The organism is Streptomyces sp. NBC_00433 (assembly GCA_036015235.1).
Lineage (GTDB): Bacteria > Actinomycetota > Actinomycetes > Streptomycetales > Streptomycetaceae > Actinacidiphila.
On the sequence record CP107926.1, the window covers coordinates 7,868,175 to 7,925,845 of the forward strand.

Consider the following 57,671-nt stretch of genomic DNA (forward strand, 5'->3'; position numbering starts at 1 on the left):
GCGCGCAGCGCGTCGTCGGCCATGAAGCGGTGCTGCCACGGCTTGTCGACCCAGGTGTGCCGCAGCCCGAAGGGCTCGGGCAGCGTCAGGCTGCCGCCGAAGTAGTCCAGGACCGGCGGGAACCAGGTCAGCGGCGCCCTGGCGGCGAGCCTGGCCACCTCGCCCGAGTCGATCAGCGGCAACTGCACGGTCCTGGTCTCCCAGAACCTGACCGGCTTGCTGACCGTCTTCTCCTTGGCCGGCGGGCCGTCGTTGAACAGCGAGCTGATCGGGCCGAGCGCGTGCGCGGTCACGTCGACCCGCAGGGTGTGGGCCAGCACCGTCACCGTGACCAGCAGGGTGATGACGAGGTTGCCCTCCCACAGGGTGAACTGGATACCCAGGTAGTGCCGGTTGCCCTTGCCGAACTGCTGGGTGTTGCAGATCCGCTGGATCTCGAAGTCCTTCACCGAGAAGGAGTCGACCTCCGGCCCGGTGGGGCGGACGATCTTCTTGGCGCCCTCTCCTATCGGGGCCACCACCCAGTGCCGTATGGACGGCTTGGTGAAGCCGCCGGTGTGCAGCGGGCCGCGCTCCAGCATGCGCAGCTTGTCGTGGATCGCGCGGATCACGTCCCAGCTGCGGAAGGGGTTGATGTCGGTGACGCCCTCCGCCGGGATCAGCTCCTCGGCCATGTGCCAGCTGCCCCAGCGGCTGCCCATGCCCAGTATTCCCTTGGGGCCCGCGTAGAAGACGACATTGCTGCCCTGCTCGGCCGACAGCTTCGCCAGCGACTGGCGCAGCGTCTCGGCGCGCAGCTGGTTGGGGTTGCGGGGGACCGCCTCGGGGATCTTCGCGCCGACCGCGGTGCCGGCCAGCAGGCTGCTCCAGCGGTCGCGCAGGTCCTTCGCGGTGCGCTCGCAGATCCGCTTGGCCCAATACCAGCCGATGATCGGGGCGATCATCATCACCCGGAAATACTGGTGCCAGAAGCCGGAGAAGGGCGGCTTGATCGCGAACAGCACGGCCAGCCCGATGGTGACGGCGAGGACGGCGCCGCCCAGCGCGCCGTAGCGGTTGCCGCCCGCCTTCAGGGTGGCCAGCGACCTGCGCAGCTGGAAGGCGCCGAGCCAGATCAGCACCCCGGGCAGGAAGAGCACCCCGAAGATGCCCATGATGAGGGTCAGCCGGGAGTCGCGCTCCTGCCGGATCCGGTTGGCGGCCAGGCAGTGCTCGACCACCGTCTGCGGTTCGACGCCGAAGGACTGCACCAGCTCCTTGCGGCCGCCGCCGAGCATGCGGACCTGCACGGCGCGGGCGAAGGCCTCGCCGAGGTTCGGCTCGAAAAGCGACAGCCTGGGCGCCTTGACCGACGCGGCGTCGTTGATGTCGACCAGCGCCTTGACCGGCGTGTCGCGGTAGGCCGCGGACGCCAGCGCCTGGGTGGCGCCGGTCTCGCCGTCGGTGCCCGTGAGCGGGATCTGCGCCCCTGGGCTGAAATCGAACCCGTTCGTCACCCGAAGCCCCCAGTCCGCCGATACGCCCGCCATCTCGCGGCTCCGACCGGCCCATTCCCCGCCGGGGTACGCATCACACGTTCGGAGCAGTCACCAGATTAGCGGCGCGGCGGCCCGCGGGGGGCCCGCGAGCCGCCAACGGTCCGTCACCGCATGTGCCCCGACGGTGATTTCAGGCCCCGACCGCACAACCGGGGCCTTCGCGGGCGCCGTCGGGCGACGGCTACCCGGCCCGCTCTGCCTCCTCCTCCTGCCGCATCCTCGCCGCCAGCGCCGCCGGCATCGGCTCGTGCCTGGCGTAGTGCCGGCTGAACCGACCGGTGCCGTGCGACAGCGACCGCAGGTCCACCGCGTAACGCCCGATCTCGATCTCGGGGACGTCGGCGCGCACCAGGGTGCGCCCCGGCCCCGCGGGTTCGGTGCCGAGCACCCGCCCGCGCCGCCCCGACAGGTCGCTCATCACCGGGCCGACATAGGCGTCGGGCACCGTCACCCCGACCTCGGCGACCGGTTCGAGCAGGTGGATGCGGCAGGCGGCGGCGGCCTCGCGCAGCGCGAGGGCGCCCGCGGTCTGGAAGGCCGCGTCGGAGGAGTCGACCGAGTGCGCCTTGCCGTCGGACAGCGTCACCCTGATGTCGACGACGGGGAAGCCGGGCACCACCCCGCGGGCGGCCTGGGCGCGTACGCCCTTCTCCACCGACGGGATGAACTGCCGGGGCACCGCGCCGCCGATGACCTTGTCCACGAACTCGACGCCCGAGCCGACCGGCAGCGGCTCCACCTCGATGTCGCAGATCGCGAACTGCCCGTGCCCGCCGGACTGCTTGACGTGCCGGCCGCGCGCGGTGGCGGCCTCGCCGAAGGTCTCGCGCAGCGACACCTTGTAGGGCACCGCGTCGACCTGCACGCCGTAGCGGCCGCGCAGCCGCTCCAGGGCCACGTCGGCATGCGCCTCGCCCAGGCACCACAGGACGACCTGCCGGGTCGCCGGGTTCTGTTCGAGCCGCATCGTCGGGTCCTCGGCGACCAGCCGGGACAGGCCCTGGGACAGCTTGTCCTCGTCGGCCTTGCTGTGCGCCTCGATGGCGATCGGCAGCAGCGGGTCGGGCATCCGCCAGGGCTCCATCAGCAGCGGCCGGTCCTTGCCCGACAGGGTGTCGCCGGTCTCGGCGCGGGCCAGTTTCGCCACGCACACCAGGTCGCCCGCCGCCGCGGACGGCACCGGGCGCTGGAGCTTGCCGAACGGCGAGGACAGCGCGCCGACCCGCTCGTCGACGTCGTGGTCCTCGTGCCCGCGGTCCTCCATGCCGTGCCCGGACACATGCACGGTCTCGTCGGGGCGCAGGGTGCCGGAGAAGACCCGCACCAGGCTGATCCGCCCCACGTACGGGTCGGAGGAGGTCTTCACGACCTCGGCGGCCAGCGGCCCCTCGGGGTCGCAGGACAGCGTCGCGCGCCCGCCGTCCAGCGTCGCGACCGGCGGCAGGGGGCGCTCCAGCGGGGTGGGGAAGCCGCCGGTGACCAGTTCCAGCAGCTCCACGGTGCCGATGCCCTGCCGGGCGCCGTCGGCGGCGGGCGCGGCGGCCACCACCGGGTGGAAGGTGCCGCGGGCGACGGCCCGCTCCAGGTCGGTGACCAGCGTGTCGACGTCGATGTCCGCACCGCCGAGATAGCGGTCCATCAGCGTCTCGTCCTCGCTCTCGGCGATGATCCCCTCGATGAGCCGGTTGCGCGCCTCGGTGAGCCGCGGCAGCAGCTCGGGGTCCGGGGCGCGGTCGACCCGCTCGCCCGAGGAGTAGTCGTGCACCCGCTGCGACAGCAGCCCGGCCAGGCCCGTGACCGGTGCGTGCCCGTCGGGTCCCTCGGGGCCGTGCACCGGCAGGTAGAGCGGCAGCACCGCGTCGGGGTCGTCGCCGCCCAGCTCGCGGGCGAACTGCGCGGCGGTCTCCTCGATGCCCGCCCGCGCCGAGTCCAGGTGCGTGACGACCACCGCCCGCGGCATGCCGACCGCGGCGCACTCGTCCCACACGATGCGGGTCGCGCCGCCGATACCCTCGCCGTCCTGCGCGGCCGAGACCACGAAAAGCGCCGCGTCCGCCGCGCGCAGACCGGCCCGCAGCTCGCCGACGAAATCGGCGTAGCCCGGGGTGTCCAGCACATTGATCTTGATGCCGCCCCACTCGACCGGCACCAGCGACAGCTGCACCGAGCGCTGCTGGCGCTGTTCGATCTCGTCGTGGTCCGACAGCGAGCCGCCGTCCTCGACCCGGCCCGCGCGGTTCACCGCGCCGGTGGTCAGCGCGAGGGCCTCCACCAGTGTTGTCTTCCCTGCTCCGCTGTGGCCGACCAGCACCACATTGCGCACCTTCTCGGGGCGGTCGGCCGCCGGTGCCCTTCCGGCGGCCCCTGGTTGTCCGTCTCTCCTGTCGGCTGCACCCACGTGCACTCGCCTCCCGGGTCCTGCCCGCATGGGGTCCGCGCCCCCGTCCGGGAGCGCGCGCCAGGGACGCCACGGGAGACCGCGTACAGGCGGGGCGGCCTCGACGACGCCCGCGGTCTTTCGACCTTCCCACGCCGCCCAGGCCGCGTCCATACGTGGTAAAGGCGCCGGCCGGCTCGGTCTGCTGTTCGGACGGTCGCGGCGGGCCCGGCGGTGCCTCGCGCGTCGCCCTGCCGGGGGCTGGCTACGATGGGCCATCCGGTGGCGGCCCTGGGGCCGCCGCGCCCACATCCTCCGACCCGTCGGGAAGGCCATGCTGAACAAGTACGCGCGTGCGTTCTTCACGCGTGTTCTCACGCCGTTCGCCGCATTTCTCCTGCGCAAGGGGGTCAGCCCCGACACGGTGACCCTGATCGGCACCGCGGGAGTGATGGCAGGTGCGCTGGTCTTCTACCCCAGGGGCGAGTTCTTCTGGGGCACCGTCGTCATCACACTTTTCGTCTTCTCCGACCTGGTCGACGGCAACATGGCCCGGCAGGCCGGCGTCTCCAGCCGCTGGGGCGCCTTCCTCGACTCCACCCTCGACCGGGTCGCCGACGCGGGGATCTTCGGCGGCCTGGCCATGTGGTACGCGGGCAAGGGCGACAACCTCCCGCTGTGCGCGGTCGCCATCTTCTGCCTGGCCAGCGGCCAGGTCGTCTCCTACACCAAGGCCCGCGGCGAGGCGATCGGCCTGCCGGTCGACGTCAACGGACTGGTCGAGCGGGCCGAGCGGCTGGTGATCACCCTGACGCTGTGCGGCTTCTCCGGCCTGCACAAGTTCGGCGTGCCCGGCATCCAGTACCTGCTGCCGATCGCGCTGTGGGCGGTCGCCGCCGGCAGCCTGGTCACGCTGATCCAGCGGGTGGTGACCGTACGCAGGGAGTCCGCCGAGGCGGACGCGGCGGCGCTGGCCGACCACGGGAGCAGCGCGTGAAGGACGAGGGCACCTCACAGGCCGCCAGGCTCAGGGGGAGCCTGATCGACGGCCTGTACGGGGCGGGCTGGGGCGCGGTCAAGACGCTGCCCGAACCGGTGGCCAGGGCGCTCGGCCGCACCGTCGCCGACGCGGCCTGGCGGCAGCGCGGCAAGGGGGTGCTGCGGCTCGAGTCCAACCTGGCCCGGGTGGTGCCCGACGCGGACCCCGCGCGGCTGCGCGAGCTGTCCAGGGCCGGGATGCGCTCCTACCTGCGCTACTGGATGGAGTCCTTCCGGCTCCCCGCGTGGAGCAAGGACCGGGTCCGCGGCGGCTTCGACCCCGTGGACGTGCACTACCTGACCGGCGGCCTCGCCGCGGGCAGCGGGGTGATCCTGGCGCTGCCGCACATGGCCAACTGGGACCTCGCGGGCGCCTGGGTCACCACCAAGCTGGAGACCCCCTTCGCCACCGTCGCCGAGCGCCTCAAGCCCGAGACGCTCTACGACCGCTTCGTCGCCTACCGCGAGGGCCTGGGCATGGAGGTGCTGCCGCACACCGGCGGCAGCGCCTTCGGCACGCTGGCCCGGCGGCTGCGCGACGGCGGCTTGGTCTGCCTGGTCGCCGACCGCGACCTGTCCACCTCCGGCGTCGAGGTCGACTTCTTCGGCGAGAAGACCCGGATGCCGGCCGGACCCGCGCTGCTCGCCCAGCAGACCGGGGCGCTGCTGCTGCCGGTCACCCTGTGGTACGACGACTCGCCGGTCATGCAGGGCAGGGTGCACCCGCCGGTCCCCGTACCCGAGAGCGGCGACCGGGCGCACCGCACCGCCGTGATGACGCAGGCGCTCGCCGACGCCTACGCCTCCGGTATCGCCGAGCACCCGGAGGACTGGCACATGCTGCAACGGCTCTGGCTGGCCGACCTGGAAGCGCGCCCGGACGGGCCTCCCGCGCCGGCCGCCGGCGGAACGGGGAAAGCGTGAGGATCGGGATCGTCTGCCCGTACTCCTGGGACGTCCCCGGCGGCGTCCAGTTCCACATCAGGGACCTCGCCGAGCACCTGATCGCGCGCGGCCACCACGTCTCGGTCCTCGCGCCCGCCGACGACGAGACGCCGCTGCCGCCCTACGTCGTCTCGGCCGGCCGGGCGGTCCCCGTGCCCTACAACGGCTCGGTGGCCCGGCTGAACTTCGGCTTCCTGTCCGCGGCCCGGGTCAGGCGCTGGCTGCACGACGGCGGCTTCGACGTCGTCCACATCCACGAGCCGACCTCGCCGTCGCTGGGACTGCTCGCCTGCTGGGCCGCGCAGGGGCCGATCGTGGCCACCTTCCACACCTCCAACCCGCGCTCCCGGGCGATGATCGCCGCCTACCCGATCCTGCAGCCCGCGCTGGAGAAGATCAGGGCGCGCATCGCGGTCAGCGAGTACGCCAGGCGCACCCTGGTCGAGCACCTGGGCGGCGACGCCGTCGTCATCCCCAACGGCGTCGACGTGGACTTCTTCGCCCGCGCCGAGCCGCGCGCGGAGTGGCAGGGCGACACCATCGGCTTCATGGGCCGCATCGACGAGCCGCGCAAGGGCCTGCCGGTGCTGATGCGGGCCCTGCCGGCGATCCTCGCCGAGCGCCCCCGGACCCGGCTGCTGGTGGCCGGCCGCGGCGACGCCGAGGAGGCGGTGGCCGGCCTGCCCGAGCAGATGCGCGGCCGGGTCGAATTCCTCGGCATGGTCAGCGACGAGGACAAGGCGCGGCTGCTGCGCAGCGTCGACCTGTACGTGGCGCCCAACACCGGCGGCGAGTCCTTCGGCATCATCCTGGTCGAGGCGATGTCGGCCGGCGCCCCGGTGCTGGCCAGCGACCTCGACGCCTTCGCGCAGGTGCTCGCGCAGGGCGCGGCGGGCGAGCTGTTCGCCAACGAGGACGCCGACGCGCTGGCCGCCGCGGCGCTGCGGCTGCTCGCCGACCCCGAGGGCCGCACCGCGCTCAGCGAGCGCGGCCGCGCGCACGTACGGCGCTTCGACTGGTCGTCGGTCGGCGCGGACATCCTGTCGGTCTACGAGACGGTCGCCGACGGCGCCGCCCACGTGGCCACCGACGAACGGACCAGGCTGCGCGGCTTCTTCGGCCCCGCACGCCGGTAGCCTTGCCGCCCGTGACCACCACCATCATCTGGATCGCGGTCGCGCTCGTCGCTGTCGGCCTGTATCTGAGCTGGACCGCGGGGCGCCTCGACCGGCTGCACGCCCGTATCGACGCGGCCCGCGCCGCCCTGGACGCGCAGCTGCTGCGCCGGGCCTCGGTCGCCCAGGAGCTGGCGACCGCGGGCGTGCTCGACCCTGCGGCGTCCATCGTCCTCTACGAGTCCGCGCACGCCGCCCGGCAGGCCGAGCCCGAGCAGCGGGAAGTGGCCGAAAGCGAACTGAGCCAGGCGCTGCGCGCGGTCTTCCCCGACCCCGAGGCGGTCGGCGAGGTCAGCGGTGCGCCCGGCGGGACCGAGGCGATCGGCGAGCTGACCCAGGCGGTGCGGCGGGTGCCGATGGCCAGGCGCTTCCACAACGACGCGGTCCGCGCCGCCCGCGCGGTCCGCGAGCACCGGGTGGTGCGCTGGCTGCGGCTGGCCGGGCACGCGCCCTTCCCGCTGGCCTTCGAGATGGACGACGAGCCGCCGTCACCGCTGACCACCGAGGGCGCGCGGGACCGCTGACCGGTACGCCGCCGGGCGCGGGACCGTACCCGGCGGGCGTGGGAGCCACCTGCGGCGAATTGGCCCTTTTCCGCCGCCGCCCGGCGCCGGAAACTGGCATTGGCCCTGGTGGTGAGCCGGGGCGACAACTGCCGTTCACCAGCGAGTGAGGTCACCGTGTCCACCACACCGTCCGCCACCAGCAGCCCCGAGACCGGCACCGCGCGCGTCAAGCGCGGCATGGCCGAGCAGCTCAAGGGCGGCGTGATCATGGACGTCGTCACCCCCGAGCAGGCCAGGATCGCCGAGGACGCGGGAGCCGTCGCCGTCATGGCGCTGGAGCGGGTGCCCGCCGACATCCGCAAGCACGGCGGCGTGGCCCGGATGTCCGACCCGGACATGATCGACGGCATCATCGCCGCCGTGTCCATCCCGGTGATGGCCAAGTCCAGGATCGGCCACGTCGTCGAGGCCCAGGTGCTGCAGGCGCTCGGCGTGGACTACATCGACGAGTCCGAGGTGCTGACCCCGGCCGACGAGGTCAACCACTCCGACAAGTGGGCCTTCACCACCCCCTTCGTGTGCGGCGCCACCAACCTCGGCGAGGCGCTCCGCCGGATCGCGGAAGGCGCGGCCATGATCCGCTCCAAGGGCGAGGCCGGCACCGGCAACGTCGTGGAGGCGGTCCGCCACCTGCGCCAGATCAAGGGCGAGATCGCCCGCCTCAAGGGCCTGGACAACAACGAGCTGTACGCCGCGGCCAAGGACCTGCGCGCCCCCTACGAGCTGGTCAAGGAGGTCGCCGAGCTGGGCAAGCTGCCCGTCGTGCTGTTCTCCGCCGGCGGCGTGGCCACCCCCGCGGACGCGGCCCTGATGCGCCAGCTCGGCGCCGAGGGCGTCTTCGTCGGCTCCGGCATCTTCAAGTCCGGCGACCCGGCCAAGCGCGCCGCGGCCATCGTCCGCGCCACCACCTTCTTCGACGACCCGAAGGTCATCGCGGACGCCTCCCGCAACCTGGGCGAGGCCATGGTCGGTATCAACATCGACACCCTCCCGGAGTCCGAGCACTACGCCAACCGCGGCTGGTAAGCACCGATGACCCGTCCCACCGTCGGCGTGCTCGCCCTGCAGGGCGACGTACGCGAACACCTCACGGCGCTGGCCGCGGCGGGCGCCGCGGCCGGCCCGGTCCGCCGCCCCGAGGAGCTGGCCGGGCTCGACGGCCTGGTCATACCCGGCGGCGAGTCCACCACCATCTCCAAGCTGGCGGTGCTCTTCGGGGTGATGGAGCCGCTGCGCGAGGCCGTCCGCGGCGGCCTGCCGGTCTACGGCACCTGCGCCGGGATGATCATGCTGGCCGACAAGATCCTGGACCCCAGGTCGAGCCAGGAGACCTTCGGCGGCATCGACATGATCGTCCGCCGCAACGCCTTCGGGCGGCAGAACGAGTCCTTCGAGGCGGCCGTCGACGTCTCCGGCGTCGACGGCGGCCCGGTCGAGGGCGTCTTCATCAGGGCGCCCTGGGTCGAGTCGGTGGGCGCGCGGGTCCGGGTCCTGGCCGAATACGGCGGCCACATCGTCGCCGTCCGGCAGGGCAACGTGCTCGCCACGTCCTTCCACCCGGAGCTGACCGGCGACCACCGGGTGCATGAACTCTTCGTGGCCGCCGTGCGCGCCGCGGGCTGAGCGGATCCCGGTAGGATCGACCGCGCGACGAAGAACAGCACTGGGTGACGCGAAGGAGACTGTCGGATGTCCGGCCACTCTAAATGGGCTACGACGAAGCACAAGAAGGCCGTGATCGATGCCAAGCGCGGCAAGCTCTTCGCGAAGCTGATCAAGAACATCGAGGTCGCGGCCAGGACCGGTGGCGCCGACCCCGACGGCAACCCGACGCTCTTCGACGCCATCCAGAAGGCGAAGAAGAGCTCGGTCCCGAACAAGAACATCGACAGCGCGGTCAAGCGCGGTGCCGGTCTTGAGGCGGGCGGCGCCGACTACCAGACGATCATGTACGAGGGCTACGGCCCGAACGGCGTCGCGGTCCTCATCGAGTGCCTGACCGACAACCGCAACCGCGCGGCCTCCGACGTCCGCGTCGCCATGACCCGCAACGGCGGATCGATGGCCGACCCGGGCTCGGTGTCGTACCTGTTCAACCGCAAGGGCGTGGTGATCGTCCCCAAGGGCGAGCTGGGCGAGGACGACGTGCTCGGCGCGGTCCTGGACGCCGGCGCCGAGGAGGTCAACGACCTCGGCGAGTCCTACGAGGTGATCAGCGAGGCCACCGACCTGGTGCCGGTGCGCAAGGCGCTGCAGGAGGCGGGCATCGACTACGACTCGGCCGACGCCAACTTCCTGCCGACCATGCAGGTCGAGCTGGACGAGGACGGCGCCCGCAGGATCTTCAAGCTGATCGACGCGCTGGAGGACAGCGACGACGTGCAGAACGTCTTCGCGAACTTCGACGTCTCCGACGAGGTCATGGAGAAGGTCGACGCCTGACGGTCGTCAACTCGCCGTACGAGGGCGGGCCGGCGGGACATCCCCCGCCGTGCCCGCCCTCGTTGTCGGTGCGACCGGCTAATCTCCAGGTGGGACCGACGGTGGTGCGGTCAGCGGTGGCGAGGAGGGGGCGCGGTGCGGGTGCTCGGCGTGGACCCGGGGCTGACCCGGTGCGGTATCGGTGTGGTGGACGGCACCGCCGGCCGCCCGCTGACGATGGCCGGCGTCGGCGTCGTGCGGACCCCGGCCGACGCGCCGATCGGCGAGCGGCTGGTGCTGATCGAGCAGGGCATCGACGCCTGGCTCGACGAGCACCGGCCCGAGGCGGTCGCCGTGGAGCGGGTGTTCAGCCAGCACAATGTGCGCACCGTGATGGGCACCGCCCAGGCCAGCGCGGTCGCCATCCTGTGCGCCGCCCGCCGCGGCCTGCCCGTCCACCTGCACACCCCCAGCGAGGTCAAGGCCGCCGTCACCGGCAGCGGCCGGGCCGACAAGGCGCAGGTCGGGGCGATGGTCACCCGGCTGCTGCGGCTGGACGCGCCGCCCAAGCCCGCGGACGCCGCCGACGCGCTCGCGCTGGCCATCTGCCACATCTGGCGCGGCCCCGCCACCGACCGGCTGCGGCAGGCCGTCGCCGCCCAGACCGCCGCGGCCCGCAGCCGGGGCGCCGCACCCGCGGCCGCCCGCACCGCCGCCGTACGCAACCGGGAGTCCGCCACGTGATCGCCTTCGTCAGCGGCCAGGTCGCCGCCCTCGCCCCCGACACCGCCGTCATCGAGGTCGGCGGCGTCGGCATGGCCGTGCAGTGCGCGCCGAACACGCTGGCCGCGCTGCGGATCGGCAAGCCCGCCCGGCTGGCCACCTCCCTGGTGGTCAGGGAGGACTCGCTCACCCTCTACGGCTTCGCCGACGACGACGAGCGGCAGGTCTTCGAGCTGCTGCAGACCGTCAGCGGCGTCGGCCCGCGGCTCGCCCAGACGATGCTGGCCGTGCACGCGCCCGACGCGCTGCGGGCCGCGGTCGCCACCGGCGACGAGAAGGCGCTCACCGCCGTGCCCGGCATCGGCAAGAAGGGCGCGCAGCGGCTGCTGCTCGAACTGAAGGACCGGCTCGGCGCCCCGCTCGGCGGCGCAAGTGCGGTCACCGCCGCAGGCCAGGCCGCCCCGTCCTGGCGCGAGCAGCTGCACGCGGCGCTGCTCGGCCTCGGCTATGCCGCCCGCGAGGCGGACGAGGCCGTCGCCACCGTCACCCCGCAGGCCGAGGCCGCGGCCGAGCCGAACGTCGGCGCCCTGCTGCGCAGCGCCCTGCAGTCACTCAACCGCACCCGCTGACCGGCACCCCGCCTCCGCCAGAGCCGCCACCGACCCGACCGCCGCTGACCCGAGAGACCTTCCATGAACTGGGACGACGCCGCACCAGCCGCACCCGACCGCCTGCTCGGCGCCGCGGCCGACAGCGACGACCAGGCCGTCGAGGCCGCGCTGCGGCCCAAGGACCTGGGCGAGTTCGTCGGCCAGGAGCGGGTCCGCGAGCAGCTCGACCTGGTGCTGAAGGCCGCACGCCAGCGCGGCGGCACCGCCGACCACGTCCTGCTCTCCGGCGCCCCCGGCCTGGGCAAGACGACGCTGTCGATGATCATCGCGGCCGAGATGGGCGTCCCGATCAGGATCACCTCGGGCCCCGCGATCCAGCACGCCGGCGACCTGGCGGCCATCCTGTCCTCGCTCGCCGAGGGCGAGGTGCTCTTCCTCGACGAGATCCACCGGATGTCCCGCCCGGCCGAGGAGATGCTGTACATGGCCATGGAGGACTTCCGGGTCGACGTGATCGTCGGCAAGGGCCCGGGCGCCACCGCGATCCCGCTGGAACTGCCGCCCTTCACCCTGGTCGGCGCCACCACCAGGGCCGGGCTGCTGCCGCCGCCGCTGCGGGACCGCTTCGGCTTCACCGGGCACATGGAGTTCTACGCCCCCGCCGAGCTGGAAAGGGTGATCCACCGCTCGGCCGGCCTGCTCGACGTGGCAGTGGACACCGGCGGCGCCGCCGAGATCGCCGGGCGCTCCCGCGGCACCCCGCGGATCGCCAACCGGCTGCTGCGCAGGGTGCGGGACTATGCGCAGGTCAGAGCCGACGGGATGGTGACCAGGCAGACCGCGGCCAGGGCCCTTGAGGTCTATGAGGTCGACGCCCGCGGCCTGGACCGGCTGGACCGTGCGGTATTGCGCGCTCTTCTGACCCTTTTTGGCGGCGGTCCTGTGGGTTTGTCCACACTTGCCGTCGCTGTGGGGGAGGAGCGTGAGACTGTGGAGGAGGTGGCCGAGCCCTTCCTGGTACGGGAGGGGCTCTTGGCCCGCACCCCCCGGGGTCGGGTGGCCACCGCCGCGGCATGGTCGCACCTGGGACTCGTACCCCCACAGCACAGTGGGGGAGCGGGGCCGGGTACGGGACCGGGACAGACCGGGCTGTTCGGTCCGTGACGCGGTCGGACTCGTCGGTTCAGGAACCTCGGTGCCATCCTTGGCGTTGTTCCAGCGGCGAGCCAGAGCTTAGACTCCGCCGACGCCCTTCCTCCGGATCGGCACTCACATCCCGAAACCCAGGCCAGCCACCGTTGGCCGTGCGAAGGAACGCCCCACCGTGAATCCCCTGATCCTCATCTTCATCGTCCTCATCGGCGGCATGCTGCTCATGACCAGGTCGGCCAAGAGCAAGCAGCGCCAGGCCCTGGAGATGCGCAACAAGATGGAGCCCGGCTCCGGCGTCCGCACCATCGGCGGCATGTACGCCGTGGTGAAGGAGGTCAACGAGGAGACGATCCTCCTGGAGCTCACGGACGGCGTACACGCGCACTTCACCAAGGGCGCGATCTCGACCGTCCTCAGTGAGCAGGAGTTCAACCGGATCGTGCACGGCATCGAGCCGGAGGACACCGAGGACGACGCCGAGACCGCGGACGAGGCCCTGGAGACCGACGGGCACACCGCCGCCGCGGTGACCGGCGAGACCGCCGTGACGGACCACGACGCCCAGGAGCCGGATGAGGACCGTGTGGAGCTGAAGAAGACCGAGGACGGGTCGGGGCTGGGCAGCACCGGCTCGACCCCCAAGTAGGGTCCGGTTCGCGCAACACTCGTCACCACCCGTGAGCGCGCAGGCTCCGGTGCGGTAGGACAGGGAGAAACAAGAAGGTGGCAGCAGCCAAGAAGGGCCGCAGGTTCTCGGGGGGTCAGGGATACCCCGAGCGCGCTCTGGCCGTGATCCTCATCGCCCTGGTGGCGATGACCGGAGGCATGTTTCTCTCCGGGGACACCACACCCCGGCTGGGCATCGACCTGGCGGGCGGCGTCAGCATCACGCTGACCGCCAAGCCCAACCAGGGCAGCGCGGTGACCAAGGCGAACATGAACACCGCGGTCAGCATCATCAACAACCGCGTCAACGGGCTGGGTGTCTCAGAGGCGGAGGTGCAGACCGAGGGATCGAAGAACATCATCGTCAACATCCCCAAGGGCACCAACGCCGACCAGGCGGAGAAGCAGGTCGGCACCACGGCGCAGCTGTTCTTCCGCCAGGTGCTCGCCGCGGACATCGGGCAGCCGGCGGCCAAGCCGACGCCGACCCCGTCCGCGACGGGCAGCGTCACCCCCTCCGGCACCCCGTCGTCGACCCCCGGCAGCACGACGACGCCGAAGTCCACCGCCACCCCCTCGGGCACCCCGTCCGCCAGCTCCAGCGCACAGGGCCGCGCCGTCACCGGCGCGCTGACCTCCAGCGTGGCCAAGGCGCCCACCCCGCTGCCGACGGCCACCGCGCCCGCGACCGACCCGGGCACCACCGCCCCGGGCACCGCGACCGGCGGCGCCGACGTGTCGGTCCCGGCCGACATGCAGGCCAAGTTCACCGCGCTCAACTGCGCCGACGACAAGCAGCGGGCCGCCATCACCGAGGGCGCCAAGCCCACCCAGAAGGTCATCGCCTGCGGCAGGGAGGGCGGCATCTGGCAGAAGTACGTGCTGGGCCCCTCCCTGATCGACGGCAAGCGCGTCTCGGGTGCCAACGCCTCCTTCGACACCCAGCAGGGCAACGGCTGGGTGGTGAACCTGACCTTCGACTCCAAGGGCTCCGGCCAGTTCACCAAGGTCACCGGTGACCTCGCGAGCCAGGCCGACCCGAACAACCGCTTCGCGATCGACCTCGACGGCAATGTCGAGTCCGCGCCCTCGGTGCACGAGGCACTGCCCGGCGGCAGCGCCCAGATCTCCGGCAGCTTCAAGCAGAACGAGGCCGAGGACCTGGCCAACGTGCTGAAGTACGGCTCGCTGCCGCTGGCCTTCCAGACCTCCGACATCACCACGGTCTCGGCCGCGCTCGGCGGCGAGCAGCTGCACGGCGGCCTGATCGCCGGCGCCGTCGGCCTGGCGCTGGTCGTGCTCTACATGTTCGCCTACTACCGCGGACTGAGCTTCGTGGCCATCGCGAGCCTCATGACGTCGGCCGCGCTGACGTACACGATCATGTGCCTGCTCGGCCGGGCCATCGGCTTCGCGCTGAACCTGCCGGCGGTCGCCGGCGCCATCGTGGCCATCGGTATCACCGCCGACTCCTTCATCGTGTTCTTCGAACGGATAAGGGACGAGCTGCGTGAGGGCAGGTCGCTGCAACCGGCGGTGGCCCGCGGCTGGCCGCGCGCCCGGCGCACCATCCTGGTGTCGGACTTCGTGTCCTTCCTGGCCGCCGCGGTCCTCTACGTGGTGACCGTCGGCAAGGTCCGCGGCTTCGCCTTCACGCTGGGTCTGACGACCCTGCTCGACGTCGCGGTGGTGTTCCTGTTCACCATGCCGCTGATGACGATCCTGGCTCGCCGCAAGTTCTTCGCCCAGGGCCACAGGTGGTCCGGTCTCGACCCGAAGAGCCTCGGAGTCAAGGCGCCGCTGCGCCGCGTCCGCCGTACCAACAGCTCCGAGACGAAGGAAGCCTGATGTCCAAGCTCGGCACTCTCGGTCACCGGCTGCACCGCGGCGAGGTCAGCTACGACTTCGTGGGCAAGCGCAAGCTCTGGTACGGGGTCTCGATCCTGATCACGGTCGCCGCGGTCGTCGGCCTGCTGGTGAACGGCCTCAAGCTCGGCATCGAGTTCTCCGGCGGCGCGGTCTTCACCACGCCCAAGACCTCGATCTCGGTCAGCGACGCGCAGGACAAGATCGCCGGCGACACCGCGGGCCACCACGCCACCATCCAGAAGCTGGGCAACGGCGGCCTGCGCATCCAGGTCAGCGACATCACGACGCAGACCTCGAAGGACGTCCAGCAGAAGATCGCCGGCGACCTCAAGATGACGCCGTCGAAGATCGACGCGGAGATCGTCGGCCCCAGCTGGGGCAAGGAGATCTCCCAGAAGGCCCTCAAGGGCCTGATCATCTTCCTGGTGCTGGTGGTCATCTACCTGGCGATCGCCTTCGAGTGGCGGATGGCCGCGGCGGCGCTGGTCGCGCTGCTGCACGACATCACCATCACCACCGGCGTCTACGCGATCGTCGGCTTCGAGGTCACCCCCGGCACGGTGATCGGCCTGCTCACCATCCTCGGTTACTCCCTCTACGACACCGTCGTCGTCTTCGACGGTCTCAAGGAAGCCACCAAGGGCATCACCAAGCAGAACCAGCGGACGTACAGCGAGTTCGCCAACCGCAGCCTCAACGGCACCCTGGTGCGGTCGATCAACACCACCGTGGTGGCGCTGCTGCCGGTCGCCGCGCTGCTGTTCATCGGCGGCGGCCTGCTCGGCGCCGGTGTCCTCAACGACATCGCGCTCGCGCTGTTCGTCGGCCTCACCGCCGGCGCCTACTCCTCGATCTTCATCGCGACCCCGATCGTGGCGGACCTCAAGGAGCGCGAGCCGCAGATGCGGTCCCTGCACAAGCGGGTGCTGGCCAAGCGGGCGTCCGACGCGCAGAAGGCCCGGGAGGCCGAGGCGCGCGGCGAGGACCCGCAGGACGCGGTCGGTGACGACGCAGAAGGCCCGGAGGACGGCGACGAGGCCACCGCGACAGCGGCGGCCGGCGTGGTCGCCCCCCGCGGCCAGGGCGCCGCGCGCAGCCCGCGCACCCAGCCGACCGGCCGCGGCAGCCGCGGCAGGAACCGGCCCTCGGGCAAGCGGCGCTGAGCACGGGCTGAGCAGCACAGGCAGGCATCCGAGCCGCCCGGCCGTCACGGCCGGGCGGCTCGTGCGTGCCGTACGGGGGACAATGCCGGGGGAGACGTCCAACAGGAAGCCGAGGGAAAAAGCGCGATGACCACCACGCGGACCGCGTCCGCCGAACTGCGCGAGCTGCTGCTCGCCCACATCAGGGACGTACCGGACTACCCGGAGCCCGGCGTGATGTTCAAGGACATCACCCCGCTGCTGGCCGACGCGGAGGCCTTCGGCGCCCTGGTGGACGCGCTGGCCGCGCTGTGCGCCGAGCGCGGCGCCACCAAGGTAGTCGGCCTCGAAGCGCGCGGCTTCATCCTGGCCGCCCCGGCGGCCGCCCGCGCCGGCCTCGGCTTCGTCCCGGTGCGCAAGGCGGGCAAGCTGCCCGGCGACACCCACGGGCAGGCCTACCAGCTGGAGTACGGCACCGCCGAGATCGAGGTGCACACCGACGCCTTCGCGCCCGACGACCGGGTGCTGGTGATCGACGACGTGCTGGCCACCGGCGGCACCGCGGAGGCCTGCCTGGAGCTGGTGCGCCGCACCGGCGCCACCCTCGCCGGAGTGGCGGTGCTGCTGGAGCTGACCTTCCTCGGCGGCCGCGAGCGGCTGCTGCCGGCCCTGGGCGACACCCCCCTGGACGCACTCGTCACGATCTGACACCGGCCCGCCCGCGGCCCTGCAAGGGCGTCCGGGGCGCCCCGGCGGCTCTCGCCCTCCCCGGGCGCCCCGCACGCCCCTGCGGGGCGCTACGGGCGGCGCAGGCGTCCCAGCGGCCCCGCCGGCCCCGCGCCGGGGGCGCCAGGGGACTCCGCGCGCCCCGGTGTCGGCGCAGGTCGATACCATGGGAGTCCTACCCGCACGAGGAGCGCTCTTGCCAGACAAGCCTCAGCCACTCGACGCCGCGGGCGGTACGGAACCGGCCGCGCGCGGCACCGGCACGCCCGCTGAGGCCGCCACCGCGGAGTCCGAGCCCAAGCCCGGCGCCCCCGCCGTCCGGCCGGTGCGCACCCCGGGCAGTGTCGCGCCGACCCGCCCGGGCGCCTCCTCCAGCCGTGTCCGCGCCCGGCTGGCCCGGCTCGGCGTGCAGCGCTCCAGCCCGTACAACCCGGTCCTCGAACCGCTGCTGCGGGTCGTGCGGGGCAACGACCCCAAGGGCGACAGCGCGCAACTGCGGCAGATCGAGAGCGCCTACCAGGTCGCCGAGCGCTGGCACCGCGGCCAGAAGCGCAAGAGCGGCGATCCGTACATCACCCACCCGCTGGCCGTCACCACCATCCTGGCCGAGCTGGGCATGGACCCCGCCACCCTGATGGCCGGGCTGCTGCACGACACCGTCGAGGACACCGAGTACGGCCTCGACCAGCTGCGCAGGGACTTCGGCGACCAGGTCGCGCTGCTGGTGGACGGCGTCACCAAGCTGGACAAGGTCAAGTTCGGCGAGGCCGCGCAGGCCGAGACGGTCCGCAAGATGGTCGTCGCCATGGCCAAGGACCCCCGGGTGCTGGTCATCAAGCTCGCCGACCGGCTGCACAACATGCGCACGATGCGCTACCTGAAGCGGGACAAGCAGGAGAAGAAGGCCCGCGAGACCCTGGAGATCTACGCCCCGCTGGCCCACCGGCTGGGCATGAACACCATCAAGTGGGAGCTGGAGGACCTGGCCTTCGCCATCCTCTACCCCAAGATGTACGACGAGATCGTCCGGCTGGTCGCCGAGCGCGCACCCAAGCGGGACGAATACCTGGCCGTGGTCACCGACCAGGTCCAGCAGGACCTGCGGTCGGCCCGTATCAAGGCCACCGTCACCGGCCGGCCCAAGCACTACTACAGCGTCTACCAGAAGATGATCGTCCGCGGCAGGGACTTCGCGGAGATCTACGACCTGGTCGGCATCCGGGTGCTGGTCGACACGGTCAGGGACTGCTACGCGGCGCTCGGCACGATCCACGCGCGGTGGAATCCGGTCCCCGGCCGGTTCAAGGACTACATCGCGATGCCGAAGTTCAACATGTACCAGTCGCTGCACACCACGGTGATCGGACCCAGCGGCAAGCCCGTCGAGCTGCAGATCCGCACGTTCGACATGCACCGCCGCGCCGAGTACGGCATCGCCGCGCACTGGAAGTACAAGCAGGAGGCCGTCGCCGGGGCGTCCAAGGTGCGCACCGACAGCCCGCGCTCGGACAAGAAGGACGACGCGGTCAACGACATGGCGTGGCTGCGCCAGCTGCTCGACTGGCAGAAGGAGACCGAGGACCCGGGCGAGTTCCTGGAGTCGCTGCGCTTCGACCTGTCGCAGAGCGAGGTCTTCGTCTTCACGCCCAAGGGCGACGTCATAGCGCTGCCGGCCGGTGCGACCCCGGTGGACTTCGCCTACGCGGTGCACACCGAGGTCGGCCACCGCACGATAGGCGCCCGGGTCAACGGCCGGCTGGTCCCGCTGGAGTCCACCCTGGACAACGGCGACCTGGTCGAGGTCTTCACCTCCAAGGCGGCCGGCGCCGGACCGTCCCGCGACTGGCTCGGCTTCGTCAAGTCGCCGCGGGCCCGCAACAAGATCCGCGCCTGGTTCTCCAAGGAGCGCCGCGAGGAGGCCGTCGAGCACGGCAAGGACGCCATCGCGCGGGCCATGCGCAAGCAGAACCTGCCGATCCAGCGGGTGCTGACCGGTGACTCGCTGGTCACCCTGGCGCACGAGATGCGCTATCCCGACATCTCCGCGCTGTACGCGGCGATCGGCGAGGGCCACATCACCGCCCAGTCCGTGGTGCAGAAGCTGGTCGACGCGCTCGGCGGCGAGGAGGGCGCGACCGAGGACGTCGAGGAGATCACCGCCCCGTCGCCCGGCCGCAGCAAGCGCCGGGCCAATGCCGACCCCGGGGTCGTGGTCAAGGGCGCCAGCGACGTGTGGGTCAAGCTGTCGCGCTGCTGCACCCCGGTCCCCGGCGACCCGATCATCGGCTTCGTCACCCGGGGCAACGGGGTGTCGGTGCACCGCGCGGACTGCGTCAACGTGGACTCGCTGTCCCAGCAGCCCGAGCGGATCATCGACGTCGAGTGGGCGCCCACCCAGTCGTCGGTCTTCCTGGTCGCCATCCAGGTCGAGGCGCTCGACCGCTCCCGGCTGCTGTCGGACGTCACCCGGGTGCTGTCCGACCAGCACGTCAACATCCTGTCCGCGGCCGTCCAGACCTCCCGCGACCGGGTCGCCACCTCACGCTTCACCTTCGAGATGGGCGACCCCAAGCACCTGGGCCACGTCCTGAAGGCCGTCCGCGGCGTCGAGGGCGTCTACGACGTCTACCGCGTCACCTCGGGCCGCCAGCGGTAGGCCGCCCCGGCGCGGCAGCGCCGCGCAGACGCGAGCGGCCCCGGCACGCAGGTGCCGGGGCCGCTCTGCGGTACGGGTCTAGCCGCCGAACTCCTGCAGGCCCTTGAGCGCCTGGTCCAGCAGCGCCTGGCGCCCTTCGAGCTCGGCCGCGAGCTTGTCGGCCTTCGCCGTGTTGCCCGCGGAGCGCGCCGCGTCGACCTGGTCGCGCAGCTTGTCGACGGCCGCCTGGAGCTGACCGGTCAGACCCGCCGCCCTCGCCCGCACCTCGGGGTTGGTGCGCCGCCACTCGGCCTCCTCGGAGTCCGCCAGCGCCCGCTCCACGGTGTGCATCCGGCCCTCGATACGCGGCCGGGCGTCCCGCGGCACATGGCCGATGGCCTCCCAGCGCTCGTTGATCGTCCGGAAGGCGGCCCGCGCCGCCTTGAGGTCGGTCACCGGCAGCAGCTTCTCCGCCTCGACGACCAGCTGCTCCTTGGCCGCCAGGTTGTCCCGCTGCTCGCCGTCGCGCTCGGCGAAGGCGTCGGCGCGGGCGGCGAAGAAGACGTCCTGCGCACCGCGGAAACGATTCCACAGGTCGTCCTCGGCCTCGCGCTGCGCGCGCCCGGCCGCCTTCCACTCCGTCATCAACTCCCGGTAGCGGGCCGCAGTCGGCCCCCAGTCCGTCGAGTCCGACAGCGCCAGCGCCTCGGTGACCAGCTTCTCCTTGGTCCGCCGCGCCTCCTCGCGCTGCGCGTCGAGCGACGCGAAGTGCGCCTTGCGGCGCTTGGAGAAGACCGAACGGGCATGGCTGAAGCGGTGCCACAACTCGTCGTCGGCCTTGCGGTCCAGACGCGGCAGGCCCTTCCAGGTGTCCACCAGCGCCCGCAGCCGCTCACCGGCGGTGCGCCACTGCTCGCTCTCGGCCAACTGCTCGGCCTCGGCGACCAGTTGCTCCTTGGCGACCTTGGCCTCCTCGCTCTGCTTGGCCCTGGCCACCCGGCGCTCCTCGCGCCGGGAGTCCACCAGCACCACCAGCGCGTCGAGCCGGGCCCCCAACGCCGCGAGATCGCCCACCGCGTGGGCCTCGGTCACCGAGGTCCGCAGGTGCTCGATCGCCGCCAGCGCCTCCTTCGGGGCGAGGTCGGTGGTCTGCACCCGCCGTTCCAGGAGGCCGATCTCCACGACGAGACCCTCGTACTTGCGCTCGAAATAGGCGAGCGCCTCCGCGGGGGAGCCCGCCTGCCACGAACCGACCTCCTTCTCCCCGTCGGCCGTACGCACGTACACGGTCCCCGTCTCATCGACGCGGCCCCACGGGTCGCTGCTCACAGCGCCTCCTCCACGTGATGCCCTGCCGGCCGGTGGCTGACGGGCATCGTCCACAGTGTCTCTCCGGCCGGGCTGTACGCCCTGGCCGGTCCAACGCCAACATAGGCGACCATCGCCCCGGCTGTCCGCATCCGATGCGGGGGGAATCAGGATTTGGTGACGGTCGCCTTGTTGATCACGGCCGTGGCGTTCGGAGCGCCGTCGCCCTGCCCGCCGCTGTTCTCACCCGCGGCGGCGATCTTGTTCAGCACCTTCAGGCCGTCGGCGCTCATCGTGCCGAACGGAGTGTAGTTGGGCTGCAACGGGCTGTCCTTGTAGACCAGGAAGAACTGGCTGCCGCCGGTGTTCGGGCCGCTGTTGGCCATCGCGACGGTGCCGGCCGGGTAGGTCACCGAGCCCTGCGCGTCGGCCTTGCCGAAGGCCTTCAGGTTCTCGTCCGGCAGGGTGTAGCCGGGGCCGCCGCTGCCCGTCGCGGTCGGGTCGCCGCACTGGAGCACGAAAATGCCGTTGGTGGTCAACCGGTGGCAGCGCGTGTGGTCGAAGAAGCCCTTGTCGGCGAGGAACTTGAACGAGTTCACCGTCGCCGGCGCCTTCGCCGCGTCCAGCGCGATCGGGATGTCGCCGCACGTCGTCTTCAGCGTGAAGGTGTACTTCGCGCTCTTGTCGACCGCCATCGCCGGCGCCTTCGTCCACTTCGCCGTGCCGGGGCTGCCCGCGGCGGGCTTCTCGCACGGGTCGGCCGCGTGCGTCGCCGCGGGCGTCGTGGGCGCGGACGCGCTCGGGGAGGCGCCCGCCGCGTCGTCCTTCTTGCTGTCGCTGTCGAAGGCGCCGGCCGCCCACGCGGTGCCGCCGGCGGCGACCACCACCGCGATGACCGCGGCGATCACCGCGTTGCGCCGCCGCGACCTGCGGGTGTGATCCACCCTGCGCGCCTGCTGCCGCTCGAACTTCTCCCGGGCGAGCTGCCGCCGCCGCTGATCCTTGGTGACCACTTCGCCGTCTCCCGGTCGCTCGTGTCGTCTGCCGTGTGATGAGTCTGGTGCGGTGTCCGCCGCCCTGTGGCGTATTGTGCCGCAGGCCGTGTGAGCTGTGCGTTTGCTGTGCGCACACGACGCGGTCGCGCGTCGCGGCACGGTGTGTGCGCAGATCTTGGCGTCCTGTGGCGGGTCCAGTCCAGTCCGCCAACGCGCCGATACCCGCCCGATACGTGTTCGCGACCGCGATGTGCTCGCCGGTAGGCTCGTGAACAGCCGACACCGACCGCTCGCGGACGACATAAGGACGAACGTGCTCATTGCCGGGTTCCCCGCCGGGGCCTGGGGGACCAATTGTTATGTGGTCGCCCCCGCCGCCGGTGAGGAGTGCGTGATCATCGACCCGGGCCACCTCGCGACCCAGGGCGTCGAGGACATCATCGCCAAGCACCGCCTCAAGCCCGTCGCGGTCATCCTCAGCCACGGGCACGTCGACCATGTCGCCTCGGTGGTCCCGGTGTGCGGCGCGCGGAACGTGCCCGCCTGGATCCACCCCGAGGACCGCTACATGCTCAGCGACCCGGACGGGGCGCTCGGCGGGACCATCGGGCAGCAGCTGCTCGGCGAGTTGACCGTCGGCGAGCCCGACGACCTGCGGGAGCTGGCCGACGGCGGCACCCTGCCGCTGGCCGGCCTGGAATTCGCCGTCGCGCACGCGCCCGGCCATACCAGGGGGTCGGTGACCTTCCGGCTGCCGGAGGCCGCGGACATCCCGTCCGTGCTGTTCTCCGGCGACCTGCTGTTCGCCGGCTCCGTCGGACGCACCGACCTGCCCGGCGGCTCCACGGCCGAGCTGTACGAGTCGCTGGCCCGCGTGTGCCTGCCGCTCGACGACTCCACCGTGGTGCTGTCGGGACACGGCCCCCAGACGACCATCGGCCGCGAGCGCGCCGCCAACCCCTATCTGGGCGAGGCGGCCCGCGGCTCAGGAGCCCCGCACCCGGCGGCTCCGCGACGAGGATTGTGACGACTGCTGACGTGAGCACGTTCCAGGCCCCCAAGGGCACCTACGACCTGCTGCCGCCCGACTCGGCGACATATCTCGCGGTGCGCGAGGCGATCGCGGCACCCGCCCGCCGCGCGGGCTACGGCTATGTCGAGACCCCCGGTTTCGAGACCGTCGAGCTGTTCTCCCGCGGGGTCGGCGAGTCCACCGACATCGTGACCAAGGAGATGTACACCCTCACCACCAAGGGCGGCACGCAGCTCGCGCTGCGCCCCGAGGGCACCGCCTCGGTGCTGCGCGCGGCCCTTGAGGCCAACCTGCACAAGGCCGGCAACCTGCCGGTCAAGCTCTGGTACTCGGGCTCCTACTACCGCTACGAGCGCCCGCAGGCCGGCCGCTACCGGCACTTCTCGCAGGTCGGCGCGGAGGCGATCGGCGCCGAGGACCCGCTGCTCGACGCCGAGCTGATCATCCTGGCCGACGAGGCGTACCGCTCGCTGGGCCTGAGCGGCTACCGGCTGCTGCTGAACTCGCTCGGCGACCGGGAGTGCCGCCCCGCCTACCGGACCGCACTGCAGGACTTCCTGCGCGGCCTGGACCTGGACGAGGACACCCGCCGCCGGATCGACATCAACCCGCTGCGGGTGCTCGACGACAAGCGCGAGTCCGTCCAGCGCCAGCTCGCCGGGGCGCCGCTGATCGTGGACCACCTGTGCGAGGCCTGCAAGGCCTACCACGAGCAGGTGCGCGAGCTGCTCGCCGCGGCCGGGGTGGCCTACGAGGACGACCCGCGGCTGGTGCGCGGCCTGGACTACTACACCCGCACCACCTTCGAGTTCGTCCACGACGGGCTCGGCTCGCAGTCCGCGATCGGCGGCGGCGGGCGCTACGACGGCCTGTCGGAGATGATCGGCGGCCCGTCGCTGCCGTCGGTCGGCTGGGCGCTCGGCGTGGACCGCACGGTGCTCGCGCTCAAGGCCGAGGGCGTGGACCTGGCGCTCCCGGCGGTCACCGACGTCTACGCGGTGCCGCTCGGCGAGGAGGCGCGGCGGGCGCTGTTCACCGCGGTCACCGCGCTGCGCAGGGCCGGCGTCGCGGCGGACTTCGCCTACGGCGGCAAGGGCATGAAGAACGCCATGAAGTCGGCCAACCGCTCCGGCGCCCGCTTCGCGCTGGTCGCCGGCGAGCGGGACCTGGCCGAGGGCGCGGTGCAGCTCAAGGACCTCGAAAGCGGCGACCAGGTGGCGGTGCCGCTCGACGGGATCGTGGCGGCCGTCAAGGAGCGGCTCGGGTAAACCCCTCATCCGTGTACGAGGGCGGTACGGGCTTATTCCAACCTGACCGCGCTCGTGCACAATGAATGGGTGCCCGCCCACCACGGACCTAGAGATCGGCCATCATGACGACTTCCGCTCTGGACGAGACGCGAACGGACGGCGAGAGCGAGCAGCGGCGCCCCGCCGACGGCATCGCGGCGGGCAAGCCCTTCGCCTGGCTCCTGCTGATCTGTGGGGCGCTTGGCCTGCTCGCCTCCTTCATCATCACGGATGACAAGTTCCGGCTGCTCCAGGCGAAGGTCGACGGCAAGACGCTGCACCTGTCGTGCAGCCTCAACCCGGTCATCTCCTGCGGCGACGTCATGCAGAGCGACCAGGCACATGTCTTCGGCTTCCAGAACCCGATCATCGGCCTGGTCGCCTTCCCGGTCCTGATGACCCTGGCCATGGGCATGTTCGCGGGCGCGCGCTACAAAGCCTGGTTCTGGTACGGCCTGCAGGCCGGCGGCCTGTTCGGCGTGGGCTTCATCTCCTGGCTCCAGTACCAGACGATCTACAACATCAACGCGGTCTGCCTGTGGTGCTGCCTGGCCTGGATCGTCACCATCGCCACGTTCTGGTACACGGCGGTGCACAACATCAAGCACGGCCTGATCAAGGTCCCCGCCAAGGCCCGCGCCCTGGTGCTGGAATTCCACTGGGTCGTGCCGGTGCTGTGGTACGGCGTGATCATCATGCTGATCCTGGTGCACTTCTGGTACTACTGGAAGACCGTCATCTGACCGTCAGTCCGACGCCGCCCGATCTTCTGCCGCCCGCGCCGGCCGCCCCCCCTGGTGGGCGGCCGGCGCGGTTGTCGTAGCGGTGACCTACGCTGCAAGACGTGGAACCAGACCTCTTCACCGCCGCAGCCGAGGACCGCAGGGAGCGCGACCCCGGGTCCAGCCCGCTCGCCGTAAGGATGCGCCCGCGCGTCCTGGACGAGGTCGTCGGGCAGCGGCACCTGCTGCGGCCCGGATCGCCGCTGCGGCGGCTGGTGGGGGACAGCGGCGGTCCCGCCGGGCCCTCGTCGGTGATCCTGTGGGGTCCGCCCGGCACCGGCAAGACCACCCTGGCGTATGTGGTCAGCAAGGCCACCGACAAGCGCTTCGTGGAGCTCTCCGCGATCACCGCGGGCGTCAAGGAGGTCCGCACGGTCATCGAGAGCGCCAAGCGCCAGTCCGGCGGCTTCCAGCGCGAGACCGTGCTCTTCCTGGACGAGATCCACCGCTTCAGCAAGGCGCAGCAGGACTCGCTGCTGCCCGCGGTGGAGAACCGCTGGGTCACCCTGATCGCGGCCACCACCGAGAACCCGTACTTCTCGGTGATCTCCCCGCTGCTGTCCCGCTCCCTGCTGCTCACCCTCGAACCGCTCACCGACGACGACCTGCGCGGGGTGCTGCGCCGCGCGCTGGACGAAGAGCGGGGCCTGGCGGGGGCGGTGAGCCTGCCGAAGGACGCCGAGGAGCACCTGCTGCGGGTCGCCGGCGGCGACGCCCGCCGCGCGCTGACCGCCCTGGAGGCCGGCGCGGGCTCGGCGCTGGCCAAGGGCGAGGACGCGATCACGCTCGCCACCCTGGAGGAGGCCGTCGACCGGGCCGCGGTCAGCTACGACCGGGACGGCGACCAGCACTACGACGTGGCCAGCGCCCTGATCAAGTCCATCCGCGGCTCCGACGTGGACGCGGCGCTGCACTACCTGGCCCGGATGATCGAGGCCGGCGAGGACCCCCGCTTCATCGCCCGCCGGCTGATGATCTCGGCCAGCGAGGACATCGGCCTCGCCGACTCCACCGCCCTGCCGACCGCGGTCGCCGCCGCGCAGGCGGTGGCGATGATCGGCTTCCCCGAGGCGTCGCTGATCCTCTCGCACGCCACCATCGCGCTGGCGCTGGCCCCGAAGTCCAACGCCGCCACCACCGCGATCGGCGCCGCGCTCGCCGACGTCAAGGAGGGCAAGGCGGGCCCGGTGCCCGCGCACCTGCGCGACGGGCACTACAAGGGCGCGGCCAAGCTGGGCCATGCCCAGGGCTACGTCTACCCGCACGATGTGCCGGGCGCGGTCGCCGCCCAGCGGTATCTCCCGCAGGAGCTGGCCGGCCGCCGCTACTACGAGCCGACGCGCTACGGAGCCGAGGGGCGCTACGCCGACGTCCTGGAGTGGGTGCGCGAGCGCCTCGCGGGCAGGGGCGAATAGCCGCCCCCCGTAAAGCCGCCGCTCAGTCCGCGCGCGCCGCCGCGAACAGCTCGCGCATCGCCCGCTGCGCGCCGTGCGGGCCCTGCACGGGCTCGGGGAAGTCGAAGCGCGCGTCGAAGGCGCCGTCCTCGGCGCGGAAGCGGACCCGCAGGCCGAAGCGGTCCAGCGCCACCGGCACCGCGCCGGTCGTGCAGCGGCCCGTGCCGGACACCAGGGAGCACAGCGCGCCGACCTCGTCGGCGTGCGCGGCCGCCAGGTGCTGCAGGATCTCCGCCTCGTGCGCCGCCAGCGGATCGGCGGCGGCGTCCGCGAACTCGTCGGGGTCGACCTGGGCCGCGCCCCACAGGTCGTCGAGCGAAATCTCGCCGGCCTCCAGGCGCAGCAGCTCCGCGCCCGCCTCGAACGAGCCGCCGGGCACCGCGGTCAGCCAGCCGGCGACCCACGCCCTGCCGCGGATCCGGTAGGGCACCGCGACCGGGGCCACATCAGTGACCTCCAGCACAGCCGCCGCCTCGTCGTCGGCGGCCGCGCGCACCGCGCGGACGGCGGGCGAATCGCGCGGGAACAGCAGGAAGACGTCTCCGGTGGGTCCCACGGAGTGCCGCAGCGGCACCAGAGGGGCGGTGGGCGCCGGCGCCAGACCGGGAATGACCAGCGCGGGGGACGAGTTACCCTCGACCAGAGTGCGTGCGCGTTCGGCAGCCGTGGGCTGCCGGGGCGCTTCTTCCACTTCGGGACGCGGCTGACCGTGCGGCGACCGCTCCGCCTGCTCCTGCGGGCCGGACACGTCGGGTACGGGGTTCCCGGGTCGAATCATGCGCACTCCTCAGTTAAGGTAAGCCTTACCTAATTTACACGGAGGTTCGACGCACGTGAATCAGTCGCGTCCCAAGGTCAAGAAGTCCAGGGCGCTGGGCATCGCGCTCACCCCGAAGGCGGTCAAGTACTTCGAGGCCCGCCCGTACCCGCCGGGTGAGCACGGCCGTGGTCGCAAGCAGAACAGCGACTACAAGACCCGCCTGCTGGAGAAGCAGCGGCTGCGTGCGCAGTACGACATCAGCGAGCGGCAGATGCAGCGCGCCTACGACCGGGCCAAGAAGGCGTCCGGACTGCGTACCGGCGAGGCGCTGATCATCGAGCTGGAGCGCCGCCTCGACGCCCTCGTCCTGCGCTCGGGCCTGGCCCGCACCATCTACCAGTCCCGGCAGATGGTCGTGCACGGCCACATCGAGGTCAACGGCCGCAAGGTCGACAAGCCCTCCTACCGGGTGCGCCCCGACGACGTCGTCCAGGTCCGCGAGCGGTCCCGCGAGAAGACCCCCTTCCTGGTCGCCCGCGAAGGCGGCTGGGCCGGCGACGGCGAGGCCCCGCGCTACCTGCAGATCAACCTCCAGGCGCTGGCGTTTCGGCTGGACCGCGACCCCAACCGCAAGGAGATCCCGGTGATCTGCGACGAGCAGCTGGTCGTGGAGTACTACGCCCGCTGACCGCCGCACCACCCCGCAGCACCCTCAGCCCGCCGCCTCAGGAGAGGCGGCGGGCTGGGGCCTGTCCGGCAAATCCCGTCTGGCTGGCGGGGCGTGGCACGCACGCTCTCCCCCTGCCTTCGGCGGGAGGTGCCCCCAGCGTTGTCGGTCGTCGGCGCGGCCCGCTGCGCTCTGTCCCCCTGGGCCTGGCGGCCCGGGTGGTGCCCCCACCCTCCGCCTTGCGATGGCACGCACCAGACTCCGCCAGCCCCGCCCCAACGGGGCGGACGATGCTATTTGCCAGACAGGCCCTCGTGCGTACGCGGCGCGGGCGCCCGCACCGGGCCGTGCTGCTCGCCGCGCACCGCGCCGCGCGGCCGGTTCAACACCCGGTGTGCCGCCGCGTCCAGGCCGAGCCGGCCGCCCTCGCCCAGTGCCGCCGCGTAGGCCGCCTCGCCCAGCACCGCCCGCACCCGCTGCTCGCACGCCGCGTGCGGGGCGTTGAAATACCGCGAGCCGAACAGCCGCAGGCCCACCGACTCCCACAGCCGGCCCGCCGCGCCCTGCAACACCGCCGCCTCGTACGGCGCCCCCTCGCCCTCGGTGATCAGCGCCAGCAGCTCCAGTGCAAGCACCGCGCCCACCAGGTCGTCGAAGGAGTGGTCGATGGCCAGCGACTCCTCGGCCAGCCGCCTCGCCCGCTGCGGTTCACCGCCCAGCCAGGCCGCGTAGCCCAGCACGTACAGCGCGTACGCCAGAGCCCAGCGCTCACCGTGGTCCCGGCAGATGTCCCTGACCTCCTCGGCCAGCAGCACCGCCTGCTCCACATCGCCCTGGAAGGCCACCGACATCGCCAACTCGACCTGCGCCATCAGCACGTTGCTGTTCAGCTCGCCGATCGAGCGGTAGCGCAGCAGGGCGTCGTCGATGAACCGCTCCGCGCGCGGCATGTCGTCGGAGACCAGCGCCAGGCAGCCGAGCCGGTGCAGCGCGTACGCCTCCGCCACCGCGTTGCCCGCGGCCCGCGCCTCGTCGCGGCACTCCTGGAGCACCGCCAGCGCCGCCGCCGAGTCGCCCTGGAGCAGCGCCACATAGCCGTAGACCCACATCACCTTCGCGCGGGCCTCCGACCGCTCGGCCGGCAGCTCCAGCGCCCGGCCCAGCCAGTGCCTGCCCTCCGCGAGCCGCCCGCAGCCCACCCAGCAGAACCACAGGGTGCCCGCCAGGTACTGGCCCACCGCCGGGTCCTCCGACGGCTCGCCCGGAATCCCGTCAAGGCTGAACTCCAGCGCCAGCCGCAGGTTCGGCAGGTCCGCCGCGACCCGCTCCGCGACCTCCGCCTGCCGCGGGCTGAACCAGTCCAGCTCGCACCAGGTGGCCAGCCCCAGATACCAGTCCCGGTGCCTGCGCCGCACCCTGCCCTCGTCGCCCAGCGCGGCCAGCCACCCGGCGCCGTACTCCCGGACGCTGTCCAGCATCCCGTAGCGGGCCGGGCCGCCCCCGGCGACCTCCTGCCGGCTCAGCACCGACTGGTCGACCAGAGCGGCGACCGCCTCCACGACCTCGTCCTCGGGAATGCCGCCGCCCACGCACACGTACTCCACCGCCTCCAGGTCGAAGTGGCCCGCGAAGACCGACAGCCGCGCCCACAGCAGCCGCTCGGCCGGGCTGCACAGCTCATGGCTCCAGCCGATCGCGGTACGCAGCGCCCGGTGCCGCGCGGGCGCGCTCGGGTCGCCGCCGGTCAGCAGCCGGAAACGGTCGTCGAGGCGTTCGAGCACCTGCTCCACCGACAGCGCGCGCAACCGCACCGCGGCCAGCTCCAGCGCCAGCGGCAGCCCGTCGAGCCGGGCACACAACTCGGCCACCGCGGCGGAATTCCCCGCCGTCACGGCGAAACCCGGCAGCACCGCCGCCGCCCGCTCGGCGAACAGCCGCACCGCGTCCGAGCCGACGGGCAGCGGCTGGAGCGGCAGCAGCTGCTCACCGGTGATGCCCAGCGGCCGCCGCCCCACCGCGAGCACCCGCAGCCCCGGCGCCCGCCGCAGCAGATCGGCGGCCAGCTCCGCACACGGCCCGGCCAGCCGGTCGAACCCGTCGAGCACCAGCAGCAGTTCGCGGTCGGCCAGATGCTCGGCCAGCGCCTCCCGCGGCGCCCTGCTGGTGTGGTCGGGCAGCCGCAGCGCCTCGGCGACGGTGTGGTCCACCAGATCGGCGCCGTGCAGGGCGATCAGCTCGACGAGCCAGACGCCGTCGCGGAAACGGTCCTGCACGGACCGGGCGGCGCGCAGCGCCACCCGGGACTTCCCGACCCCGCCCGCCCCGGTGACCGTCACCAGTCGCGATCCGGCCACCAACGCGCTCAACCGATCGACTTCCGACGTCCTACCGACAAACCCGGTCAGCTCGGACGGGAGGTTACCCTCAGTCTCCATGGTGCACGCAGCGTACTTGACCGTCAACGCTACGTACAGCGGGCCTCGGGCCCCGTAAGGAGGTTCTCCCTTGCCCTGGGGGCGCCTCCTTCGCGCCCCCCGCGGCCGGTGTGCTCCGTTCTCCCCCGGTGCTTCGCGTGGGGGTACCCCGCGCGCCCCTGGGCGGGTGCCTCGTCCTGTCGCGTTCACAGTCGTGGTTCGCTGCGGCTGGTCGCGCAGTTCCCCGCGCCCCTTTGGGTCCTGCGTCCTCCTGCGCCCGGCGTTAGCCCCTGGCGGGGGCCGGGCCCTCCGCGCAGGAGGACGACCGTCTTTCAGGGGCGCGTGGGGGTACCCCCACGCGAAGCACCGGGGGAGAACGGAACGCCCCGCCGGCGAGGTGGGAAAGGCGAACGACCACCGCGAGTGGCAATCACCCAGGGGTGCGGGGAAGTGCGCGAGAAGCCCCCACCCGGGGAGGGTCCGGGTGCGACCCGGGCGCACCCGGGAATGCGGTACGGCCCGAACCTCGCGGCGCGATAGGCTCGGAAGCCAACCGACCTGGTGACGAGAGGGAGCGCGGCAAGGTGTCCGGTGGAGAAGTGGCCGGCGTGGCCGGCCTCGTCGTCGCGGTGTTCTGGGCGATCCTCGTAGCGTTCCTCGCCGTCGCGCTCGCGCGCCTGGCCGGGACGCTGCGGCGCACCACGGAGCTGGTCGCCGGGATCACCGAGCAGGCTGTACCGCTGCTCGGCGAGGCCTCCGACGCGCTGCGCTCCGCGCACACCCAGCTCGACCGGGTGGACACGATCACCGCGGACGTCGCCGAGGTGACCGCGAACGCCTCCGCGCTGTCCTCCACCGTCGCCAGCACCTTCGGCGGCCCCCTGGTGAAGGTCGCGGCCTTCGGCTACGGGGTGCGGCGCGCGGTCGGACTGCAGGCCGGCGGCGCCGGCAAGGTGCTGCCCGCCGCCCGACGCGCCCGCCGCCGCAACCGCTCGAAGGACTGAGGCCCCATGTTCCGCCGTCTGTTCTGGTTCCTGACCGGTGCCGCCACCGGAGTGTGGGCCACCACCAAGGTCAACCGCGCGCTGCGCCGGCTCAGCCCGGAGAGCCTGGCCGCGACCGCGGCCGACCGCGCGCTGGAGACCGGCGCGCGGCTGCGCACCTTCGCCCACGACGTCAGGGCGGGCATGGCGCAGCGCGAAGGGGAACTGCAGGACGCCCTCGGGCTGACCGGCGCGGACGACACCCGCCGCGCCGCCCCGCGGGAGCTGGACACCGACCTCCCGGCACCGCGCCGGGGCATTGCGTACAACGCGTACGACCGGAAGGACGATCACTGATGGAGTCGGCAGAAATCCGCCGCCGCTGGCTGCGCTTCTTCGAGGAGCGCGGACACACCGTTGTGCCGTCGGCGTCCCTCATCGCCGACGACCCGACGCTGCTGCTGGTCCCGGCGGGCATGGTCCCCTTCAAGCCGTACTTCCTCGGCGAGGTCAAGCCGCCCTTCCGGCGTGCCACCAGCGTCCAGAAGTGCGTGCGCACCCCGGACATCGAAGAGGTCGGCAAGACCACCAGGCACGGCACGTTCTTCCAGATGTGCGGCAACTTCTCCTTCGGCGACTACTTCAAGGAAGGCGCCATCCGCTACGCCTGGGAGCTGCTCACCACGCCCCAGGACAAGGGCGGTTACGGCCTGGAGCCGGAGAAGCTCTGGATCACCGTCTACGAGCAGGACGACGAGGCCGAGCGGATCTGGCGCGACGAGATCGGCGTGCCCGCCGAGCGCATCCAGCGGCTCGGCATGGGCCCCAACTTCTGGTCCATGGGCGTGCCGGGACCCTGCGGCCCCTGCTCGGAGATCAACTACGACCGCGGCCCGGAATTCGGCGTCGAGGGCGGCCCCGCCGTCAACGACGAGCGCTACGTGGAGATCTGGAACCTGGTCTTCATGCAGTACGAGCGCGGCGCGGGCGAGGGCAAGGAGGACTTCCCGATCCTCGGCGACCTGCCCGCCAAGAACATCGACACCGGCCTCGGCCTGGAACGCCTCGCGATGATCCTGCAGGGCGTGCAGAACATGTACGAGACCGACACCCTGCGCGTCGTGATCGACAAGGCCACCGAGCTGACCGGCGTCCGCTACGGGCAGGCGCACGACACCGACGTGGCCCTGCGGGTCGTCGCCGACCACATGCGCACCTCGATGATGCTCATCGGCGACGGCGTCACCCCCGGCAACGAGGGCCGCGGCTACGTGCTGCGCCGCATCATGCGCCGTGCCATCCGCAACATGCGGCTGCTCGGCGCCCACGACCCGGTCGCCGCCGAGCTGATCGACGTGGTCCTCAAGACGATGGGCGAGCAGTATCCGGAGCTGCTCACCGACCGCAAGCGGATCGAGACCGTCGCGCTCGCCGAGGAGGCCGCCTTCCTCAAGACGCTCAGGGCCGGCACCAACATCCTCGACACCGCCGTCACCGAGACCAAGCAGGCAGGCGGCACCGTGCTGTCCGGCAGCCAGGCCTTCCTGCTGCACGACACCTGGGGCTTCCCGATCGACCTCACCCTGGAGATGGCCTCTGAGCAGGGCCTGTCCGTGGACGAGGACGGCTTCCGGCGGCTGATGAAGGAGCAGCGCGACCGCGCCAAGGCCGACGCCCGCGCCAAGAAGACCGGCCACGCCGACCTGTCCGCCTACCGCGAGGTCGCCGACCGCACGGGCGGCACCGAATTCGTCGGTTACACCCACGACCACAACGAGGCCACCGTCGTCGGCCTGCTGGTCGACGGCCTGCCCTCGCCGGCCGCCACCGAGGGCGACGAGGTCGAGGTCGTCCTCGACCGCACCCCCTTCTACGCCGAGGGCGGCGGCCAGCTCGCCGACACCGGCCGCATCCGGGTCGAGGGCGGCGCCGTCGTCGAGGTCAGGGACGTCCAGCAGCCGGTGCCCGGCGTCAGCGTGCACAAGGGCGTCGTCCAGGTCGGCGAGATCACCGTCGGAGCCACCGCCCTGGCCCAGATCGACCTGGTCCGCCGCCGCGCCATCGCCCGCGCCCACAGCGCCACCCACCTCACCCACCAGGCGCTGCGCGACGCCCTCGGCCCGACCGCCGCCCAGGCCGGCTCGGAGAATTCCCCCGGCCGCTTCCGCTTCGACTTCGGCTCGCCGACCGCCGTCCCCGGCGGCGTGCTGACCGACGTCGAGCAGAAGATCAACGAGGTGCTGGCCCGTGAACTGGACGTCACCGCCGAGGTGCTGCCCATCGCGGAGGCCAAACGGCAGGGCGCCATCGCCGAGTTCGGCGAGAAGTACGGCGAGCACGTCCGGGTCGTCACCATCGGCGACTTCTCCAAGGAGCTGTGCGGCGGCACCCACGTGCACAACACCGCCCAGCTCGGCCTGGTCAAGCTGCTCGGCGAGTCGTCGATCGGCTCCGGTGTACGCCGGGTCGAGGCCCTGGTCGGCGTGGACGCCTACAACTTCCTGGCCCGCGAGCACACCGTCGTGGCCCAGCTGACCGAACTGGTCAAGGGCCGGCCCGAGGAGCTGCCCGACAAGATCTCCGGCATGCTCGCCAAGCTCAAGGACGCCGAGAAGGAGATCGAGCGCTTCCGCGCCGAGAAGGTGCTGCAGGCCGCCGCCGGACTCGCCCAGACCGCACAGGACGTCAAGGGCGTCGCCCTGGTCACCGGTTCGGTGCCGGACGGCACCGGCGCCGACGACCTGCGCCGGCTGGTGCTCGACGTGCGGCAGCGCATCACCGGCGGCCGCCCGGCCGTCGTGGCGCTGTTCACCGTCGCGGGCGGCCGCCCGCTGACCGTGGTCGCCACCAACGAGGGCGCCCGCGAGCGCGGCATCAAGGCCGGCGAGCTGGTCCGTACCGCCGCCAAGGCACTCGGCGGCGGCGGGGGCGGCAAGGACGACGTCGCCCAGGGCGGCGGGCAGAACCCGGCCGCCGTCCAGGACGCCGTCGAGGCCGTGCAGCGGCTCGTCGGCGAGAAGGTCTGACGGTGGGCGGAACTGCGGACGAGGACGGCACCGAGCCGGGCAGGCCCGCCATGCGGCGCGGCCGCCGGCTCGGTGTCGACGTCGGGGACGCCAGGATCGGGGTCGCCTCCTGCGACCCCGACGGCATCCTCGCCACCCCGGTCGAGACGGTGCCGGGCCGCGACGTGCCCGCGGCCCTGCGCAGGCTCGCCGACATCGTCACCGAGTACGAGCCGATCGAGGTCGTCGTCGGGCTGCCGCGCTCGCTCAACGGCACCGAGGGCCCGGCCGCGGCCAAGGTGCGGACCTTCGCGCGAAGTGTGGCGAAAATCATCGACCCGGTGCCGGTGCGCCTGGTGGACGAGCGGATGACGACCGTGACGGCCACACAGGGGCTGCGGGCGTCCGGTGTGAAGGCGAAGAAGGGACGCTCCGTAGTCGACCAGGCTGCGGCCGTCATCATTCTGCAGAGTGCGCTGGAGACCGAGAGGGTGTCGGGTAAAGCTCCTGGGGAGAGCGTCCAATCCTTCATCTGATCGCGATACGGTAACGTTCCGCGCGACACGGCGGCGCCTTCTGGCGCCGCCCGTTTCGCAAGGTCGGCAGACCCGACGCCGACCGCGTACCAAGGGGACCGATGACTGACTATGGCCGGGGCTCCGGCTCCGAACCGTGGCACCCGGACGACCCGCTGTTCGGCGATGCGTACGACCAGGGCCAGGGGTACCCGCAGCAGCCGCCGCAGCCGCAGGGAGGCGAGTGGCAGGACCCGTACGCCACAGGTCAGCATCAGCAGCAGTACCCGCAGCAGGGCACCGGCCAGTACCCCCAGCAGCAGTACCCGCAGCACCAGCAGCAGTACCCGGTGCAGCAGCCGCAGCAGCACGACACGGGCCAGTACCAGCAGCAGCCCCAGCAGCAGTATCCGCAGCAGGGCGGCTACGGCTACGACACCGGCTCGCACGCGACGTACGACACCGGTTCGCACCCGACCGGCGGCTACCCCGCCCAGGACCCGTACGGCGGCCAGCAGCCCGACTACTACGGCCAGGGCGGCGGCTACCAGCAGCAGCCGCAGCAGTACCACCAGCAGCCTGGCCCCGGTATGCAGCAGCCCCAGCAGCCGGGCCCCGGCATGCAGCAGCCGCAGCAACCCCAGCCGTCGCAGGGCCCGCAGCCAGGCCACCCCGCAGCGGGGCAGGCCGGACAGGCGCGGCTCCAGCAGCCGGGCCCCGGCGGGCGCCCGCAGGAGCCGGGCGCCAGGCCGCTGCGCACCGCCCCCGGCAATACCGGCGAGTGGAATCCCGACGAGGACTCCGACCCGCGCGAGCACGCCTTCTTCGCCGACCGCGACGACCACGACGATGACGACCACACCCCGGCCGGCGGCGAGAGCGGCGGCCGGCGGGCCGGCAAGAACCAGCCCAAGGGCGGCAAGAAGCGCCGCAGCGGCTGCGCCTGCCTGACCGTCCTGCTGGTGCTCGGCGGCGGCCTCGCCGGCGGTGTCTACTACGGCTACGGCGTCTACCAGGACCACTTCGGCCCCGCCCCCGACTACTCGGGCAACGGCACCGGCTCGGTCCAGGTCGAGATCCCCAAGGGCTCGACCCTGACCACCATGGGCAACCTGCTCAAGAAGGCCGGCGTGGTCAAGAGCGTCGACGCCTTCACGGCCGCGGCCCGCGGCAACCCCAAGGGCCAGAGCATCCAGGCCGGTGTCTACCTGCTCAACAAGAACATGTCCGCGGCGGCGGCCGTCACGATGATGCTCGACCCCAAGTCGCAGAATTCCATGATCATAAGCGAGGGCATGCGCGACAAGCAGATCTACGCCGCCATCGACAAGCAGCTCGCGCTCAAGCCCGGCACCACCGAGGGCGTCGCCCACGCCAAGGCGAAGAGTCTCGGCCTGCCCGACTGGGCCGACACATCGAGCAAGGTCAAGGACCCGCTGGAGGGCTTCCTCTTCCCGTCCCGCTACAGCGTGGCCAAGGGCATGAAACCCGAGGACCTGCTGAAGCAGATGATCGGCTCGGCCAAGGAGCAGTTCGCGCAGTTCGACCTGGCCGGCGAGGCGAAGAAGCAGGGCCTGAGCAGCCCGTACCAGCTGCTCACCGTCGCCAGCCTGGTGCAGGCCGAGGGCAAGACCGACGACGACTTCCGCAAGATGGCCAAGGTCATCTACGACCGGCTGCTGCCCAGCAACAAGCAGCAGACCAACTTCCTGCTGCAGTTCGACTCGACGTACAACTACATCAAGAACACCAGCGACACGTCGATCGCCCTCAAGGACATCCACGGGCTCAAGGACACCTACAACACGTACCGGTACAAGGGCCTGACTCCGGGGCCGATCGGCAACCCCGGCATCAAGGCGCTGAAGGCCGCGATGGACCCGGACTCCGGGCCCTGGTACTTCTTCATCTCGCTGGACGGCAAGACCACCCGGTTCACCGAGACGCTGGCCGAGTTCAACAAGATCAAGGGCGAGTAGCCCAGGCGGCGGCAGGCAGGAAGCAACGTCAGTGAACAGCACAGCTCCGCCTTCGGGCACCCGCCGCGCCGCCGTTCTCGGCTCGCCCATCGCGCACTCGCTGTCCCCGGTCCTGCACCGGGCCGCGTACGCCGCGATGGGCCTGGCCGGCTGGCGCTACGACCGCTTCGAGGTCGACGAGGACGCCCTGCCCGGCTTCCTCGACGGCCTCGACCCGGCCGAGTGGGCAGGCCTGTCGCTGACGATGCCGCTCAAGCGGGCGGTGATCCCGCTGCTCGACAGCGTCAGCGACACCGCCGCCTCGGTGGAGGCCGTCAACACCGTCGTCCTCGGCGCCGACGGCCGCCGCAGCGGCGACAACACCGACATCCCCGGCATGCTCGCCGCCCTGCGCGAACGCGGCATCACCACGGTGCCGTCCGCAGCGATCCTCGGCGCCGGCGCCACCGCGTCCTCCGCGCTGGCCGCGCTCTCCCGCATCTGCACCGGCGAGGTGACGGCGTACGTACGCGGCCCGGCGCGCGCCGCCGAGATGCGGGAGTGGGGTACGCGCCTCGGCGTCACCGTACGCACCGCCGACTGGGCCGATGCCGCGAAGGCGCTGGACGAGCCGCTGGTCGTCGCCACCACCCCGGCCGGCGCCGCCGACCACCTGGCCGCCGCCGTCCCCGACCGCCCCGGCGCCCTCTTCGACGTCCTCTACCACCCCTGGCCGACCCCGCTGGCCGGCGCCTGGACCCGCCGCGGCGCCCCGGTCGTCAGCGGCCTCGACCTGCTCGTCCACCAGGCCGTACTCCAGGTCGAACAGCACACCGGCCACGGCGACGTACCACTGCCGGCGATGCGCGCGGCCGGCGAGTCGGCGCTCGGCGGGCACTGACGCCCGCACGCCCCGGGCCGCGTCCCGCACCCTGGACGCCGGTCCTGGCGGCCGGGGGAAACGTGGGAGGATCGAAGCGAGAGACGGCAGGGCGTTTTCGAGGGAGCACCGTTGAGCAGGTTGCGCTGGCTGACCGCGGGGGAGTCGCACGGCCCCGCACTCGTCGCGACGCTGGAGGGGCTGCCCTCCGGAGTGCCCGTCACCACCGAGATGGTGGGCGACGCGCTCGCCCGGCGCAGGCTCGGCTACGGTCGCGGCGCGCGGATGAAGTTCGAGCGCGACGAGGTCACCTTCCTCGGCGGTGTGCGGCACGGGCTCACCATGGGCAGCCCGGTGGCGGTGATGGTCGGCAACACCGAGTGGCCCAAGTGGGAGCAGGTGATGGCCGCCGACCCGGTCGACCCCGAGATCCTCGCCGGCCTGGCACGCAACGCGCCGCTGACCCGGCCCCGCCCCGGCCACGCCGACCTCGCCGGCATGCAGAAGTACGACCTGGACGAAGCCCGCCCGGTGCTGGAGCGCGCCAGCGCCCGCGAGACCGCGGCCAGGGTCGCACTCGGCGCGGTCGCCCGCTCCTACCTCAAGGAGACCGCGGGCATCGAGATCGTCTCCCACGTGGTGGAGCTGGCCGGCGCCAAGGCCCCGTACGGCGTGCTGCCGGTGCCCGGCGACGAGGCCAGGCTCGACGCCGACCCGGTGCGCTGTTTCGACCCGGACGCCAGCGAGGCGATGGTCGCCGAGATCGACCAGGCGCACAAGGACGGCGACACCCTCGGCGGTGTCGTCGAGGTCCTCGCCTACGGCGTGCCCGTCGGCCTCGGCTCGCACGTCCACTGGGACCGCAGGCTCGACTCCCGGCTCGCCGGCGCCCTGATGGGCATCCAGGCCATCAAGGGCGTCGAGGTCGGCGACGGCTTCGACCTCGCCCGCGTCCCCGGCTCCCAGGCGCACGACGAGATCCTGCCGGGCCCCGACGGCGTCCGCCGCGCCTCCGGCCACTCCGGCGGCACCGAGGGCGGCATGAGCACCGGCGAACTGCTCAGGGTGCGCGCCGCGATGAAGCCCATCGCGACCGTCCCGCGCGCGCTGGCCACCATCGACACCGCCACCGGTGAGGCCGCCCAGGCCCACCACCAGCGCTCCGACGTCTGCGCGGTGCCCGCCGCGGGCATCGTCGCCGAGGCCATGGTCGCCCTGGTGCTCGCCGACGCCGTCGCCGAGAAGTTCGGCGGCGACTCCGTCGCACAGACCCGGCGCAGCGTCCGCGGCTACCTCGACCACCTGGTCGTCCGGTGACCGCCCCCGCCGGCCCCCCGGCCGTCGTCCTCGTCGGGCCGCCGGGAGCGGGCAAGACCACGGTCGGCCGCATCCTCGCCGACCGGCTCGGCGTCGGCTACCGCGACACCGACGCCGACATCGAGGCGGCCGCGGGCAGCCCCATCCCCGACATCTTCATCGACCAGGGCGAGCCGCACTTCCGCGATCTGGAGCGCACCGCCGTCCGGGACGCGCTCGCCGGCCACGGCGGGGTGCTGTCGCTCGGCGGCGGCGCGATCATGGACGAGACCACCCGGGCGCTGCTGCGCGGGCTGCCGGTGGTCTTCCTCGACGTCGGCCTGCACGCGGCCGTCCGCCGGGTCGGCCTCGACGCGCCACGCCCGCTGCTCGCGGTCAACCCCCGGCAGAGCTGGCGCGACCTGATGGAAAAGCGCCGCCCCCTCTACACCGAGGTCGCCAGGGTCGTCGTCGGCACCGACGAGGGCACCCCCGAGGACGTGGCCGAAGCCGTCCTCCACGCACTCCAGTTGAAGGACGCATGAGCGAGAACCGTCCCCAGACCGCGCCCCCCGTCCGCATCACCGTCGCGGGCACCGCGGGCACGCAGGCCTACGACGTACTGATCGGCCACCAACTGCTCGGCGAACTGCCCGGGTTGATCGGATCGAAGGCTGGGGGTCCCCCCGCCGCAGGTAAGGGGAGGGTCGCCGTACTGCACCCCGAGGCGCTGGCCGGCACCGGCGAGGCGGTACGCGAGGACCTCGCGGAGCAGGGCTACGAGGCGATCACCATCCAGCTGCCCAACGCCGAGGAGGCCAAGACCGCCGAGGTCGCCGCCTACTGCTGGAAGGCACTCGGCCAGACCGGCTTCACCCGCACCGACGTCATCGTCGGCGTCGGCGGCGGCGCCACCACCGACCTGGCCGGCTTCGTCGCCGCGACCTGGCTGCGCGGGGTGCGCTGGATCGCCGTCCCCACCACCGTGCTCGGCATGGTCGACGCGGCCGTCGGCGGCAAGACCGGCATCAACACCGCCGAGGGCAAGAACCTGGTCGGTGCCTTCCACCCGCCCGCCGGAGTGCTCTGCGACCTGGCCGCACTCGACTCGCTCGGCGAGCACGACTACGTCAGCGGCCTCGCCGAGATCATCAAGGCCGGCTTCATCGCCGACCCGGTGATCCTCGACCTCATCGAAGCCGACCCGCAGGCCGCCCGCAGCCCGCGGTACGCGCACACCGCCGAGCTGATCGAACGCGCGATCCGCGTCAAGGCAGAGGTCGTCTCCAGCGACCTCAAGGAGTCCGGGCCCCGCGAGATCCTCAACTACGGCCACACCCTGGCGCACGCCATCGAGAAGAACGAGCGCTACAACTGGCGGCACGGTGCCGCCGTCTCCGTCGGCATGGTCTTCGCCGCGGAGCTGGGCCGGCTCGCCGGCCGCCTCGATGACGCCACCGCCGACCGCCACCGCGCCGTCCTCGGCGCGGTCGGCCTGCCGCTGACCTACCGCGGCGACCAGTGGCCCCGGCTGCTGGAGACCATGCGGGTCGACAAGAAGTCCCGCGGCGACCTGCTGCGCTTCATCGTCCTGGACGGCCTCGGCAAGCCCACGGTCCTCGAAGGCCCCGACCCGGCGGTCCTGCTCGCCGCCTACGGGGAGGTGTCCGCGTGACCCGCCCGGTCCTGGTGCTCAACGGCCCCAACCTCGGCCGCCTCGGCTCCCGCGAGCCCGACGTCTACGGCTCCACGTCCTACGCGGGCCTCGTCGAGGAGTGCCGCAAGGTCGGCGCCGACCTCGGCTTCGACGTCGAGGTCCGCGAGACCAACGACGAGGCCGAACTGATCGGCTGGCTCCACGAAGCGGCCGACGGCCGCATCCCCGTCGTCCTCAACCCGGGTGCCTTCACGCACTACTCCTACGGCCTGCGCGACGCAGCGGCCCAGCGCACGGCGCCGCTCATCGAGGTCCACATCTCCAACCCCTACGCCCGCGAGGCCTTCCGCCACACCTCCGTCATCGCCGCGGTGGCCTCCGGCACGATCGCAGGCTTCGGCCTCGCCTCCTACCGCCTGGCCTTGCAGTCCCTGTCCACCCCCACCCCGTCCTAGCCAACGCCCCGGGAGGGTGCCCCCCAGGGGCGCAACCACCCACCGGCCCGTGGTCCGGCACGGACCGATCAGCCCCTTTCGGGTCGGTGGCGACGTGCGGCTTGTCGCGGGCTGGTCGCGCGGTTCCCCGCGCCCCTGAGGGGCGCTGTCTGCCGCAGAGAGCACCATCCGGGGGCGCGGGGCTGTATCCGATCTGCGGCTGGCGCCGCTTGGGTGCGTTCAACCACTTGCCGTTGTGTGTCGACGGACCGGCACCACCCCGGGGGCGCGGGGAGCGGCGCGAGCAACCAGCCACCGTCCGGTGGTCCGGAGCGGACCGAAGAGCCCTTTCGGGTCGGTGACGACGTGCGGCTTGTCGAGGGCTGGTCGCGCAGTTCCCCGCGCCCCTGAAGGGCACCCCCTTGCCGGAGGGGAAGCGCGGAACCCCCGCGCCCGGAAAGGGCGAACCCTCCCGCGCGGAGCGCGTGGGCACTCGGGAGGATTCCCGGGCGTTCACCAAAGGACGCACGGGGACGGTACCGTTCCATGTCAACCCGCGCGGCAGCGCACACCGCACGAGATGGAGTCGGCCGACATGCAGCACGCTGTGGGGGCGCCGCAGCCCGGCGGGGGGCCGACGCCGCCCGTCGTAAGCGTCACCGGGCACTTCCCGCTGCCCGCGGCGGCCCCCGTGCAGATGCCCGCGCCGGAAGGCAACGGCTCGCTGTCCGGCGGCGCGCACGGCCCGGTGGCCGTCCTGCTGATCGGCGCCGCGGGCGCGGGCAAGACCACGATCGCCCGGCACTGGGCGGACCACCGGGGCGCCCCGACCGCGCACATCAGCCTCGACGACGTACGCGAATGGGTCCGGGCCGGCTTCGCCGACCCGCAGGCCGGGTGGAACGAGCACTCCGAGGCGCAGTATCGCCTCGCCCGCCGCACCTGCGGCTTCGCGGCCCGCAGCTTCCTGGCCAACGGCGTGTCCTGCATCATCGACGACGCCGTCTTCCCCGACCGCCCCGCGGTCGGCCTCGGCGGCTGGAAGCGGCACGTCGGCCCCGGCCTGCTCCCGGTGGTCCTGCTGCCCGGCCTGGACATCGTCCTCACCCGCAATGCCGAGCGCACCGGCAACCGGCGGCTCTCCGACGAGGAGGTCGCCCGTATCCACGGGCGCATGGCCGGCTGGTACGGATCGGGCCTCCCCATCATCGACAACTCCCACCTCGACGTCGCCGCGGCCGCCGCGGCCCTCGACCGCGTCGTGGCCCGCAGCATCCAGGGCCCCCCGGTCTGGTGACGCCCCCGGACGCGCAGAGGGCGCCCCTCAGGGGCGCGGGGAACTGCGCGCTCAGCCGTCGGCAAGCCGCACGTCGTCACCGTCCGAAAGCGGCTGTCCGGTCCTCCCCCAGAGCTTCGCCCGGGGGTACCCCCATCTCCTTCGCTCCGGACCACCAGCCGATGGAGGGCTGAGCGGGCAGCCCCAGGCGCCCCGAAGGGCACCCCTGCGCAGGGGGAACCGCACACCCCCCGTGCCCGGGGGAGGGGACGCGACCCTCCGGGGCGCCGAAAAGGGGCGGAGGGAGGGTGGGCGCCATAAGCTCACGGCATGGCCGAGGTGCATGCGACCCGCAGGGACCGGCTGCGCGAGCGGTGCGCGGCGGCAGGGCTGGGTGCCGCGCTGGTGACGCGGCCGGCGAACGTACGGTATCTGGCCGGGTGCGCGCCGCCCGGGTCCGCGCTGCTCGTCGGGCCGGGTCCCGAGGACACCCTCGTGCATCTGCGGCCGCCGCCGGACGACCAGGGCGAGGCCGACCCGGACGACCTGCGCTCGACGGTGCTGGCGTCGCCCGACGGCGACGCGGCCGTCGCCGCCGCGACACTGGCCCGGGAGCAGCACGCGGACTCCCTCGCCGTCGAGGAGCACCACCTCACCGTGGCGCGCCACCGCGCCATCGGCTCGGTGGCGGACGCCCTGCTGCTGTCCGACCTCGGCGGAGCCGTCGAGCAGCTGCGGCTGGTCAAGGACGAGCACGAGATCGCCGCGCTGCGGATAGCCGCGGAGATCGCCGACCAGGCGCTCGGCGAGCTGCTGGAGTCGATCCTGGTCGGCCGCACCGAACGGCACCTGGCGCTGGAGCTGGAGCGGCGGCTGGTCGACCACGGCGCCGACAGCGCCGCCTTCCCCACTTCCGTGGGCACCGGCCCGCACTCCGGGACGGCCCGGCACGTGCCGACCGACCGGCGGGTCGAGGAGGGCGACTTCCTCACGGTCCGCCTCGGCGCGTGCTACCGCGGTTACCGCTGCGAGGTGGGCCGCACCTTCGTGATCGGTACGGCTCCGGCCGGCTGGCAGATCGATCTGTACGACCTGGTCTTCAACGCCCAGCGGGCCGGCCGTGAGGCCCTGGCACCCGGTGTGGCCTGCCGGGACGTCGATCGGGCGACCCGCCAGCCGCTGGTCGCCGCGGGGCACGGGGACGGGGTGGCGCAGTGGTCGGGGCACGGTGTGGGCCTGGAAATCGACGAGGACCCTCAGTTGTCACCTGCGGCCATGGGTAAACTGGACGCTTGCGTGCCGGTCACCGTCGAACCGGGGGTCCACCTTCCGGGCCGCGGCGGCGTCCGCATCGACGACACACTCGTCGTACGCCCCCTGGCGGACGGCGGGCCCGAGCTACTCACCATCACGACCAAGGAACTCCTCGCCCTGTGACGGGCGCGGGTCTCCGCGGTCCCCGAAGCAGCACTTTCAGGAGATTCCGCAACCGTGGCCACCACGAACGACCTCAAGAACGGCCTCGTGCTCAAGCTCGACAGCGGCCAGCTCTGGACCGTAGTCGAGTTCCAGCACGTCAAGCCCGGCAAGGGCCCCGCCTTCGTGCGCACCAAGCTGAAGCACGTGCTCTCCGGGAAGGTCGTCGACAAGACCTTCAACGCGGGTGTGAAGGTCGAGACCGCCAACGTCGACAAGCGCGGCATGCAGTTCTCCTACAAGGACGGCACCGACTTCGTCTTCATGGACACCGAGACCTACGACCAGATCACGGTCACCCCCGAGGTCGTCGGCGACGCCGCCAACTACCTGCTCGAAGGCTTCGAGGCCGTCGTGGCGATGTACGAGGGCGCGCCGCTCTACATCGAGCTGCCCGCCTCCGTCGAGCTGGTCATCGAGTACACCGAGCCCGGTGTGCAGGGCGACCGCTCCACCGGCGGCTCCAAGCCGGCGCGGCTGGAGACCGGCTACGAGATCGGTGTCCCGCTGTTCATCACCACGGGTGAAAAGGTGAAGGTCGACACCCGTACGGGCGACTACCTCGGCCGGGTGAACAGCTAACCGTGGCTGCCCGGAACAAGGCCCGCAAGCGTGCCTTCCAGATCCTCTTCGAGGCGGAACAGCGGGGTGCAGACCCGGTGACCGTCATGGCGGACTGGATCCGGCTCGCCCGGACCGACGACCGGCAGCCGCCGGTCACCGAGTACACGATGCAGCTGGTCGAGGGGTACACGGCACATGCCGCGCCGATCGACGACCTGCTGTCCGCGCACGCGGTGGGCTGGGCGCTGGACCGCATGCCGGTGGTGGACCGCAACGTGCTGCGGCTCGGCGCCTACGAGCTGATCTGGGAGGACGACGTCCCGGACGCGGTCGTGCTGGACGAGGCGGTGCAGCTCGCCAAGGAGTTCTCCACGGAGGAGTCGCCGTCGTTCGTCAACGGCCTGCTCGGCAAGCTGATGGAGCTGAAGCCGACACTGCCGCGGTAGCCACCCGCACCGTGCCCCTTGACCAGGCCCGACAGCAGAAGGTGAACAATATTCTGCTTCGGGCCTGGTGTCCGCCGCGGGTCCTGGCCTAGATTCCTGCCGCATGGACCATGTGGCGGGACCCGGCGGCGACGACTCGATCCTGGCCCGGCTCGACCGGCTGCGGGCCGCCGACCTGCCGGTGCGCGGCGGCCGCACCATGGCCTACGTCTACGACTCCGGGCTCGCCGGGCTCGACGAGCTGGCCGCCCGCGCCCAGGCCGCCTTCGCCGGCGTCAACGGCCTGGACATGACCGCCTTCCCCAGCGTCGTCGCGCTGGAGAACGACATCGTCGGGCAGGCCGCCCGGCTGCTCGGCGGCGGCCCCGCCACCGCCGGCACCTTCACCAGCGGCGGCACCGAGAGCTGCCTGCTCGCCGTACTGACCGCCCGCGAGCACGCCGCCAGGACCCGCGGGGTCGCTGCGCCCGAGATCGTGCTGCCGCAGACCGCGCACGCCGCCTTCCACAAGGCCGCCGCCCTCTTCGGCCTCACCGCGGTCACCGTCCCCGTCGACCCCGGCACCTTCCGGGTACGGCCGCAGGACGTCGCCGCCGCCCTCACCCCGCGCACCGCCCTCGTCGTGGCCTCGGCGCCCTCCTACGCGCACGGCGTGATCGACCCGGTGCGGGAGGTCGCCGCCGCCGCCGCGGAGCGGGACGTGCTGTGCCATGTCGACGCCTGCATCGGCGGCTGGTACCTCGGGCACCGCGCGCTCGCCGACGGCATCGCACCGCCGCCGCCCTTCGACCTGGCGGTGCCCGGCGTCAGCTCGCTCTCCGTCGACCTGCACAAGTACGGCTACACCCCCAAGGGCGCCTCCGTGCTGCTCTTCCGCGACGCGGAACTGCGCAGGCACGGCTGGTTCGCGCACGCCTCCTGGCCCGGCTACCCGGTGGTCAACGCGACGCTCCAGGGCACCAAGTCCGCGGGGCCGCTCGCCGCGGCCTGGGCGGTCACGCACAAGGTCGGCACCAGCGGATACGTCGAGCTGGCCCGGCGGGTGCACGAGGCGACCAGGCAGCTGGTGGACGGCATCGCCCGGATCGACGGGCTGCGGGTGCTCGGCGAACCCGACGCCTCGCTGGTCGCGGTCGCCGCCGACGACCCGGCGCTCGACCCCTTCGTGGTCGCCGACGAGATGCGGCTGCGCGGCTGGTACCTCCAGCCGCAGCCCGCCTACGCAGGCTCGCCGCCGAACGTGCACCTCACGGTGACCGCGGCCGTCGCCGACCCGGCCCGTATCGCCGACCTGCTGGCCGAACTCGCCGCCGCTGTGGACCGGGCCCGCGCCCTCGGCCCGGCCACCGTCGACCCGGGCATCGCCGAGATCGCCGCCGCCCTCGACCCCGCGACCCTCGGCCCCGCCGAGGTCGCCCTCGCCCTGGAGGTCGCCGGGGTCGGCGCCGACGGCAGCCTCCCGCAGCGGATGGCGCCGGTGCTCGCCGTACTCCAGGCGCTGCCCGCACCCCTGACGGAGCGTCTGCTGCCCGAGGTGGTCTCCCGGCTGTACGCGGGCTGAGCGCCCGCCGGCCCACCGGAAAACCGGGTGCCGCGCCCACCGCGACCGGTTACGCTCCCCGTGGAATCGCGCGCCGACAGCCTTGTGCGGCACGCCCGTTGACGAGTGAGGGGAGCCGGCCGTGCGCAACCGCACCGCTGCTGTCGTCCCCCCGTCGCGGCACGAGGTGATCCTGGTGTCTTCGCGCCTCCGGCGCCGGCTGCGCGGCCGGCCCCGGACCCCCTGACACACCCGCTGGAAGGCCGGCTCCCGGCCGGTACCGCAGGACCGGTGTGCCCGGGGAATCGCGCCCGCCCCTTTCCCTGATCATCCCGAAAGGCCCAGGGCCGTGCGAAGCACCCACGACCGCCAGACCGCCAACCCGCTCGCCGCCGTCCGCAACCTCGGCATCCTCGCCCACGTGGACGCGGGCAAGACCACCCTCACCGAGCGGGTCCTCTACCTCACCGGCGCCATCCACAAGCGCGGCGAGGTCCACGACGGCACCACCGTCACCGACTTCGACCCGCAGGAGCGCGACCGCGGCATCACCATCTCCGCCGCGGCCGTCAGCTGCGACTGGGACGGCCACCGCGTCAACCTCATCGACACACCCGGGCACGTCGACTTCGCCGACGAGGTCGAGCGCTCGCTGCGCGTTCTCGACGGCGCCGTCGCCGTCTTCGACGCCGTCGCGGGCGTCGAACCGCAGAGCGAGTCGGTGTGGCGGCAGGCCGACAGGTACGCCGTCCCGCGGATCGCCTTCGTCAACAAGCTGGACCGGGCCGGCGCCGACCTCGACACCGCGGTCGGCTCCATCAGGCGGCGGCTGCACACCGTGCCGCTGGTCGTCCAGCTGCCGATCGGGCGCGAGGACGGCTTCACCGGTGTCGTCGACCTGCTCGCGATGCGTGCGCTGGTCTGGGCCGACGGCGCCGACACGTACACCGTCGGCGACGTGCCCGGCGACCTGCTCGCCGAGGCGCGGCTGCGCCGCCGGCTGCTGGAGGAGACGGCGGCGGAGATGCACCCGGCCGCGCTGGAGGAATTCTGCGCGGGCGGCTCCGTGAGCGCGGCGACGCTGGCCACGGCACTGCGCGACCTCACCCGCGGCGGCGAGGCCGTGGTGGTGCTGTGCGGCTCCGCCTACCGCAACCGCGGTGTCGAGCCGCTGCTCGACGCCGTCAACGCCTACCTGCCCTCACCGCTGGACGTCCCCGCGGTCAGCGGCACGGCGGGCGGCCTGCCCGCCGAGCGGCCCGCCGACCCGGCGGCGCCCTTCGCCGGCCTGGTCTTCAAGGTCGGCGCCACTGCCACCGGGCGCCTGACGTACCTGCGGATCTACTCGGGAACACTGCGGAAGGGGGACACCGTGCTGGACGCCGGCACGCGCAGGAACGAACGCGTCGGCCGCATCCTGCGGGTCCAGGCCGACCGGCACGCGGAAATGGACCAGGCGGTCGCCGGCGACATCGTCGCGCTGGTCGGGCCCAAGGCCGCGCGGGCCGGCGCCACGCTCTGCGCACCGGACGCCCCGCTGGTCCTGGAACCGCCCGCGGTGGCCGCGCCCGTCGTCGCCATGGCCGTCGAGGCCGGCCGCGACGCCGACACCGAGCGGCTCGTCGGCGCGCTGGCCCGGCTGGTCGAGGAGGACCCGTCGCTCGCGGTGCGCACCGACCGGGAGACCGGGCAGCTGGTGCTGGCCGGCATGGGCGAGCTGCACCTGGAGGTCGCGGTGGAGAAGATCCGCCGCGCCCTCGGCATCCAGGTCGCGGTCGGCCGCCCGCAGGTCGCCTACCGGGAGACCGTGCTGCGCGGGGTGACCGGCCACGTCCACCGGCACGTCAAGCAGGACGGCGGGGCGGGGCAGTTCGCCCACGTCGTCATCGACGTGGCGCCGCTGGCCGGGGACGGCTTCGCCTTCGCGTCCACCGTCACCGGCGGGCGGGTGCCGCGCGAGTACGTGCGGGCGGTCGAGAACGGCTGCCGGGACGCGCTCGCCGAGGGGCCGCTGGGCGGCCACCCGGTCACGGGCGTGCGCGTCACGCTGACGGACGGGGCGACCCACCCGAAGGACTCCTCGGAGATGGCCTTCCGCACGGCCGGCCGCTTCGCGCTCCAGGCGGCACTTCGCGCCTGCGCGATGCGGTTGCTCGAACCGGTCGTCGAGGTCACCGCCACGGTGCCGGACGCTGCGCTGGGCGCCGTACTCGGCGACCTCGCGGGCCGCCGCGCGCGGGTCGGCGGCTCCGTCGCCCTGGCGGGCAGCACGGTCGTCACGGCGACGGTGCCGCTGGCTGCGCTGTTCGGTTACGCCAGTGCCCTGCGTGCTCGCACGCAGGGCCGCGGGACCTTCACCACCCGCCCCACGGGTTACGCCCCTACCGGGCCCGCCTAGCGCCCCCTGGCGCCCCTTCCCCCCGGCCCCCCGGGGGGAAGGGGCGCCCCGTGCGGTGCCGTTGCTTGCCTGCGGCCCGGTGGGTGGCTTGTCTCGCAGTTCCCCGAGCCCCTGGGTGGCTGCCTCTCGCTGTGGCGTTCACCGTTGCGGTTCGCTGTGGCTGGGCCCCCACCGGGCCGCGAGGTGAAGGCACGCCTGGGAAAAGGGGCGCCCGGGGCGGGCGCCCCGGGGTAGGGGTGGCCCGCCCCGGGCGGCGGGACGTTTCTGCAGGTTCCGGAAAAAGCGGAACGCTAGTTGTCGTCGTGCTGGACGGCCCGCCTGGCGTCGGCGTCGAGGACGCCCCACCCGATGAGCTGCTCGGTCAGGACCGACGGCGACTGGTCGTAGATCACGGCCAGCGTCCGAAGATCGTCCTGCCGAATCGACAGCACCTTCCCGTTGTAGTCGCCGCGCTGGCTCTGAATCGTGGCCGCGTAACGCTGCAGCGGCCCGGCCTTCTCCGGCGGGACCTGGGAGAGGCGCTCAAGGTCGAGCACGAGCTTCGGCGGCGGCTCAGCGGCCCCGCCGGGGGTCGTGCCCGGCAGCAGTTCCTGAACGGGCACGCCGTAGAAGTCGGCTAGCTCGGCGAGGCGCTGCACGGTCACGGCACGGTCGCCGCGCTCGTACGACCCCACGACCACTGCCTTCCAGCGGCCCTGGGACTTCTCCTCGACACCGTGCAGAGAAAGGCCCTGCTGCGTGCGGATGGCGCGGAGCTTGGCTCCGAGCTGTTTGGCGTAATCGCTGGACATATGGCTCCCCGGACGGAAACTCGGTGACTCACTGTGAGGTTACGCAGCGTAATCCGTGCTCGTCAAGCCGAAAGGGTCCGACCGGTCCCTGACCTGCGTGGTCTGTGTCACCTGATACCGTGATGCCGTACGCCCGACGTCCTTTAACACCGTCCCGTGAGGCGGGGAAGGAGGTCCCCGACCCATGGTCGACGACCGCATGACAGCAGGACCGCAGGACCGCCCGGTGCTCGAAGCGCCCGACATCGCCCGGGTCCTGACCCGTATCGCCCACGAGATCGTCGAGCGCGCCAAGGGCGCCGACGACGTGGTGCTGCTGGGCATCCCCACCCGAGGGGTGTTCCTGGCCCGCCGGCTCGCCGGCAAGCTCGCCGAGATCACCGGCCGCGAGGCCGCCGTCGGCTCGCTCGACACCACCATGTACCGCGACGACCTGCGGCTGCACCCGCCGCGGGCGCTGGCGGCCACCGACATCCCCGGCGACGGCATCGACGGCCGGCTCGTCGTCCTGGTGGACGACGTCCTGTTCTCCGGCCGCACCATCCGCGCCGCCCTGGACGCGCTCAACGACATCGGCCGCCCCCGCGCGGTGCAGCTCGCCGTGCTGGTCGACCGCGGTCACCGCGAGCTGCCGATCAGGGCCGACTACGTCGGCAAGAACCTCCCGACCTCGCAGCGCGAGACCGTCAGGGTCCTGCTCGCCGAGCACGACGGGCGCGACAGCGTCCTGCTCGGCCAGCGCGAGCCCGGCGCGGGCGCGCGCACCGGCAGGGCCGCGGACGAGTAGCTCCGCCGTGCCACGACCCCGGCCAGGGGTCCCGCGCGCCCGCATGCCCGCTCGCCGCCCCGCCAGGCCCCCAGCACCCCCGGAGACCCCGATGAAGCGCCACCTGATCTCGGCCGCCGACCTCACCCGTGACGACGCCCTGCTGATCCTCGACACCGCCGAGGAGATGGCCCGCGTCGCCGACCGGCCGATCAAGAAACTCCCGACCCTGCGCGGCCGTACCGTCGTCAACCTGTTCTTCGAGGACTCGACGCGGACCCGTATCTCCTTCGAGGCGGCCGCCAAGCGGCTGTCCGCCGATGTGATCAACTTCTCGGCCAAGGGCTCCTCGGTGTCCAAGGGCGAGTCCCTCAAGGACACCGCGCTGACCCTGGAGGCGATGGGCGCCGACGCCGTCGTCATCCGGCACCACTCCTCCGGCGCCCCGCACCGCCTGGCGACCTCCGACTGGATCAACGCCTCGGTCGTCAACGCCGGCGACGGCACCCACGAGCACCCCACCCAGGCCCTGCTCGACGCCTTCACCATGCGCCGCCGGCTGTCCGGTGTCGGCCGCGACCTGGAGGGCCGCCGGGTCACCGTCGTCGGCGACATCCTGCACAGCAGGGTCGCCCGCTCCAACGTCCATCTGCTGACCACCCTGGGCGCCAGGGTCACCCTGGTGGCGCCGCCGACGCTGCTGCCGATCGGCGTCGAGACCTGGCCCTGCGAGGTGTCGTACGACCTCGACGCGGTGCTCGCGAAGTCCGACGCCGTGATGATGCTGCGCGTGCAGCGGGAGCGGATGAACGCCGCCTATTTCCCCACCGAGCGCGAGTACGCCCGCCGCTACGGCCTGGACGGCCTGCGGATGGCGGCGCTGCCCGAGCACGCCATCGTGATGCACCCCGGGCCGATGAACCGCGGCATGGAGATCACCGCCGAGGTCGCCGACTCCCCGCGCTGCACCGCGGTCGAGCAGGTCGCCAACGGCGTCAGCACCCGGATGGCGGTGCTCTACCTGCTGCTGGGCGGCTCCGAGCCGGCCATCAGCACCGACCGATCCGACAGCGCCCGCACCGAGGAGAGCAAGTAACCATGAGCGAGATCCTGATCCGCGGGGCGAAGATCCTCGGCGGCGCCGTCCAGGACGTGCTGATCGGCGGCGAGACCGTCACCGCGGTGGGCGCGGCCCTCGAAGCACCCGGCGCCACCGTCGTCGAGGCCGCGGGACACATCCTGCTGCCCGGCCTGGTCGACCTGCACACCCACCTGCGCGAGCCCGGCCGCGAGGACTCCGAGACCGTGCTGACCGGCACCCGCGCCGCCGCCGCGGGCGGCTACACCGCCGTGCACGCCATGGCCAACACCTTCCCGGTCGCCGACACCGCGGGCGTGGTCGAGCAGGTCTGGCGGCTCGGCAAGGAGTCCGGCTACTGCGACGTGCAGCCGGTCGGCGCCGTCACCGTCGGCCTGGAGGGCAGGCAGCTCGCCGAACTGGGCGCGATGGCCGACTCCGCCGCCCAGGTGCGGGTCTTCTCCGACGACGGCAAGTGCGTCGACGACGCCGTCATCATGCGCAGGGCGCTGGAATACGTGAAGGCCTTCGACGGCGTCGTCGCCCAGCACGCCCAGGAGCCGCGGCTCACCGAGGGCGCCCAGATGAACGAGGGCACCGTCTCCGGCGAGCTGGGCCTGACCGGCTGGCCCGCGGTCGCCGAGGAGTCGGTCATCGCCCGCGACGTCCTGCTGGCCGCCCACGTCGGCTCCCGGGTGCACATCTGCCATCTGTCCACCGCGGGCTCCGTCGAGATCGTCCGCTGGGCCAAGTCCAAGGGCTGGGACGTCACCGCCGAGGTCACCCCGCACCACCTGCTGCTGACCGACGAGCTGGTCCGCTCCTACAACCCGGTCTACAAGGTCAACCCGCCGCTGCGCACCGAGGCCGACGTCTTGGCCCTGCGCGAAGCGCTCGCCGACGGCACCATCGACTGCGTCGCGACCGACCACGCCCCGCACCCGCACGAGGACAAGGACTGCGAGTGGGCCGCGGCCGCCATGGGCATGGTCGGCCTGGAGACCGCGCTGTCGGTGGTCCAGCACACCATGGTCGACACCGGCCTGCTGGACTGGGCGGGCGTCGCCGACCGGATGTCGGCCCGCCCCGCCGCCATCGGCCGGCTCGCCGGGCACGGCCGCCCGGTCGCCGTAGGCGAGCCCGCGAATCTGGTGCTGCTCGATCCCGCATACCGTGGGGTGGTCAATCCCGCGGGCTTCGCCTCCCGCAGCCGCAACACCCCCTACGAGGGCCGCGAGCTGCCGGGCCGCGTCGTCGCCACCTTCCTGCGGGGCCGCGCCACGGTCATGGACGGGAAGCTCGCATGACACCTGCCACGCAGCTCGCCACCGCACTCGCCGCCGCACAGGACGGCGGGAAGCACTCGGCGAAGGTCACCGACTGGACCGACAGGATCGGCTGGATCGTCGGCCTGCTCCTGGTCATCGGCCTGGTCTACTGGCTGATGCGGCAGGGCTGGCAGTGGCGCCGCACCCTCCAGGGCGGCCTGCCCGACCTCCCGCAGGCACCGCAGGCCGCCGGCGAGCCCCTGCTGTCGGCGGAAGGCCGCTACCACGGCAGCACCACCGCCGGGCAGTGGCTGGACCGGATCGTCGCCCACGGCCTCGGTGTACGCAGCCGGGCCGCGCTCACCCTCACCGCCGAGGGCCTGGACGTGGACCGCACCGGCGCCCCCGGCTTCTTCGTCCCCGCCGCCGCCCTGCGCGGCGCCCGGCTCGACAAGGGCATCGCGGGCAAGGTGCTCACCGAGGGCGGCCTGCTGGTCGTCACCTGGGAGCACGGCGGCACCCTCATCGACTCCGGCTTCCGCTCCGACCGTGCCGCGGAGCACCCGGCCTGGGCCGAGCAGATCAACCGGCTCAGTGGCGACAGCGTCGTCGTCTTCACCGACACCAGGCCGGGCACCAGGCAACACGAGAAGGAAGGCGCACAATGACGACCTCCGCCCGGGCGGCCACCGCACCCGCCGTACTCGTCCTGGAGGACGGCCGCTCCTTCCGCGGCCGCGCCTACGGAGCGGTGGGGGAGACCTTCGGCGAGGCGGTCTTCTCCACCGGCATGACCGGCTACCAGGAGACCCTGACCGACCCCTCCTACCACCGCCAGGTGGTCGTCATGACCGCCCCGCACGTCGGCAACACCGGTGTCAACGACGAGGACCCCGAGTCGTCGCGCATCTGGGTGGCCGGCTACGTCGTACGCGACCCCGCGCGCGTGCCGTCCAACTGGCGCTCGCGGCGCTCGCTGGACGACGAGCTGACCGCGCAGGGCGTCGTCGGCATCAGCGGCATCGACACCCGCGCCCTGACCCGGCACCTGCGCGAACGCGGCGCGATGCGGGTCGGCATCTTCTCCGGCGCCGCGCTCGCCGACGAGGGCACCCTGCTCGCCCGGGTCAGGCAGGCCCCCGAGATGACCGGCGCCGACCTGGCGGGCGAGGTCGCCACCGGACAGCCTTACGTCGTCCCCGCCATCGGCGAGAAGCGCTTCACCGTCGCCGCGCTCGACCTCGGCATCAAGGGCATGACCCCGCACCGGATGGCGGAACGCGGCATCGAGGTGCACGTGCTGCCCGCCACCGCGACCGCCGAGGACGTCTACGCCGTCGCCCCCGACGGCGTCTTCCTGTCCAACGGCCCCGGCGACCCCGCCACCGCCGACCTGACCGTCATCCGCGAGGTGCTGGGCCGCGGGACCCCGCTGTTCGGCATCTGCTTCGGCAACCAGCTGCTCGGCCGGGCGCTCGGCTTCGGCACGTACAAGCTCAAGTACGGCCACCGCGGCATCAACCAGCCCGTGCAGGACCGCGCCACCGGCAAGGTCGAGGTCACCGCGCACAACCACGGCTTCGCCGTGGACGCCCCGCTCGACCGGGTCAGCGACACCCCCTTCGGGCGCGCCGAGGTCAGCCACGTCTGCCTCAACGACCAGGTGGTCGAAGGCCTGCGGCTGCTCGACCGGCCCGCCTTCAGCGTCCAGTACCACCCCGAGGCCGCCGCCGGCCCGCACGACGCCGCGTACCTGTTCGACCGCTTCACTCAGCTCATGGAGGCCCAGCGTGCCTAAGCGCACCGACATCCGGTCCGTTCTGGTCATCGGCTCGGGTCCGATCGTCATCGGCCAGGCCGCCGAGTTCGACTACTCCGGCACCCAGGCCTGCCGGGTCCTGAAGTCCGAGGGCCTGCGGGTGATCCTGGTCAACTCCAACCCGGCCACGATCATGACCGACCCGGAGATCGCCGACGCCACCTACATCGAGCCGATCACCCCGGAATACGTCGCCAAGATCATCGCCAAGGAGCGCCCCGACGCCCTGCTGCCCACCCTCGGCGGCCAGACCGCGCTCAACACCGCGATCTCGCTGCACGAGGACGGCACCCTGGCCGAATACGGCGTCGAGCTGATCGGCGCCAACGTCGAGGCCATCAACAAGGGCGAGGACCGCGAGCTGTTCAAGGGCGTGGTCGAGGCGGTCCGCGCGAAGATCGGCCACGGCGAGTCCGCCCGCTCGGTGATCTGCCACTCCATGGACGACGTGCTAGCCGGCGTCGGCACCCTCGGCGGCTACCCCGTCGTGGTCCGCCCCTCCTTCACCATGGGCGGCGCCGGCTCCGGCTTCGCCCACGACGAGGAGGAGCTGCGCCGCATCGCCGGCCAGGGCCTGACCCTCTCGCCGACCACCGAGGTGCTCCTGGAGGAGTCCATCCTCGGCTGGAAGGAGTACGAGCTGGAGCTGATGCGCGACAGGCACGACAACGTCGTGGTCGTCTGCTCCATCGAGAACTTCGACCCGATGGGCGTCCACACCGGCGACTCCATCACCGTCGCCCCGGCGATGACCCTCACCGACCGCGAGTACCAGACGCTGCGCGACATCGGCATCGCCGTGATCCGCGAGGTCGGCGTCGACACCGGCGGCTGCAACATCCAGTTCGCCGTCAACCCCGAGGACGGCCGGGTCATCGTCATCGAGATGAACCCCCGTGTCTCCCGCTCCTCGGCGCTGGCGTCCAAGGCCACCGGCTTCCCGATCGCCAAGATCGCCGCCAGGCTCGCCGTCGGCTACACCCTGGACGAGATCCCCAACGACATCACCGAGAAGACCCCGGCGTCCTTCGAGCCGACCCTCGACTACGTGGTCGTGAAGGTGCCGCGGTTCGCCTTCGAGAAATTCCCGGCCGCCGACTCCACGCTGACCACCACCATGAAGTCCGTCGGCGAGGCCATGGCCATCGGCCGCAACTTCACCGAGGCGCTCAACAAGGCGCTGCGCTCGCTGGAGAAGAAGGGCTCGCAGTTCGACTTCACCGGCGAGCCCGGCGACAAGGACGAGCTGCTGGCGCTGGCCGGCATCCCCACCGACGGCCGGATCAACACCGTGATGGCCGCGATCAGGGCGGGCGCCACCCAGGACGAGGTCTTCACCGCCACCCGGATCGACCCCTGGTTCGTCGACCAGCTCTTCCTCATCCACGAGCACGCCGAGGCGCTCGCCGCGGCCGACCGGCTCGACCCCGAACTGCTCGCCGACGCCAAGCGGCACGGCTTCTCCGACGCCCAGATCGCCGCGATCCGCGGCCTGCGCGAGGACGTCATCCGCGAGGTGCGGCACGCGCTGGGCATCCGCCCGGTCTACAAGACCGTCGACACCTGCGCCGCCGAATTCGCCGCCGACACCCCGTACTTCTACTCGTCCTACGACGAGGAGAGCGAGGTCGCGCCCCGGACGAAACCGGCCGTGATCATCCTCGGCTCAGGACCCAACAGGATCGGCCAGGGCATCGAGTTCGACTACTCGTGTGTGCACGCCTCCTTCGCGCTGCACGACGCCGGGTACGAGACCGTGATGGTCAACTGCAATCCCGAGACCGTCTCCACCGACTACGACACCTCCGATCGGCTCTACTTCGAGCCGCTCACCCTGGAGGACGTCCTGGAGATCGTGCACGCCGAGACCCAGGCCGGACCCGTGGCCGGCGTCATCGTCCAGCTCGGCGGCCAGACCCCGCTCGGCCTGGCGCAGGCGCTCAAGGACAACGGAGTGCCCGTCGTCGGCACCTCGCCCGAGGCCATCCACCTCGCCGAGGACCGCGGCGCCTTCGGCCGGGTGCTCGCCGAGGCGGGCCTGCCCGCCCCCAAGCACGGCACCGCCACGTCCTTCCCCGGCGCCAAGGCCATCGCCGACGAGATCGGCTACCCCGTCCTGGTCCGGCCCTCGTACGTGCTCGGCGGCCGCGGCATGGAGATCGTCTACGACGAGACCCGCCTGGCGTCGTACATCGCGGAGTCCACCGAGATCGGCGCCGACCGCCCGGTCCTGGTCGACCGCTTCCTCGACGACGCCATCGAGATCGACGTCGACGCCCTCTACGACGGCCACGAGCTTTACCTCGGCGGCGTCATGGAGCACATCGAGGAAGCCGGCATCCACTCCGGCGACTCGGCCTGCGCCCTGCCGCCCATCACGCTCGGCGGCCACGACATCAAGCGGCTGCGCACCTCGACGGAGGCCATCGCCAAGGGCGTCGGCGTCCAAGGCCTGATCAACATCCAGTTCGCGCTCGCCGGGGACATCCTCTACGTGCTGGAGGCCAACCCGCGCGCGTCCCGTACCGTCCCCTTCACCTCCAAGGCGACCGCGGTGCCGCTCGCCAAGGCCGCGGCCCGCATCTCGCTCGGCGCCACCGTGGCCGAACTGCGCGCCGAGGGCATGCTGCCCGCCACCGGCGACGGCGGCACCCTGCCGCTGGACGCGCCGATCTCGGTCAAGGAGGCCGTACTCCCCTGGAGCCGCTTCCGCGACGTCCAGGGCCGCGGCGTCGACACCATCCTCGGCCCGGAGATGCGCTCCACCGGCGAGGTCATGGGCATCGACGCGGTCTTCGGCACCGCCTACGCCAAGTCCCAGGCCGGCGCGTACGGTGCGCTGCCCACCAAGGGCCGCGCCTTCATCTCGGTCGCCAACCGCGACAAGCGCGCGCTGATCTTCCCGGCCCGCGCGCTGATCGAGCACGGCTTCGAACTGCTGGCCACCTCGGGCACCGCGGAGGTCCTGCGGCGCAACGGCATCCAGGCCCGAGCTGTGCGCAAGCAGTCGGAGGGCGTCGGTCCAGCCGGCGAGCCGACGATCGTGACCCTCATCCACGAGGGCGAGGTCGACCTCATCGTCAACACCCCGTTCGGCACGGGGGGTCGCCTCGACGGCTACGACATCCGCACCGCCGCGGTTTCCCGCGGCATCCCCTGCCTCACCACGGTCCAGGCCCTCGCCGCCGCTGTCCAGGGCATCGACGCCCTGACCAGTGGCGACATCGGCGTCTGC

Annotated in this window: 49 protein-coding genes (2 of these 49 cut by a window edge); 42 read left to right on the forward strand and 7 right to left on the reverse strand. The window is 72.5% G+C overall.

Going from position 1 to position 57,671, the window contains the following annotated elements; all coding sequences use genetic code 11:
* A protein-coding gene (locus OG900_34080) for a hypothetical protein (GenBank protein WUH94681.1) crosses the window boundary here: on the reverse strand, nucleotides 1-1,496 show its 5' portion. Its footprint begins 154 nt before the window's first position; the window shows 1,496 of its 1,650 coding nt (coding positions 1-1,496); its start codon is at nucleotides 1,494-1,496; its stop codon lies off the left edge, out of view.
* Between the two features lie 223 nt (nucleotides 1,497-1,719).
* Nucleotides 1,720-3,936, reverse strand: coding sequence for an elongation factor G-like protein EF-G2 (locus OG900_34085; protein WUH94682.1), 2,217 nt, complete (start codon nucleotides 3,934-3,936; stop codon nucleotides 1,720-1,722).
* A gap of 313 nt (nucleotides 3,937-4,249) precedes the next feature.
* Here OG900_34085 and OG900_34090 point away from each other — a divergent pair, with 313 nt between their 5' ends.
* From OG900_34090 to OG900_34160, 15 genes are all read left to right on the forward strand, one after another.
* The gene (locus OG900_34090) at nucleotides 4,250-4,912 is read left to right on the forward strand and encodes a CDP-alcohol phosphatidyltransferase family protein (protein WUH94683.1); all 663 of its coding nucleotides are present in this window, start codon (nucleotides 4,250-4,252) and stop codon (nucleotides 4,910-4,912) included.
* Nucleotides 4,909-5,877, forward strand: coding sequence for a phosphatidylinositol mannoside acyltransferase (locus OG900_34095; protein ID WUH94684.1), 969 nt, complete (start codon nucleotides 4,909-4,911; stop codon nucleotides 5,875-5,877). The genes OG900_34090 and OG900_34095 overlap by 4 nt, the downstream gene beginning before the upstream one ends.
* Nucleotides 5,874-7,034, forward strand: coding sequence for a glycosyltransferase family 4 protein (locus OG900_34100; protein WUH94685.1), 1,161 nt, complete (start codon nucleotides 5,874-5,876; stop codon nucleotides 7,032-7,034). The genes OG900_34095 and OG900_34100 overlap by 4 nt, the downstream gene beginning before the upstream one ends.
* Before the next feature lie 11 nt (nucleotides 7,035-7,045).
* The gene (locus OG900_34105; protein ID WUH94686.1) at nucleotides 7,046-7,597 is read left to right on the forward strand and encodes a hypothetical protein; all 552 of its coding nucleotides are present in this window, start codon (nucleotides 7,046-7,048) and stop codon (nucleotides 7,595-7,597) included.
* 156 nt (nucleotides 7,598-7,753) lie between these two features.
* Entirely contained in the window at nucleotides 7,754-8,665 is a 912-nt protein-coding gene (gene pdxS / locus OG900_34110; GenBank protein WUH94687.1) for a pyridoxal 5'-phosphate synthase lyase subunit PdxS, read from the forward strand.
* Between the two features lie 6 nt (nucleotides 8,666-8,671).
* Entirely contained in the window at nucleotides 8,672-9,262 is a 591-nt protein-coding gene (gene pdxT / locus OG900_34115; protein ID WUH94688.1) for a pyridoxal 5'-phosphate synthase glutaminase subunit PdxT, read from the forward strand.
* A 66-nt stretch (nucleotides 9,263-9,328) separates the two neighbouring features.
* Complete coding sequence (locus tag OG900_34120; protein WUH94689.1) at nucleotides 9,329-10,081, forward strand: YebC/PmpR family DNA-binding transcriptional regulator; 753 nt, start codon at nucleotides 9,329-9,331, stop codon at nucleotides 10,079-10,081.
* Nucleotides 10,082-10,216: 135 nt separating this feature from the next.
* Nucleotides 10,217-10,804 carry a crossover junction endodeoxyribonuclease RuvC gene (gene ruvC / locus OG900_34125; GenBank protein ID WUH94690.1) on the forward strand — a complete coding sequence of 196 codons (588 nt, stop codon included), beginning with the start codon at nucleotides 10,217-10,219 and terminating at the stop codon, nucleotides 10,802-10,804.
* Nucleotides 10,801-11,412 carry a Holliday junction branch migration protein RuvA gene (gene ruvA / locus OG900_34130; protein WUH94691.1) on the forward strand — a complete coding sequence of 204 codons (612 nt, stop codon included), beginning with the start codon at nucleotides 10,801-10,803 and terminating at the stop codon, nucleotides 11,410-11,412. The genes ruvC and ruvA overlap by 4 nt, the downstream gene beginning before the upstream one ends.
* A gap of 63 nt (nucleotides 11,413-11,475) precedes the next feature.
* Nucleotides 11,476-12,558, forward strand: coding sequence for a Holliday junction branch migration DNA helicase RuvB (gene ruvB / locus OG900_34135; protein ID WUH94692.1), 1,083 nt, complete (start codon nucleotides 11,476-11,478; stop codon nucleotides 12,556-12,558).
* A gap of 160 nt (nucleotides 12,559-12,718) precedes the next feature.
* Complete coding sequence (gene yajC, locus OG900_34140; protein WUH94693.1) at nucleotides 12,719-13,192, forward strand: preprotein translocase subunit YajC; 474 nt, start codon at nucleotides 12,719-12,721, stop codon at nucleotides 13,190-13,192.
* A gap of 77 nt (nucleotides 13,193-13,269) precedes the next feature.
* Nucleotides 13,270-15,060 (forward strand): protein translocase subunit SecD, encoded by a 1,791-nt coding sequence (gene secD, locus OG900_34145; GenBank protein ID WUH94694.1) that lies wholly within the window; start codon nucleotides 13,270-13,272, stop codon nucleotides 15,058-15,060.
* A complete protein-coding gene (gene secF, locus OG900_34150) occupies nucleotides 15,060-16,244 on the forward strand; it encodes a protein translocase subunit SecF (protein ID WUH94695.1) in 1,185 nt (394 codons plus the stop codon). Before secD ends, secF begins: the two co-directional genes overlap by 1 nt.
* Before the next feature lie 126 nt (nucleotides 16,245-16,370).
* Nucleotides 16,371-16,931: an adenine phosphoribosyltransferase gene (locus OG900_34155; protein ID WUH94696.1), complete on the forward strand. Its 561-nt coding sequence runs from the start codon at nucleotides 16,371-16,373 to the stop codon at nucleotides 16,929-16,931.
* Between the two features lie 214 nt (nucleotides 16,932-17,145).
* Nucleotides 17,146-19,605, forward strand: coding sequence for a RelA/SpoT family protein (locus OG900_34160; GenBank protein ID WUH94697.1), 2,460 nt, complete (start codon nucleotides 17,146-17,148; stop codon nucleotides 19,603-19,605).
* A 78-nt stretch (nucleotides 19,606-19,683) separates the two neighbouring features.
* Here the strand turns inward: OG900_34160 and OG900_34165 are convergent, their stop codons facing one another.
* Together OG900_34165 and OG900_34170 are read right to left on the reverse strand one after the other, a co-directional pair.
* Nucleotides 19,684-20,913: a DUF349 domain-containing protein gene (locus tag OG900_34165; protein WUH94698.1), complete on the reverse strand. Its 1,230-nt coding sequence runs from the start codon at nucleotides 20,911-20,913 to the stop codon at nucleotides 19,684-19,686.
* A gap of 146 nt (nucleotides 20,914-21,059) precedes the next feature.
* Nucleotides 21,060-21,905: a peptidylprolyl isomerase gene (locus OG900_34170; GenBank protein ID WUH94699.1), complete on the reverse strand. Its 846-nt coding sequence runs from the start codon at nucleotides 21,903-21,905 to the stop codon at nucleotides 21,060-21,062.
* Between the two features lie 295 nt (nucleotides 21,906-22,200).
* Between OG900_34170 and OG900_34175 the strand changes: the two genes are divergently transcribed.
* From OG900_34175 to OG900_34190, 4 genes are all read left to right on the forward strand, one after another.
* Complete coding sequence (locus OG900_34175; protein WUH94700.1) at nucleotides 22,201-22,914, forward strand: MBL fold metallo-hydrolase; 714 nt, start codon at nucleotides 22,201-22,203, stop codon at nucleotides 22,912-22,914.
* An 11-nt stretch (nucleotides 22,915-22,925) separates the two neighbouring features.
* Nucleotides 22,926-24,188 carry a histidine--tRNA ligase gene (gene hisS, locus OG900_34180; protein ID WUH94701.1) on the forward strand — a complete coding sequence of 421 codons (1,263 nt, stop codon included), beginning with the start codon at nucleotides 22,926-22,928 and terminating at the stop codon, nucleotides 24,186-24,188.
* 104 nt (nucleotides 24,189-24,292) lie between these two features.
* Complete coding sequence (locus tag OG900_34185; protein ID WUH94702.1) at nucleotides 24,293-24,952, forward strand: vitamin K epoxide reductase family protein; 660 nt, start codon at nucleotides 24,293-24,295, stop codon at nucleotides 24,950-24,952.
* A gap of 101 nt (nucleotides 24,953-25,053) precedes the next feature.
* The gene (locus tag OG900_34190) at nucleotides 25,054-26,406 is read left to right on the forward strand and encodes a replication-associated recombination protein A (protein ID WUH94703.1); all 1,353 of its coding nucleotides are present in this window, start codon (nucleotides 25,054-25,056) and stop codon (nucleotides 26,404-26,406) included.
* 22 nt (nucleotides 26,407-26,428) lie between these two features.
* On the opposite strand, the gene OG900_34195 is transcribed toward OG900_34190, so the two are convergent.
* The gene (locus OG900_34195) at nucleotides 26,429-27,223 is read right to left on the reverse strand and encodes a DUF2470 domain-containing protein (protein ID WUH94704.1); all 795 of its coding nucleotides are present in this window, start codon (nucleotides 27,221-27,223) and stop codon (nucleotides 26,429-26,431) included.
* 55 nt (nucleotides 27,224-27,278) lie between these two features.
* Here OG900_34195 and rpsD point away from each other — a divergent pair, with 55 nt between their 5' ends.
* A complete protein-coding gene (gene rpsD, locus OG900_34200; GenBank protein WUH94705.1) occupies nucleotides 27,279-27,893 on the forward strand; it encodes a 30S ribosomal protein S4 in 615 nt (204 codons plus the stop codon).
* Nucleotides 27,894-28,165: 272 nt separating this feature from the next.
* Here the strand turns inward: rpsD and OG900_34205 are convergent, their stop codons facing one another.
* A complete protein-coding gene (locus OG900_34205) occupies nucleotides 28,166-30,307 on the reverse strand; it encodes an AAA family ATPase (GenBank protein ID WUH94706.1) in 2,142 nt (713 codons plus the stop codon).
* Between the two features lie 563 nt (nucleotides 30,308-30,870).
* Here OG900_34205 and OG900_34210 point away from each other — a divergent pair.
* The 16 genes from OG900_34210 to fusA all read left to right on the forward strand — a co-directional run bounded on the left by OG900_34210 (nucleotide 30,871) and on the right by fusA (nucleotide 48,714).
* A complete protein-coding gene (locus OG900_34210; GenBank protein WUH94707.1) occupies nucleotides 30,871-31,290 on the forward strand; it encodes a DUF948 domain-containing protein in 420 nt (139 codons plus the stop codon).
* A 6-nt stretch (nucleotides 31,291-31,296) separates the two neighbouring features.
* Entirely contained in the window at nucleotides 31,297-31,626 is a 330-nt protein-coding gene (locus OG900_34215; protein WUH94708.1) for a DUF6167 family protein, read from the forward strand.
* Entirely contained in the window at nucleotides 31,626-34,295 is a 2,670-nt protein-coding gene (gene alaS / locus OG900_34220; protein WUH94709.1) for an alanine--tRNA ligase, read from the forward strand. Before OG900_34215 ends, alaS begins: the two co-directional genes overlap by 1 nt.
* A 50-nt stretch (nucleotides 34,296-34,345) precedes the next feature.
* A complete protein-coding gene (gene ruvX / locus OG900_34225) occupies nucleotides 34,346-34,810 on the forward strand; it encodes a Holliday junction resolvase RuvX (GenBank protein WUH96020.1) in 465 nt (154 codons plus the stop codon).
* A gap of 101 nt (nucleotides 34,811-34,911) precedes the next feature.
* Nucleotides 34,912-36,768: an endolytic transglycosylase MltG gene (mltG, locus tag OG900_34230; protein WUH94710.1), complete on the forward strand. Its 1,857-nt coding sequence runs from the start codon at nucleotides 34,912-34,914 to the stop codon at nucleotides 36,766-36,768.
* 31 nt (nucleotides 36,769-36,799) lie between these two features.
* Complete coding sequence (locus tag OG900_34235) at nucleotides 36,800-37,648, forward strand: shikimate dehydrogenase (protein ID WUH94711.1); 849 nt, start codon at nucleotides 36,800-36,802, stop codon at nucleotides 37,646-37,648.
* 111 nt (nucleotides 37,649-37,759) lie between these two features.
* Nucleotides 37,760-38,944: a chorismate synthase gene (gene aroC, locus OG900_34240; GenBank protein ID WUH94712.1), complete on the forward strand. Its 1,185-nt coding sequence runs from the start codon at nucleotides 37,760-37,762 to the stop codon at nucleotides 38,942-38,944.
* A complete protein-coding gene (locus tag OG900_34245) occupies nucleotides 38,941-39,468 on the forward strand; it encodes a shikimate kinase (protein WUH94713.1) in 528 nt (175 codons plus the stop codon). The genes aroC and OG900_34245 overlap by 4 nt, the downstream gene beginning before the upstream one ends.
* On the forward strand, nucleotides 39,465-40,598 hold the full coding sequence (aroB, locus tag OG900_34250; GenBank protein WUH94714.1) for a 3-dehydroquinate synthase: 1,134 nt from the start codon (nucleotides 39,465-39,467) through the stop codon (nucleotides 40,596-40,598). The genes OG900_34245 and aroB overlap by 4 nt, the downstream gene beginning before the upstream one ends.
* Nucleotides 40,595-41,035 carry a 3-dehydroquinate dehydratase gene (locus tag OG900_34255; protein ID WUH94715.1) on the forward strand — a complete coding sequence of 147 codons (441 nt, stop codon included), beginning with the start codon at nucleotides 40,595-40,597 and terminating at the stop codon, nucleotides 41,033-41,035. The genes aroB and OG900_34255 overlap by 4 nt, the downstream gene beginning before the upstream one ends.
* Nucleotides 41,036-41,609: 574 nt before the next feature.
* Nucleotides 41,610-42,311 (forward strand): ATP-binding protein, encoded by a 702-nt coding sequence (locus OG900_34260; GenBank protein ID WUH94716.1) that lies wholly within the window; start codon nucleotides 41,610-41,612, stop codon nucleotides 42,309-42,311.
* A gap of 309 nt (nucleotides 42,312-42,620) precedes the next feature.
* Nucleotides 42,621-43,727: an aminopeptidase P family protein gene (locus OG900_34265; protein WUH94717.1), complete on the forward strand. Its 1,107-nt coding sequence runs from the start codon at nucleotides 42,621-42,623 to the stop codon at nucleotides 43,725-43,727.
* Between the two features lie 54 nt (nucleotides 43,728-43,781).
* A complete protein-coding gene (efp, locus tag OG900_34270) occupies nucleotides 43,782-44,348 on the forward strand; it encodes an elongation factor P (protein ID WUH94718.1) in 567 nt (188 codons plus the stop codon).
* A 2-nt stretch (nucleotides 44,349-44,350) separates the two neighbouring features.
* Nucleotides 44,351-44,776: a transcription antitermination factor NusB gene (nusB, locus tag OG900_34275; GenBank protein WUH94719.1), complete on the forward strand. Its 426-nt coding sequence runs from the start codon at nucleotides 44,351-44,353 to the stop codon at nucleotides 44,774-44,776.
* Nucleotides 44,777-44,879: 103 nt separating this feature from the next.
* Nucleotides 44,880-46,337: an aminotransferase class V-fold PLP-dependent enzyme gene (locus OG900_34280; GenBank protein ID WUH94720.1), complete on the forward strand. Its 1,458-nt coding sequence runs from the start codon at nucleotides 44,880-44,882 to the stop codon at nucleotides 46,335-46,337.
* A 328-nt stretch (nucleotides 46,338-46,665) separates the two neighbouring features.
* On the forward strand, nucleotides 46,666-48,714 hold the full coding sequence (gene fusA / locus OG900_34285; GenBank protein WUH94721.1) for an elongation factor G: 2,049 nt from the start codon (nucleotides 46,666-46,668) through the stop codon (nucleotides 48,712-48,714).
* Nucleotides 48,715-49,004: 290 nt separating this feature from the next.
* Here fusA and bldD read toward each other — a convergent pair whose 3' ends face one another.
* Nucleotides 49,005-49,505 (reverse strand): transcriptional regulator BldD, encoded by a 501-nt coding sequence (bldD, locus tag OG900_34290; protein WUH94722.1) that lies wholly within the window; start codon nucleotides 49,503-49,505, stop codon nucleotides 49,005-49,007.
* A 199-nt stretch (nucleotides 49,506-49,704) separates the two neighbouring features.
* On the opposite strand from bldD, the gene pyrR reads away from it, so the two are divergent.
* The 6 genes from pyrR to carB all read left to right on the forward strand — a co-directional run.
* Nucleotides 49,705-50,292, forward strand: coding sequence for a bifunctional pyr operon transcriptional regulator/uracil phosphoribosyltransferase PyrR (gene pyrR, locus OG900_34295; protein WUH96021.1), 588 nt, complete (start codon nucleotides 49,705-49,707; stop codon nucleotides 50,290-50,292).
* A gap of 91 nt (nucleotides 50,293-50,383) precedes the next feature.
* Nucleotides 50,384-51,367: an aspartate carbamoyltransferase catalytic subunit gene (locus OG900_34300; protein WUH94723.1), complete on the forward strand. Its 984-nt coding sequence runs from the start codon at nucleotides 50,384-50,386 to the stop codon at nucleotides 51,365-51,367.
* 2 nt (nucleotides 51,368-51,369) lie between these two features.
* Nucleotides 51,370-52,656, forward strand: coding sequence for a dihydroorotase (locus OG900_34305; protein ID WUH94724.1), 1,287 nt, complete (start codon nucleotides 51,370-51,372; stop codon nucleotides 52,654-52,656).
* Entirely contained in the window at nucleotides 52,653-53,285 is a 633-nt protein-coding gene (locus OG900_34310; protein WUH94725.1) for a hypothetical protein, read from the forward strand. Before OG900_34305 ends, OG900_34310 begins: the two co-directional genes overlap by 4 nt.
* Nucleotides 53,282-54,415, forward strand: coding sequence for a glutamine-hydrolyzing carbamoyl-phosphate synthase small subunit (carA, locus tag OG900_34315; protein ID WUH94726.1), 1,134 nt, complete (start codon nucleotides 53,282-53,284; stop codon nucleotides 54,413-54,415). The genes OG900_34310 and carA overlap by 4 nt, the downstream gene beginning before the upstream one ends.
* On the forward strand, nucleotides 54,408-57,671 hold the 5' portion of the coding sequence (carB, locus tag OG900_34320) for a carbamoyl-phosphate synthase large subunit (protein WUH94727.1). It continues 48 nt past the right edge of the window; only the first 3,264 of its 3,312 coding nucleotides appear in the window; it begins with the start codon at nucleotides 54,408-54,410; its stop codon lies off the right edge, out of view. Before carA ends, carB begins: the two co-directional genes overlap by 8 nt.

Bases quoted from the DNA above. Each gene is read 5' to 3' on its own strand.
- ruvX (WUH96020.1), top strand. From the start codon at position 34,346: ATGCGGCGCGGCCGCCGGCTCGGTGTCGACGTCGGGGACGCCAGGATC.
- OG900_34195 (WUH94704.1), bottom strand. From the start codon at position 27,223: ATGATTCGACCCGGGAACCCCGTACCCGACGTGTCCGGCCCGCAGGAG.
- OG900_34185 (WUH94702.1), top strand. From the start codon at position 24,293: ATGACGACTTCCGCTCTGGACGAGACGCGAACGGACGGCGAGAGCGAG.
- OG900_34305 (WUH94724.1), top strand. From the start codon at position 51,370: ATGAGCGAGATCCTGATCCGCGGGGCGAAGATCCTCGGCGGCGCCGTC.
- pdxT (WUH94688.1), top strand. From the start codon at position 8,672: ATGACCCGTCCCACCGTCGGCGTGCTCGCCCTGCAGGGCGACGTACGC.
- OG900_34300 (WUH94723.1), top strand. From the start codon at position 50,384: ATGAAGCGCCACCTGATCTCGGCCGCCGACCTCACCCGTGACGACGCC.
- OG900_34310 (WUH94725.1), top strand. From the start codon at position 52,653: ATGACACCTGCCACGCAGCTCGCCACCGCACTCGCCGCCGCACAGGAC.
- OG900_34090 (WUH94683.1), top strand. From the start codon at position 4,250: ATGCTGAACAAGTACGCGCGTGCGTTCTTCACGCGTGTTCTCACGCCG.
- carA (WUH94726.1), top strand. From the start codon at position 53,282: ATGACGACCTCCGCCCGGGCGGCCACCGCACCCGCCGTACTCGTCCTG.
- alaS (WUH94709.1), top strand. From the start codon at position 31,626: ATGGAGTCGGCAGAAATCCGCCGCCGCTGGCTGCGCTTCTTCGAGGAG.
- bldD (WUH94722.1), bottom strand. From the start codon at position 49,505: ATGTCCAGCGATTACGCCAAACAGCTCGGAGCCAAGCTCCGCGCCATC.
- OG900_34260 (WUH94716.1), top strand. From the start codon at position 41,610: ATGCAGCACGCTGTGGGGGCGCCGCAGCCCGGCGGGGGGCCGACGCCG.
- mltG (WUH94710.1), top strand. From the start codon at position 34,912: ATGACTGACTATGGCCGGGGCTCCGGCTCCGAACCGTGGCACCCGGAC.
- OG900_34280 (WUH94720.1), top strand. From the start codon at position 44,880: ATGGACCATGTGGCGGGACCCGGCGGCGACGACTCGATCCTGGCCCGG.
- aroB (WUH94714.1), top strand. From the start codon at position 39,465: ATGAGCGAGAACCGTCCCCAGACCGCGCCCCCCGTCCGCATCACCGTC.
- OG900_34120 (WUH94689.1), top strand. From the start codon at position 9,329: ATGTCCGGCCACTCTAAATGGGCTACGACGAAGCACAAGAAGGCCGTG.
- secF (WUH94695.1), top strand. From the start codon at position 15,060: ATGTCCAAGCTCGGCACTCTCGGTCACCGGCTGCACCGCGGCGAGGTC.
- OG900_34265 (WUH94717.1), top strand. From the start codon at position 42,621: ATGGCCGAGGTGCATGCGACCCGCAGGGACCGGCTGCGCGAGCGGTGC.
- OG900_34215 (WUH94708.1), top strand. From the start codon at position 31,297: ATGTTCCGCCGTCTGTTCTGGTTCCTGACCGGTGCCGCCACCGGAGTG.
- ruvB (WUH94692.1), top strand. From the start codon at position 11,476: ATGAACTGGGACGACGCCGCACCAGCCGCACCCGACCGCCTGCTCGGC.
- OG900_34155 (WUH94696.1), top strand. From the start codon at position 16,371: ATGACCACCACGCGGACCGCGTCCGCCGAACTGCGCGAGCTGCTGCTC.
- OG900_34205 (WUH94706.1), bottom strand. From the start codon at position 30,307: ATGGAGACTGAGGGTAACCTCCCGTCCGAGCTGACCGGGTTTGTCGGT.
- pyrR (WUH96021.1), top strand. From the start codon at position 49,705: ATGACAGCAGGACCGCAGGACCGCCCGGTGCTCGAAGCGCCCGACATC.